We start from the raw sequence: 54,032 nt of genomic DNA on the forward strand, positions 1-54,032 counted from the left end.
AATTCCTTGTCGGGTAAGTTCCGACCTGCACGAATGGCGTAACGATGGCCACGCTGTCTCCACCAGAGACTCAGTGAAATTGAAATCGCTGTTAAGATGCAGTGTACCCGCGGCTAGACGGAAAGACCCCGTGAACCTTTACTACAGCTTTGCACTGAACTTTGAGCCTACTTGTGTAGGATAGGTGGGAGGCTTTGAAGCAGTAACGCTAGTTACTGTGGAGCCGTCCTTGAAATACCACCCTGGTATGTTTGAGGTTCTAACTCTGGTCCGTTATCCGGATCGAGGACAGTGTATGGTGGGTAGTTTGACTGGGGCGGTCTCCTCCCAAAGAGTAACGGAGGAGTACGAAGGTGCACTCAGCATGGTCGGAAATCATGCAATGAGCATAATGGTATAAGTGCGCTTGACTGCGAGTCAGACATGACGAGCAGGTACGAAAGTAGGTCATAGTGATCCGGTGGTTCTGTATGGAAGGGCCATCGCTCAACGGATAAAAGGTACTCCGGGGATAACAGGCTGATACCGCCCAAGAGTTCACATCGACGGCGGTGTTTGGCACCTCGATGTCGGCTCATCACATCCTGGGGCTGAAGCCGGTCCCAAGGGTATGGCTGTTCGCCATTTAAAGTGGTACGCGAGCTGGGTTTAGAACGTCGTGAGACAGTTCGGTCCCTATCTGCCGTGGGCGTTGGAAATTTGAGAAGAGTTGCTCCTAGTACGAGAGGACCGGAGTGAACGAACCTCTGGTGTTCGGGTTGTCACGCCAGTGGCATTGCCCGGTAGCTATGTTCGGACGGGATAACCGCTGAAAGCATCTAAGCGGGAAGCCTCCTTCAAGATTAGATTTCCCTGACTCCTTGAGAGTCCTAAAGGGCCGTGGAAGACTACCACGTTGATAGGCTGGGTGTGGAAGCGTTGTGAGGCGTTGAGCTAACCAGTACTAATTGCCCGTGCGGCTTGACCATACAACAGAGATGGTTACTAACGACTAGCTAAGCTAGCGGATTGTGGAATGAAAGACACACAATGATCGCTTGCGGTGTATTACTACAGATTGTTTTACCGACTTATTTGGGGTTATCGCCGGTCAACAGACCGAGGCAAACAGCGATAACACGGCAGGCCAAGTAAAATTGCTTATAAGACCAACGCCAACCCAAGCCAGTTTGCCTGACGACAATAGAGTTGTGGAACCACCTGATCCCTTGCCGAACTCAGAAGTGAAACGCAACATCGCCGATGGTAGTGTGGGGCTTCCCCATGTGAGAGTAGGTCATCGTCAGGCTTCTAATCCGAAAAGGGCCACCCAATAGGGTGGCCCTTTTTTTATGTGCAAAAAAAATTGAATGCGTAAAAAAATAAAAACAGAGAATAAAAAATAAAATTCAAAATACAGAAAAAATAAAAAGCTCAATCGAATTTTTACTCGCAACACTCCCGCCGAAAAATCCAACTCGGTAAAAGCCAATGAAAAAAGCGCAGGCTCTAAAAAGTTCTGAAGAGCCTTCCCTCCTATAAATAAAGCACTTTCTTAAATTTTTTCTGTAAGGAGAAAATGAAAATACAAAAAAATAACGCGCTTTATTTAATCTGCACCCCAAGCACCACCAAAAAAACACCTGAAATTAAAAAGTGCTCTTTAACCTAGAAAAATCATTGCGTTGAAAAAAACGGCGCAGAAATACCAATAAAAATGCCGGTGATTTTTTGCACGTTTTAATAAACCTGTGCAACCACGGGGCCTGGCGCGGATATACCGCAGTTATGCACAAGTCTATCCAGACTTTCTGTTAATAACGCCAAGCGGTGGAAAGTGGATAAATGGCTGGTGTTTTTTTACCCGTTGATAAGGCCCCCGCGGAAACAGGGGCCTGAGCGTGGATATCCCTGAGTTATACACAGCTCTATCCATGGATTCTGTTAGTAACAGCCTGTTAATGGAATGGCCATCAGCAGGAAACAGAAATATGCCTTGGTGCTGTGGGTAACTTGGAGAATAGCACGAATAGGGTAGTTGGCAGGTGAGGTATAAAGAGCCTCCACTGAGGAGACTCTTGTCGTGGTTGTGAGGTGCTTAGTTTACTCTTTTATTTTTGAGGGAATTCGGCCGAGGTCATCTTCCATCTCGGTGGCAAGGAAGGACATCACTACCCAGGCTGCGACGTTCTGGCGCAGGTTCTCTGGCTTCACCTTATCGAGGGTATCGTTAGGGGTATGGTGATAGTCGAAGTAGTCGGTACCATCCTGGTAGAGACCGAAGGCAGGGACTCCTTCGGCGACAAACACACTACTATCTGGTCCGCCATAGGATTTGTTATGTCCGCGCTCGATGCCGAGAGGTGCTAGTAGTTGCATCATTTGGTCGGCAATATCGAATTTACTCTCAGGCAAACGAGTATCAAATCTCCAGATCTTACCTGCGCCAAAGTCAGACTCAGAGATGGCAATAATATTATCCAGCTCGTGACGATGTGCATCTAAATACTGCTTGGCGCCGACCAGGCCAATTTCTTCAGCGCCAAAGAGAACTACGCGCAGGGTACGGCGAGGACGCTTGGGGAGCTCGGCAATCAGGCGAGCGGTCTCCATTACTATGGCGACTCCGGCGCCATCATCCAGCGCTCCGGTGCCTTCATCCCAAGAATCCAAATGGGCGCCAATAATCATGACTTCTTCGGGTTTCTCGCGGCCAGTAATTTCTCCAATAACGTTAAATGATGGGCCATCACTGTGACGCTGATTATCTATATCGAGCTTAACTTCTACCGGTTTGCCACGTTTCAACATGGCTTCTAAAAGGTTGGCATCCGGGGCTGACAGTGCCAGTGCGGGAACTGGGTTTTCGACATCATTAATAGACATCATGCCGGTATGGGCAAAGCGGTCAGAGTCTGTGCCCACGGACCTTAGGAGCAGTGCGGCAGCACCTTTCTCAGCGGCTGCACGCATACCTTTACTGCGCCCTTGCACTGCAGGGCCGTAGCCTTCACCCGTACGAGCCTTTTCCATACGCTTGTTGATGAAGGCTATTTTCCCTTTTACCTGTTTAGGGGAGGCTTGCAGTAGGGCTTCAACATCGGGAAACTCGACGATTTCCGCAGTAAGGCCACCTTTGGGGGTTGCTACGCTATAGCCCAGGGAAGACACCACCAGTGGTTGGGGGTAGGGCGAAACCACCTGGGCGTGGGCATGTCCACGTGTCCAGCGGGGTACTTCAATTTGCTCTGTATAAACCCGATCGAACCCCAGGGATTTCATTTTTTCCTGGGCCCAAGCCACTGCACGCCGATCACCTTCCGTACCTGCGCGACGGGGGCCCACTTCTACCGTCAAGGATTCAACGATGCTATAGGCATCGGAAGAAGCCAGGGCGCGATCACGCAATACTTCTGCCACGGACAGATCTTCCTGGGGTAGTGGCTTCGCCTGGGCGATGCTGATCGCTGTAGTTGCAATAAAGGCCCCAGTGAGGGTCAGTAGTGGTTTAAACATATGTTTATCCTTGATTAAAGCTCGTTGACTCAAGATCTAGGTTGTTTGTTAGGTGTGTTGATAAGTAGCCTACTGCGAATATGCCGCAGTTGTTCCAGCCCCTTCTCGGTAAATAAATAGGGCGAGTGATCACTGGACTCGTGCTCTTCTATTTCGAGACACTTGAGTCGCATTGCTTCCAACTCAGGATCATGGCGCATTGGTATCGCCACTAGGGCACGCCATTCACTCTCGCTAGCCTGGCCGGTGATGGCATCCTCCAGGCCTTTAATAAAGCTGGCTCTGTCCATACGAAATCGCGGAGTGCGCAGATGCATTAATGTCCAGATCACAATGACAAAAGCACAGAAGGACAGCAGCAGAGTGAGGAACAGGGTCACTTTCTAGGGCTCCAGCAGTAATTTTATCGCGATGGACATAGTAACGAGAATAACTACAGGCTTAATCAGTTTGGCTCCATGGGAAATAACCAGGTTAGATCCTAATCTTGCACCGATAATCTGGGTGCCCGCCATAGTGATACCGACTATCAGTGAAAAGTATCCGCCCAGTATAAATATAACCAGTGAGGTGATATTGGTGGCCAATACCAACGGTTTGCTTGATGCCGTGGCTTTACGCATGTTGTAACCCAGTAGAGCGGCGAATGCCAGGGCATAGAAGGCCCCTATTCCAGGACCAAAAAAACCTCCATAAAAACCAATCCCACCACCAATCAGAATGTTAAATAGCCCAGGACTTATTCTGGATTTAGAGTCAATATCAGAAATTCGCGGCGAAAATGCGAAGTAGAGGGCGATGCCGATAATTAATATCGGCAGTAGGGTATCGAGTATGTCTCCCCCGACTTTGGTGACTGCCCAGGTACCCAGAGCGGAGCCAAAAACGGCCGCTATCAAGCCCGGCCACTGGGGTTTCAGTTGTAAGTGCCCTTTTCGAAAATAGTTGAAGCTGGATGAGAGAGTACCGAAAACGGCCTGGAATTTATTAGTGCCGAGGGCATCTAGGGGGGGGAGGCCAGCCCATAAGAGTGCGGGCAGGGTTAGCAGGCCTCCGCCGCCGGAGATGGCGTTGATAAAGCCAGCGGTGAAAGCCACCGCGGCGAGTATCAAATATGTGCTAAGGGTTAAATCGCTACTGAATTCTATCACGGGAGGAATCACTGCCCTCCAAGAGATCGGTTTGCATATTGTGGTGGAACCCTTGGTATTTACTGAAGCGACGTTGGATTTCCGTCATATCCTCTTCCAGGTTTCCAGTGGGATGGTAGAGGGAGTCCAGGCAGAAACGCTTGCGAGAAAAGTCCCAGGCAACCAGTAAAATTGGTACCTCGGCAGCATAAGCAATTCGCAGGAAGCCACTTTTCCACTTAGTGACTTTCTTGCGAGTTCCCTCGGGAGTTATACCGACCCACATTTTTTCGTTATTGCGGTATTGCCTAGCTACCTGTTTGGCGATGCCCCCTGCAGAACCACGATTGGTGGGCACACCACCGAGCCACATAAAGAGATTTTTAAAGGGGAAGAAAAAAGCTTCCTTCTTCATGAGCCAGGAAATTTTCACCCTATAAGCCATGATAAAAGGCATGGCCACGACAAAGTCCCAGTTGGAGGTGTGCGGGGCCAGGGCCACCATCACTTTTTTTTCCGGAGGGAAGGTACCTTCCAGGCGCCATCCCATCAGCCGGATCAGCAGCCTACCAATAGCAGCGGTCAGGCCGTTGCCTAGGCGGGGCATTTCTTCCGGTAATTCTTTCTGCTGACTCATTATTGATCTCTCTGTCTACTGCTCAAACATCCTGGAACTGACAAGCGATTTCAGGAAACGTCCACCCAAGTTAATGCTCGCGGGTGGCGTAGAAGCGAATATCTGGATAACGCTCCTCCGCCAACTGCAAATTCACACGGGTAGGCGCTAGGTAGGTCAGGTGTCCACTGCCATCTATGGCAAGGTTGGTACTTGCTTTGCGTTTAAAGTTTTCCAACTCTTTCACGCTCTCGCTTTCCACCCAGCGAGCAGTATTTACATTTACATTTTCATAAATGGCTTCCACCTTATATTCGTCCTTGAGGCGATAGGCGACCACTTCAAACTGCAGGACACCGACGGCGCCGACAATAATGTCGTTGTTATCCAGTGGGAAAAATACCTGGGTAGAGCCCTCTTCGGAGAGCTGCTGCAAGCCCTTTTGCAGTTGCTTTAGTTTTAAAGGATCTTTCAGGCGAATACGACGGAATAACTCCGGGGCGAAATTGGGAATGCCGGTAAACTTTAGAGACTCACCTTCAGTAAAGGCATCTCCGATCTGGATAGTGCCATGGTTGTGCAGGCCGATAATATCGCCGGCAATAGCCTCTTCCACGTGGGTTCGGTCGCCAGCCATAAATGTTACGGCGTCGGCAATTTTTATATCTTTGCCGATGCGTACATGTTTCATTTTCATGCCACGGCTATAAGTACCGGAACAGACGCGCATAAAGGCAATACGGTCGCGGTGTTTGGGGTCCATATTGGCCTGAATCTTAAACACAAAACCGGAGAACTTTTCTTCGTTTGGCTCTACCTGGCGCTCCTGGGTGGCGCGAGGCTGAGGGCCCGGGGCCCACTCGACAAATCCATCGAGCATTTCACGTACGCCAAAATTACCAAGCGCTGTGCCGAAAAATACCGGAGTCAGTTCGCCAGCTAAATAAGCTTCCAGATTGAATTCGTGGGTAGCGCCGCGTACCAGTTCGATTTCCTCGCGGATGTCCTCGGCATATTCGCCGAGTAGCTCATCGGCCTCAGCGGAGTCGAGCCCTTTGATCTGGATATCGTCGGGAATTGTGTGACCCTGGCCTTGAGTAAATACGTGAATTGTATCGGTGTAGAGGTTGTATACCCCTTTAAAATTTTTACCGGAGCTCAGTGGCCAATTGATGGGGGCGGCTTGGATATTCAAGACTTCTTCAATTTCATCCATCACTTCGATGGGGTCGCGAATATCCCGATCCAGTTTGTTGATAAAGGAGAGAATCGGCGTAGTGCGCAGTCGGCACACATTCATCAATTTGATGGTGCGGTCTTCGACACCCTTGGCGCCGTCAATCACCATCAGCGCAGAGTCGACTGCAGTGAGTACCCGGTAGGTGTCTTCGGAGAAGTCTTCGTGCCCGGGGGTGTCCAGCAGGTTAACCGTGCGCTCCTTGTAGGGAAACTGCATCACCGAGGAGGTGACGGAGATACCCCTTTCTTGTTCCATGGTCATCCAGTCGGAGCGCGCGTGAGGACCTTTTTTCCCCTTAACCGAACCTGCCAGCTGAATGGCATTTCCGAATAAAAGTAGCTTTTCGGTCACGGTTGTTTTACCGGCGTCCGGGTGGGAAATGATAGCGAAAGTTCTACGTCTTTGAAATTGTTGAGAAAAATCTTGATTCACTTAGATTTAACCTTATCTGTGTACGCCCCTGTGTACACATATTGAAATATACCCCAAGGCCGAATCTGAAAGGCCGCATTATAACAAATTGGCCTTTGGTTTTGCTCTCGGGGGCTGACTAGTGGGCGCTACTTGGTCAGTTTGATTGATGCGAATAAGGTACAGGATAAGCTCTTGGCCGCGTACATATGTTGTTGCTGGAGTTGAGTCTGTTCAACAATCCAGGCTTTGCACCAATGGTTAGTTTGTGTACCCCATGTTTTGTACTCACATGACATTATTGACATTTGGCGTCAGCGTGAGTTGAAATGGCTGTGGACTTGCTGAAAGTCTTTACACGTCATTTTCAAGGAGCAATGAAATGGAAGTTAAACGAAAATTTATTCTTACAGCGGGATTACTTGCATCTGTAGCGTTCTCTGTACCAACACTGGCAGCTACATTATCAACAAGCATAGAACTAAAAAATAATACTTCTTCTGATAATGTGCTCATTAATGGAACAAATTCAACCGGTATTATTTCTCCACTATTTCCAAGCCCAGCGGCAGCAAACAGTTCGACTTTTCATACCTCAATAACTAATGGTGTGGCGGATGCTGGGGTATTAACCTATCAATCATGTAGGTTCAATTGGTCAGTAATCCAGATGAATGGCTATTATCAATTCTCAATAGGGGCAACCCCCTCATCTAAGTGCAGTTCAGATGTATTGGTCCAAAATGTATTCACTGGTGAATACAAAATAAGATTCAATATCGACGCTTAATCAAGGGGTCAATCCTTAGCGAGGGTGATGATGTGAATACCATCGCTAAGGATGAGGTGAGGAACATCTAGGCAGCTGCTTGATGTGAAACTTGATCCTCCCATTGCTCTACATCATCAATCGCCCAAAGGTTATGGCTGCCAGAGGCTTTGATGCGTGGTTTTGGGAATGGGTTGGTTTCACGCTCTACCCATCTAAAGATTGTGCGGCTTGAGCAGCGATAGCGTTCGCTTAAGTCTTTGGTTGACCAATATCCTTTAATCATAAGATTTTCCTTTTTCGTTGTTTCCAAATATCCGGGTACTTAGCGTTGCACCAGGGCAAACCCCTGGCCGTTGCGTGTGAGTGCGCCTGCCTGTTGCAGGGCGTCGAAAACGGGTTTAACGGTTCTGTATCCGCCGGTGATGCTGTTGCTGATGTTGCGCAACACTGGGCGGTTGCCGAATTCACCGGCGCAGATACGTTGGGCCAGTAGCTGTTGTTCTTTGCTCAGGTGGCTGGTGTGTTCTGGCTGTTGTTCAGCTGTTTCGGGCTGTTGAAACGGTTGTGAAACGCGTTTACCAACCGTTGCAGCGGCGTTAAACGCGAGTAACGCGACCAGTCCTACTATGTCGGTGATGATCGCCAGCGCGAGGAAGCCGATATGCTGAAGCCGCGCGGGGTCTGCGTTTAGGGTGTTGGCGAGGCTGTTGAAGGCGCTGTGTGTGTTGGCGGTTTGGCCGATGGTGGATAACTTCTCGATCAGCTGGGTGCGCTCAGTCTCTAATGTGGATAACTGCGCTGCGGTATTAAGGGCGCGCTGGCGGTAGCCGTTGTTGGCGTCGGTGTTGATCAGGCCGTTTAGGGTGTTTATCTGCTGTTGCAGGCTGTTGAGTTGCTGTTGCAACGCTCGGTATTCCTGGCTGTTGCGGGCGCTACGTTGTTGCTGTTCCTCGCTGTGGGTGGCGAGGAATCCAACGGTGGCGACAATGCTGATCACTACCAGCAGGGGCCAGAGGCAGAGCAGGGCATAGCCGCTCTTTTGCCCTTGGCTGCACAACCACAGGCCCAGCGGGGCGAAGCTGAATTTGCACAGTTCCAGGGCCACCGCTGTGGCACCGGCAACCAGCTGCCCGCCCAAACCTGCGGGCATGGATACCCATAGCTGCACGGTGAAGGCCAAGCTGGTGCCGCAGAAGATTAGGGCGGCGATACCGGTGAGGGATTGCCAGAGTTTCACGCAGCGGCCTCCGCCTGCTGTTCTACTCTGCGAAACTCAATAACCCATACCCATGGGTTTTGGTCCCAGCTGCCGGCGCCGTTGATGGATTCCCACAGGTATTTAAATGCTTCGACGGGGTTGTCATACCAGCGCCACTGCGGCAGGTCCGGCCGAGAGTCGGGGTGTAATTCGACACCGCCCCACTCCCGGTAGAGGCTATGCCAGCGCAAACCTTCGGATTTCGCATCCTCTTCGCTGATGTCCTGAATACGCTCAACACGAACGGTAGTTATTTCTAAGGTGATACGGCTGGCCCAGCGGGGCATGTGGATTGATGGGCGTTTTCTCCAAACTCTATAGGGATGTGCCGCAGCAAATGAGCCATTCTGGAGCCCATCTGGATGATCATAATTGGGTTCATTGGGTGGGTTACCATCAGCAGCAAAATGAATTCTTTTACTTCCGCCCCAGTGACCCTCATCATCTTCAGGGTATGAAGAAACCCAATCACCTGCCTGCCACCAAGTTTCACGAACCCATAGGCGGTCACAGGGTTTTCCAAGTGGGCAAGGGATATCCGCACACCCACTTCGCCAAGCTTGATTAATTACCTGATGCAAGGAGAGTCTAGGGGGCAAGCCGCCAATTTGTTTTATGGCCTCTTCATTGCTTACGCCATTAAATGGCTGCGGATTTATCAGCCTGCGCGTTTGGGTTTTACGTCCATCCAGAATTGCCCGCACCATATCCCCATTAAGTAAAATAGGTCTTTCCTTCATTATGCTGCTCTCCCTTTCTCCTGCTTACGATTCGGCAGAATCTCCGCCTGCCATCCGTGGTCTTTGTAGTGGTTGGGGTTGGCTTGGTTTTGGATGTTGTCCAGCTCTGGGCGCACCAGTTCCGCCAAATCGTTTAGGCGGACTCCGCGGGCTTCGAACTCGGTGGAGTCGGTATAGCGTTCGCCCTCTGGAGATTTGCACTCGACAAAAACCGTTACCAGCCAGTGGTGTTGCCAATTGAGTATTTCGTGTTGGAGCTTGGCGCGGGCTATGTCGCCAACGGCGCCGCCTTGGCGTCGATGGCTGATATCGAGAATGGGGTCTCCATCGGTATCCAGGCCGGTGCTGCTGCGGGCGGTGAGGACCAAGCCGGGCAGCCAGCGGTTTACCAGGCGGGCGTGTTGGGCCTGCTTGCTCATGGGTTTGCGGGGTTTACGCTTGGCCACTGGAGCTTTCCTCTGCTAATTGCCGCGCTTGGATTTTTATTCTTTCAAGCGCAACTCCACCAGCTTTGCCTTCAATTTTTACAACCGGGGTGCCACATACATCCCAAGCAATTGATCGAGTATGTGTACGTGTTTCTTTGCCAAAATCATCAACATAAATTACGGAGGTGTCAGGTGGGTATTGGCTGTTGAATTCAGTGGTGTTCATTGCTAGATACTCTCACTATGCTTTTCTACCCACTTAGCCCGCACTGGGCGGGCTTGGGTCGGTATTTAATTTTCGCAGGCCTGGGGCTGGGCGGTTTCGAATAACCCTGCTGGGCAAGTCTTTTCTTTCCGTTCCTTTAGCTTTCTATCCACTACGCTAAAAATCTTTACGGTGTCTGTTTTCTTGTCGAATATCTGTACCCATCTAGTGAAAATATCGTTTTTGGCAATTTGTGTTGCCTCTTCAAAGGCTTCTTTTTCTGTGTGGTATGACTGCTTAAAATCTATTACGCCACCCATCTCAAGGTTGTAGGTGCCGTAAAATAGGGCGTATGGTTTCATTGGATCTTGGTCCTGTATTAGGGCCCAGTACCTGCGGCCCGTTTGGCTATTGTGGGCAGCCCTAAACTACGCGGCGAAATCGCCGATATAAGTTTTCATTTGGGACTGAACCAGCACTGAGCTGAGGGATAGTTGTAGTTCTCGGCCCATGGCTTCTTGTATGGCCTCTAGGCGTTTGATGCGGGCGGTAAGGCGCGGAGCGTCGCCGCCGGTAAGGATGGATAGACGCAGGTCAAAGCTGCGGGATTCCAAACCGTTGTAGGGGATGCATTCAAATTTAAATCCGGCCGGGAGAACCTCTTCGCTGCGGGCTTCGATATTTTCCAAGGCACTGCGGCTAGATTTAAAGTCATCAACCGAGTGATCCTCTTTGCGTGAGGATTCGATAGTGAGGCGGCGCACGGCGGCAATGGCTTTGCTGGTGTTGATAGGCTCCCCATCGGCGGTATAACAAAGGATGTTTTCGGCGTAATCCTCCATAAATTCCGCCATGGCTTTTTGTGAACATCTATCACCATTAAGGTCTATTAGCGCTCTATATTCAGCGGTTCTAATCAGGCGCAATTTTGCAGAGAAGTCGGCGTGGCCGGGTTCTTGGGTGGTTCCCAAGTTGAAAATGGTTTGTGCGGTCATGCTTTCGGGGTCAACAAAACACTTGGCACTCTCATTACCGAAGTCCATGCAATATTGCTCGAAATCTTCTAGAGATGTAGTTTCCATTTTCCCGCGATAACGTGTGCGGCCCTGCTGATATTTTTCCAGATTTAGAATCTGGAAATCTTTTGGAGCTGCCATTGCTGGAGTGGAAAGCTTGGCCTGCTCAATTACTTTCGCCAATTCAGCGGTGGTCTGTGATTCCTTGATTTCCTTTACTGCGCTTTGATCCATGGTCATTGGTAAATCCTTGTTTCTTTTTTAGGTTTGACTTGGGTTTGAAAGAAATGTGTTTTAAGGCTTAGCCGTTGCTTTTAAGTTTGGCGACGTTGCCGTTGCTCTCTTGGTCAAACAGTGGTGGCTGCTTTTCAGGGTAGAAGCTGAGGGCGCCTTTTGTACCAACGTACATTGGTGTAGAGGTGGCGTCGTCTTGGATAATGGAGCCGCGCATGGTCGGCTTTTTGAATTTCAAGGTGTGTTCAACCTGAACCTGATCACTGTTTTGTATTTTGGATAATTTTAGATTGATACTTACCTCACCCTTCTTCTCGTGATCGGTTACGGCGCCGGCCACATCGCTGAGGATGTGGGCTAGTTTTTCTATAAATACTCCGCCGTCCAAATCGGCAAATACCTGGGTTACGTTTGTGCTCATGGGATGCTCCAAGTTTTTTTAAATTGGGCTCCGTACCGGCAGCCCTAAGAGTTACAGCTGACTGATGCGCCTGGGCGCGGTTAAATTTTTAGCTGGCTTTAGGTGCCGTATTTTGTTCAACGATGTCACGTATCCAGGCCATGCCTTTACTGGTAACAAGTGCGGTGATGTGCTGCACTTTTACTGGTCCTACGAGATATTCGCCTTCTTTTTGCTTTAAGAGTTTTTGCTCAAGGGCCCACTTTGTGGGTGAATTGCGCATGGGTTCACGGCTATACAAAAAGCCATTGTCACGCAGAAGTTTCAGCAGGTTATTCCTGCCCATTCCCAGCATTCGGGCGGCCTGGGTGACGGTATAGGGTTTTGTCTGGTTCACGCTGCCTCCTGTTTGTTTGGTTTTATTTGTGGGGTTTGAGCTTGTTGAGCTGCGAGTATGCGCAGTTGATTTATTTGGATTTGTTGTAGCTGTACTGTGCGTGCAAGCTCTTCGTACAGTTCTAAAATCCGGCTAAATTCACTCATGGCTAAACCCCGTTGTTTTTTTGAACTTCCTTTCTCTGCCGATGGCGGGCTCCCAGTATCGACAGGGTTGGCAGCTCCAGCCGCGTAATTGCAATTGCCCGTTAAATACTGGTTCTGTGGATTTTCCACAGTGGCGGCAAGGCATTTGCGGGAGCGGCTGGGTTTGGGTCACGCTGCTTCCTTCCTCTGTATTTCCAGGTGGTTCCATTCGCGGTAGAGGGCGTGGAATTTTTTCTCGCCGTCTGCAATTACGCTTTGCGGTGCTCTGCCGTGGTAGCGCAGATTCATCACGTTGAGGGCGTGTTGGTAGTTGTCGCCATCCAGCAGGGAGAGGCTGGCAACGGGAACTGCGAAATCACTGCTATTCCAGGCTGAAAGCAAAACCTGTGCGGCTATTTCACTCGCGCCGGAGTATCCGTTGGCAACGCGGAGCAAAGTTTCAACGCTCTGGGTTGGGCTGAAAGTATTCATGCCGCATCACCTCCAAATGGGGGCCAGTTATTGTTTTGTGTTGGCCGTGCAAAAGTGGGTTTTGGTTGCACTAAGCGAATGTGCGCTTTGTGGTCGGTGTTGGCGATATCGATGCGGTGCTTGAGGCGATCAACATCGTTTTTGCTCATAGCCGTTGGATGTACAAACACGGTGGCGGTCATGCGATTCCCTCCCGGTTGTTGCGGATACGAATGGTTCGAACTGTGGGGCGGCGCTGGAAGCGGGTGCGCAATTGGTCTTGTGCATCGGCACCAATGCCGCTGAGTACGCAGGTGAGCAGGGCGAATTGAATCAGTCCGTGCTTTACCGCTTTGGCCACTGCGTCTGTGCTGTTGCGGGCGTGGAGTTTGTAAAAGCACTCCGCTAGCAGGTTGGTGACGTTCGTTACTGAGCACTGCATGGCCTGGGCGGTTTCGCGATTGGAAAGACCTCGGGCGCGATGGGTCAGTGCTTCGGCCTGGCGAGGTGCCAGTGGTCTGAGGTGTTTGGCGGTTTCCATTTGAGTGCCCTGTCCTTGGTTAGCAATTAAAGTAGCCGAAAGTTAATATGCTGGTCAATAGCCATAAGTTAATTTTTCACAGTTAATACCCTTGGTATGCTCGAAGAGCACTTATCACGGAGGATAAGAATGAAAAAGCTAAGTTGTGTGGTGGTAGGAGTTCTGCTGGTATTTGGCCTTAAGGGTTGTGCTGTAAAGAATGATGCGCCAGTGATAATTAGCGAATATTTCGCTATAGAGCATTTCTCTAGCAAGCAGGAAGTATTGAGTAAGGCAAGGCAGGCCTTGTTGAGAGATGGATTTAAGATTTTATCTAGTGATTTAGAGGCGGGTTATATCTCGACCTCCCTTAAAGATTGGAGGCTTTCGCCGGAGGAGGCCCATTGTGGTACGGCTAAAGGCATGGATTACTTGAATGACAATCACACCAAGACGGAAGTGGCTTTTAATGTGGTCGTTGATGATAAAGCTGTGATTGTTCGTTCAAACATCCAGGGAGAGTATATACTGGGAGAATTGGCTCAAAATCTTACTTTGAACTGTGTATCTCGCGGTGTTATAGAAGTTGAGATGGCTAAAAAAATACTGTTGTGATTCTTAGTATTAAAAAGCCCGTATTTGCGGGCTTTTTTTTATTCCGGGGTGTAAGAGCCAATAATAACGCCGCAAAAGGTTATGTCTTTGCCGGTCACATCCATCGGTGAGTAAGTTGGGTTGATCGGACGCAAGTAAATGTGGCCCATGTCTTCAGCATAAGTTTTGAAAGTTGCCTCTCCATTTATCTTGGCTATAACCCGGCATCCATTAGTAAGAGGTTTGTCGGGATCGACAAAAATGATTGTTCCCTCAGGGTAAGAACGCTGGCCTGGGTAAGGGCTAGTCATACTGTCGCCATTCACACGTAGTGCGTAGGCGCGGTCTGAGTGTGCAGCGGGGCAGGGCAGCCATGCTTCGGCTTCGCCGGGTTCTAGCAGATCTACCGCTTCACAAAAAGCGCCTGCTTGTACCCAGCTGATCAGGGGGATTCTCCCTTGAATTCTTGGTCCTTGTGTAACATTGCTTCCCTCCGTGTTACCTAGCAGTCCTGGACCTTTACCGGCCCCAGTGAGCAACCAATCCACTGACACCCCGAGAGTTTCTGCAATCCTTGTGGCGGTACTCATGCGCGGTAATTTTTCACCGTTCCGGTAGCTCCAAATAGTCACGGTGCTGACATCAAACAGGCGAGCTAGGGCCTCCTGCGTGTCTTCTACGCCGGCATGTGTAACGGCTTGTTTAAACCGCTTTGCAAAGTCAGGATGTTTCATATCGACATGTTAGCTACAAGTTAATTAATTAGCGGCTATTGATTTCAAGTAGCCGAAAGTTAATACTTTGGCTACTGACAGTAGGGAGAAGCCTAGATGACCCAGGACGTGATCAATTCAGCAATCGATGATGCGGTGAGGGTGGTTGGCTCTCAGGCCAAGCTAGCGCGGGCAATTGGGGTTACGCCGGTCTTTGTGTCTCAGATGCGTCGAGGGCTGAGAGCAGTGCCTCCAAAGTTATGCACAAAAATTGAGTTGGCTACTCAGCGGAAGGTATCTCGCGCCTGTTTGCGCCCTGATGTGTTTGGTTCGTTGGAGGGGCAAATAGATCAGCAAAGCATTCCAGAGGTTCGGGAGGCAAGTTAAGCCCGTGAGGGTTTGTCGGTGAAGCCAGAATAACGATCATTTTCAAATCCCCCATTTTATTGTCCTGCCATTCTGCGGTGAATGAAGGTTGGGATTAATTCATTGCGGTATATGGGGATTTGTACAGGGTTATCTCAAATAACCACAGAAAGGGCCGGTGAGGGACGCCAACCCGGCCCGCTTTGATGACGGCGGGAAAGACCGCTGACAGCCGGGAAAGACCGGCATTCAATATCTAATCATTGATTTTTGCCAATTCAGGTGGATTTGCTGGAGGGTTAGTTGTGTCTGAAGAAAGGGCTTTTGAGGGGGTTTGGATTTCGGCCAGTTTATGGCTGGATAAATCCTTAACGATGCAAGAAAAGGTGATGTTGGTAGAGATCAAGAGTTTATCCGCTGACCGGGCGAGGGGCTGTTACAAATCTAACAAGGCTTTTGCTGAATTCTTTGGGGTTTCTACATCGAGAGTTTCGCAAATTCTCACCTCGCTAGAGGAGAAGGGGTATATCTATCTTCGCCATAAGCGGGAGGGAAAACGGGTTGTTGAGCGCAACATTTTCCTGTCTGAAGCTTACTCTAAAAACCAGCCTGACCTATTTAGAAAACCTAAAGGGGGGTATTTAGAAAACCTAAACGACCCCTTTAGGAATCCTAAAGAGGGGTATTTAGGTTTCCTAAAAGAGAGGAATACATTACTGAGTAATACAGTAGAGAATAATACTATTGGAACAAATCCGGATTTTTCGGAAGTTGATCCGATTGAATCTGAATTTGACCAGCTGTGGAAATCCTACCCAAAACGTGCTGGCGGTAATCCAAGGGGTGAGGCCCTGAAGGCGTATCGCAAGCAACGCAAACAGCACCAGCCTGAAGAATTTCAATCAGGGCTGGATCGCTATCGCTCCTTCTGCGAGCAAACAGGAAAGATCGGAACTGAATACGTTATGCAGGCCAAGCGGTTCTTTGGCCGTGGAAAACACTGGCAGGAGGAATTCAGGCCTCCAGTGAGTCACCAACAGGGAGTGGGCAATGAAAACCGTAACTCAGGCGCTGGCAACCGGCTCCAGCAGCAACAGCAGCAGATCAACACGGCCTTCGCTAGAGCCTCGGCACGAGAGGCTGCTGTTGGCGCTGTGGAAACGCATGGCGCAGCTGTATGGCCACAAGTGGACTTCCCAGCGCGCGTTGTATGACTCGGACCAGGGTGAGCGCAATGGGGTTTACGGTGAGGATTTTATGTTGTGGGCGCGAAAGACACGTGGCTTGTCTGACAAGGATTGGGCGAGAGGGATGGAAAACATTGAGCACCGCAATATCGAAGCTGCGCGGCGTGGGGAGTCTAGCTGGCCGCCGAACTATGCGGAGTTTCTGGGGCTTTGTCAGCCGTCCCCAGGCAGTGCGGCGCACAACAGGTTTAAACCTCTGGCGCTGCCTGACGATGGCGCTCAGGAGCGGGCCCGACGCTGTGGGGAGAGCGAGCTGGCAAAAATGCGGGGGTTATTCCAGTGAGTTCAGAGGGCGGAGAGGAGGAGGTTTTGGAGGGGGAATATATCCCTTGCGAGGAGTCCACCAGCGGGCCAACTACCTGGGCCGAGATGCTGGAAGATTTTAACTGGTAATTACAAATCATCATGGAGCGTGAAGTATGACCGTTGTAACTCTGACAGAAGCCCAAGAGCGAATTATGACTACCGTTGCGAGTAGACCCTTAGCGGTATTTCGTACGGATAACCCGCGCCAAGTGGATCTGGTGTTTGCCCATACGGTGGTGACTCAAAATAAAATCCAAGAGGTGCATGAGGATTATCTGGGGACTTTTCACCGCGACAACCTGCATGTTGCGAGAAAGGTTTTTCAGGAGCACTTCGATAGTTTTCAGGTGGCTGCGTGATAGGGATTGGTTGGTGAGTTAGTTGGTCGAGAAGAGGGTATTCGTAATGTCAGAATTAGGTATTCGTGAACTGCTGTGGGAATGGGCTAGGGCATACCCTGAGAGGGCGGGGGATTCTGTGTCTTGGCCTCGTATGGCGGCATTTCACAAGGGAATGGTTTGTGAGGGGCAAGGGATATCCGCATTAATTGATTGGAATAGAGCGGACAGAATGGATGCGGTGGTACTGGCCTATTTGAATACAATTACTCGGCGCCGGGACAAGGAGAAGGCGGAATTGGAGGGGCTGGTTTTTTGGTTGAGATATTATTATCGATGGGAGATGCCTGATGTGTGTAAAAAGCTCGGTCAAAGCAAAAGCTGGGTAATAAACATGTGTCGAGTTATTGAAGGGACCGTTGAGGCGTTTTATTTGGCGCGTGATGCTGCATAACTGGTTTTTAATTCAGTAGGTAGCTGTTGACAGTGTACACGTGTACACCCTAATATCTGCAACGCTGCCGAGTTTTGTGATTCGGCGAACAGAATACCTTCCTAAACCGGCCCCTTGAGCCGGTTTTTTTGTGCCCGAAATCCGGGAGCTAATACCTCATGTTTGAATTAACGCGATTCGCCTATGGGCCTGATGCCACATTGGGGCGGCTGCGAGTGCGCGACTGTGTGTTTTATACGGTAGAGCGCCCGTGGTTGGGGAATCGTCCGTTCGAGAGCTGTATTCCTGAAGGGGTTTATTCCTGTAATCCCTATAACTCACTTAGGTTCCCCAATGTGTGGGAGCTGCAGGAAGTCCCTGGCCGAACAAAAATATTGATCCACACCGCTAATTATTCGGCGGATGTGCAGGGCTGTATTGGTATTGGTTATGGCCTGGCTCCCGGTGGCTGGTGGGTGATGCAATCCCGCAAGGCAATGCAGCAGTTGCGAGAGCTGTTGCCGCCTGAGTTTGATCTGACAATTACGCACTATGTGCCGGAGTATCCGTGATGGGTATTTGGTCTGGAGTTAAGGGTTTATTTGCCGGCCCAGAGTCTGCGGGCAAAGTGCTGGATGCCACTGTAAATACCGTGGATGCGGTGTGGTTTACCAATGAGGAAAAATCCCGTTGGTATCTCAAATACCTGGAGGCAACGCAGCCTCAGAACCGGGCACGACGATTAATTGCCTTTCTGGTGACATTGGTTTGGGCGCTGCTGGTTTTATTTATTGCGGCGGCCATGGCTTTGAAGGCGCCTTTTGTAGCAGACCTGAAGGGCCTGCTGGTGGATGTGGTTGTGCAGCCTTACAGCATCATCATCGGTTTCTATTTCGTGAAGTCGTGGGTGAGTGAGGTTAAGCGGTGAACACTGTAGCTCAAGAGGCAGCGAGGGAAGCCATGGTTCAGAAGATCGCCAGTGCAACCACTACGGTTGCTGCGGGTACAGCGGTAGTCGGTGGATATGCAGCGCAAGAGCTGTTGGCGGTGGGTGGTTTCTTGATTGCTTTGAGTGGGTTCATTGTGAATTGGTATTACAACCACAAACGCTTGAAGCTGCAGGAGCAGCAGGGCGGGGACGATGGACGTTAGTGTAAAGCTGGATACCTCAAAGTTTGATCGGGCATCTGCTGAATTAATAAAGCAGTTACCTTATGCCAGCTCGGTTGCCCTAAATAACGTGGCCTTTCGAATCCGGGGAGAAGAGCGCTCAGCTATGGGGCGTGTATTTACAAACCCGGCAAAGTTAACGCTGAACTCTGTACTGGTGAAGAAAGCCACAAAGCGTTCTGGCATTGCCAAAGTGTTTATCCGTGATGAGGTTTCCAACGGTACTGCACCGAGTAAATATCTGGCCCCGTCGGTCATGGATGTGAACCGAAACGACAAGCGCTTTGAGCGTGCCTTACGGTACATGGGTGTCCTGCCTGCTGGTATGTATGTGGTGCATGGCGAGGCGGCGAGATTAAACAAGCATGGGAATATCTCAGTCGGAACCTATAAAAAAATCCTGGCTGAATTACGGGGCAACTCTGGCACTGCTGGTGGTGCAGGTAGTACGCAGGGTAAGAAGGGCAAATATTTCGTTGGCAAAGTTAATGGTGTCTTAGGCGTTTGGAAGAGGGCAGGCGGCAAACGCCGGCCAACGGTTAAGCCCATCCTGATATTCCTCAAGGGGAAGCCAGACTACCGCAAGCGATTCCCTTTTATTCGAATAGCTGAAGGCATAGCCCGTAGGCATTTGCCATTAGAGCTGGATAAGGCCATGGACCATGCGATTGCGACCGCAAAAAGACGTTGAACGGGTCCTCCTGAGGGGGCCAACACACGGGTGATTCGGACCCCGCTTTTTTAACAGCTATCTGAAATTTCCTAGGGGGTTATACCTTGGCTGGTGATATCTCTCTTGATGATCAGGCCACTCAATTGGGCTTTGCTCGCTTGGTTGGCGCTACTCAACCGGCTATTGCCAAACACTACAAGGCAGAGGTTTTTACTGTAGGTGCCAGTTTCAGAGTTTGGCTTCATGAATATTGCGAGCGACTGCGAACTGAGGCCGCTGGCCGCCAGGCGAATGAAGCTCGAAATCGTCGTGATATGGCTCAGGCAGTTGAGTCAGAGGCAAATGCCCAATTAAAAATGCGTGAGCTTTACCGGCAAGACCAATTAATTCTGGATATTGAGTCCGTACGCAAGGCGATGGTGGAGTGGTCCACCATTGGCAAGAATGAATTTTTAGGAGCGGTGGAAAGCATCGTTATTGCTATCGAGAGCCAGCATGCCATTACCATCGATCGCGAACCCCTACAGCCAAACATTGACGCTGCCCTCAAAGCTATTGGCAGTTACGAAATTGAATCTGAAGAGGCTGGTGGAGGAGGTGCGCCAGGCCTGGATACCGCAGCCTAAAATCCCGCTGATTGAGTGGTTGCCAGACAATATCAAACTGCCGTCGGAGGATAGCGATAACGCCGGCTATTACCGCAACGATTATGTGCCCTATTTCTGGGGCGTAATGCACGCACTGGATAATCCAGTGTCGTGGATGGTGGTAATGCAGAAGGCCGCGCAGATCGGCTGGACGGTTCTGCTGGCCACCGATATCTGTAAGGTCGCCGTCACCGAACCGGCCCGCATCCTGATGCTGTTTCCCAAGGATGAAAAAGGTCGGCTGTTTATGGATGAAAAGCTGGTGCCGATTATCGAAGGCTCGCCAGCAGTGAATCGGGTGATCGATGTCACCACCAGCCGTAAAGGTGGCAGCCGCTCAACGCGCAAGAAATTCCCCGGCGGTGAGGTGCGCACCATTGGCTCCAACTCTATCTCCAATGTGAAATCCACCACAGCCCGCCGGGGCTATGTGGAGGAGCCAGACGATACCAACAAAGACGTTGGCGATCAGGGCGATTCCATTCGCCACCTGCGCGAACGCCTCAAGCGCATGCGCAATAAGAAATTAATTATTGGTGGCACGCCGGCGGTAGCGGATCTCTCCCAGGTGGAGCACTACACCAAGCTCGGTACCATGCGCGTGCTGCCGGTGACCTGCCACGACTGTGGCGACTCCCATGTATTGGATTGGGAAAACGTTCGCTGGCTGAAGAAAGAAGAGGGTATACCGCATCCGGTATTCGGTTTACATCAGCCTGATACGGCCATCTATGGCTGCCCGGAATGTGGCAGCGAATGGGATGACTACCGCCGCCAGGCCAATATTCTGCAGACCTGTAAAACGGCGCGAGAAAATGGAGATGACTTTGCCGGCTGGGTTAAAACCCAATGCGGTGAAGATTTTGGGCCCGATGAAATCGAACCGATAGAAACCTTTATGGAGCTTTCTGAGCTCTATGTGTGCATACCTGGCACAGGCCTTGCCGATGTGGTGCGGGATTTTCTCGAAGCGGAGCATGAAGCCAAAAGCGGCGATGAATCCGCGCGCATCGTATTCCAGAACAACAAACTGGGCAGGCCCTACCAGTATGCCGCCAGTCGCTTGTTGGACCACGAAAAACTACAAGAGGCCGCTGAGGATTACCCGGAATTATCCTGCCCCGCCGGTGGCCTGCTGGTAACCATCGGCATCGATGTACAGCACGACCGACTCGCAATCAGCATCCGCGCTTTCGGGCGCAATGAAGAAAGCTGGCAGATGTTCTGGGGCGAGATCGATGGCGATACCGCGGACAAGCGTGATAGCTGCTGGGACGCCCTGGACAAGTTGGTATTCCAGCCTTTTAAGCACGAACGCTTTGGTGAGATCCGCGCAGCCGCGGTAAGCATCGATTCCTCCGATGGGGGCACCAGCAACGCGGTCTATCACTGGGTGAGAACCCGCGATAAGAAACACCGCGGTATCTTGGTGATGGCCATTAAGGGTGACAGTAACGACTTCGGCACCAAGGAAATCTTTTCCCAACCCAGACAGGTGGATTACAACAATCCCAAGCGTCGTACCAAGGCCGACCGCTACGGAGTGCGGGTGTATATCGTGGGTACTCACAAGGCGAAAGACCTGATCGCCAAGCGCTTGCTTGGCACCAGTGCCTATATGCACAGCTGCAAACATGTGCGGCAGGACTACTGGGAACAGGTGACTGCCGAAGTGAAAGCCCCCAGTAAAAAAAATAAAGGTCGGGAAACCTGGCAGCAGCGCCCCGGCAGACCCAACGAGGGCACCGATACCGAGGTCTACGCCCTTCACGCAGCCCACGCCAAGGGTATGCATAAATACAACGAGAAAAAATGGTCCAGCATTGAATCACAGTTGGGCCAGCGCACCCTGTTTAGCGAACCGGAAACATCACCGGATCAACCTCAGCCAGCCCCGAAAAAACCACACCGGCCAGCACGGCCGGTGGGCTCCCTACTGGATAGTTAAATGTCGAAAACCGCACAAGCCATGGTCGACCTCTATATCGAGGCCGAGCTAGATGTGCTCGCCGGTAAAACCACGGTGATTAACGGCCGCCAATTTACTGCAGAGAACCTGCAGGAAATCCGCGCTGGTCGTCAGGAGTGGGAGCGCCGCGCACAGCAAGAAAAACTCCAGGCTGCCGGCAAACGCCGCGGACCCGCCTACGCGAACTTTTACTAATGAACAAACTGGATTCTGTTATCGGGTTCTTTGCGCCCGAGGCCGCCCTGCGCCGTGTGCAAGCCCGCCGCGCCCTGGAGATCGCCGCCGCCTATGAAGCTGCACGGCCAAGCCGGCTGAGGAAAAACCCCGGTGATAACCGCAGTGGGGATTTAGTCATTGAAGGCAGTGTGGAAACCCTGCGCGGCCAGGCCCGGCACCTAGAGCAAAACCACGATTTTGCCTTTGGCATTCTCACTACCCTGACCAACAACATCGTCGGCCCGCGCGGCATTGATGTGGAATTCCAACCCAAGACCTGGGATGGCGATATCCATGAAGGCCTCGCCAGCCAAATGAATGACGCCCACAGGGAATGGGCGCGGCGTCCGGAATGCACCCGGCAGTTCAGCTGGGGCAAATCCCAGCGGCTGTTGTGCAATACCTGGCTGCGCGACGGGGAAACCCTGCTTCGGCACCTGCAGGGCACGGTGCCCGGTTTAAAGCATCGCACCCCGGTGCCTTACAGCATCGAATGCCTGGAACCGGATTTTCTGCCGGTGGATTACAACGATCCCAGCAAACGCATAGTGCAGGGCATTGAGAAATCCGCCTGGGGCGAAGCCAAGGCATTTTGGCTCTACGACGAGCACCCCGGTGCCTCACTGAACTGGCGGATGAAGCGCAGACGTCACAGTGCTGAAAATATTGAACACCTTAAGTTTGTTCGTAGGCTGCACCAGTCTCGTGGGGTTTCCATCTTTGCAGCGGTAATGAATCGCCTAAATGACATTAAAGACTATGAAGAAAACGAGCGCGTTGCCGCCAAGATTGCCTCGGCCATGGTTGGCTTTATTCAGAAGGGTAGCCCTACTGAGTATGAGCATGATGATGCTTGGGATAGTGAAGGAAAGCGCATTCTCGATATCCGTGCCGGTGCCATCTACGACGATCTCCGCCCTGGGGAATCTGTCGGCACCATTCAAAGTAATCGCCCCAGTGGTCTGCTAACCCCATTTTTAGAAACCATGCACCGCATGGCGGCCGCCGGCACCATGGCCAGCTTTAGCAGTATCAGCAAAAACTACAACGGTACTTATAGTGCGCAGCGCCAGGAATTGGTAGAGCAATGGACAAACTACGAAACCCTCAGCCTGGAATTTTGCGAGGAGATTGTAGAGCCGGTCACCCGACGCTGGGTGCAAATGGGGTTACTGGCCGATGCCTTTAAAGTACCGGCTGAAGTCGACCCGGCCACCCTGATGCACGTCGATTTTATTACCCCGGTGATGCCCTGGATTAATCCAGCCCACGAAGCCAGCGCCGATGAAACCCTGCTGGAAAATGTTCTGGTTAGCCCGCAGCAGACCATCCGCCGCCGTGGCAAAAAGCCAGACGATGTGATCAAGCAAACTGCCGCCTGGCAGAGAAAGCTGGAAGAGAACGGTATTACCACCCCAAGTAAACGCGCTGCGGTCCCCGCAGAAAATACTGAGTCCGACTCAAAATAGGAGACCGCAATGCCTAAAAAATCTTGGTACAGCATCACTTCCGCCGCAAGCAAAGGTGAAGCCGATATTTTTCTGTACGACACCATCGGTTATTGGGGGGTAACGGCAAAAGACTTTGCCCGCGATCTCAAAGTGCTTGGGAATATCAGCAAGATCAACCTGCATATCAACTGCCCCGGTGGGGATGTGTTCGATGGCACTGCCATTTACAACCTGCTCAAAGATCACAAAGCCGAGGTGGAAACCTGGATTGAAGGCATCGCAGCCAGTATGGGCAGTGTGATCGCCTTAGCCGGGGACACGGTTCATATCGCTGAAAATGCCTTTTACATGGTGCACAACCCCAGCGCCGGTGTGCGAGGCGATGAGCGCGCCCTGGAAAAAACCAAAAGCCTGCTGGCAAAAGTCAAAACCACCATGATTGGTTTGTATGCCTCGCGCACCGGCATGTCGGATGAGGAAGTCAGCCAGGTGATGGATGACGAGACTTGGTATACCGGCGCCGAAGCCGTGGAAGCGGGTTTTGCCACTGACACGACAGCAGCAATGGAAATGGCCGCAAGCTTCTGTGCTGATCACTTAAACCAATTCAAAAATACCCCGCAAGCCATTAGTGCATTGGTTATGCAGGGGCCCGTTGAATTTAGATTCCCGTCTGCGGTTGCAGGCAATCCAAACCAAACCCATAGCCAGGAGGCGCAAGCCATGACTACAACCACCTCCACCACGCCAGCCGCAACCGCTGCGACCGAGGTTACCCCAGAAATGAAAGCGCAGATTGCCGCCGATGCCAGAGCGCAATTTGCAGCAGATGAGCAAAAGCGCAAAGACGATATCAAGGCCGTATTTAAAGGCTTCGAAGCGCACAGTGTTGTGATGCAGGAATGTCTCAATGATATGGACTGCACCGCTGAAAAGGCCAAAGACCAGCTGCTCACAGCGCTCGGCAGTCAAACCTCAACCCCAGTGCAAAGCTACAGCGTAGTGGTGCAGGAAGGTGAGGGTATCAAGCGCATTAAGGCGGATGCTGAGAATGCCATTGCCATGCGTGCCTTTGGCGAGAAGCGCACAGAGGGCAACAGTCTGGCCGGCTATACCATGCTGGAAATTGCCCGTATGTTCATGCACGCCCACGGACAGAATTTATCGGGCCTGGATAAAATGGGCGTAGTGGCTGCAGCCTTTACCCATAGCTCTGGTGACTTCGCAACTGTCCTCGGCAATATTGCTAATAAATCGATGCTGAAGGGTTACACTGAAGCTGCAGAGGTTTTTCCGCAGTTTACCGCCACCGGCAATCTGAGCGATTTTAAAATAGCTACCCGTACAGACCTCGGCACATTCCCCTCACTGCGCCAAGTGGCACCCGGGGCAGAATTTAAATACGTGAGTATTGGAGAGCGAGCCGAAACTGCCGCGTTGGCTACTTACGGGGAACTCTTCTCCATTACTCGCCAGGCGATTATCAATGACGACCTGGGGGCCTTCACCCGTATCCCGCAAAAGATGGGTCTTGCTGCTATTCGCACCGTGGGGGATCTGGTGTTCAGTATCCTGATCAACAATCCCAAAATGGCCGATGGCAAGGCCTTATTCCATACCGACCATGGCAATCTAGCTACTAAGGCAGGTATCAATACAGCCAGTATCGATGCCGCGCGGGTACTGATGGGTAAACAGAAGGACGGTACCGCTTTCCTAAATATCCGCCCCAAATTCCTGCTGTGTGATATTGCCGACGAGGGTGCCGCAAAGGTTGCGTTGGAGTCAGAGTTTGAAGTGGGTGCTGCTGAGAAATCCAACACTGTACCCAATAGTGTGCGCAATATTGCCAGCGTGATCTCCGATGGTCGCCTCAGCGGGCACAATGGTTGGTACCTCAATGCCGACCCGGTAGTGCACGACACCATCGAAGTGCTTTACCTGGATGGCCAGCAAGCCCCAGTACTGGAGCAGCAAAACGGCTGGAATATCGATGGGGTGGAATTCAAAGTCCGCCTGGATGCAGCTGCGAAAGCCTGGGATGCAAAAGGCATGGTGAAAACGCCCAAGACCTAATACCCAGCTCAAACCGAACCAAACCTTAAAGAATCCGAAAAGGGCCGCACATCGCGGCCTTTTTTATTGAAACAGTTTTAACCCAATCGAGAGAAAGACAATGGCTACTAATTTTGTGCAAGACGGCCGCATGCTGGATTACACCAATAGCACCAGTGCGGTAATCATCTCTGGCCAAGTGATAGCAGTAGGTGCAGTACTGGGTGTGGCGATGGATGATATCGCCATGGGCGAGTCCGGCGTAATTGCTATTGATGGTGTGTTTAGTGTGCCCAAGGTATCCGATGCCGTGATTGCCCAGGGCGAGTCGCTCACCTGGGATGTATCCGCAGCAGCCTTTGACGATAGCGCCGCAACAGCCGCAACCGGCGATATCACTGGCCCCACCGCCTTTGCCGCAGAAGCTGCCGGCGATGGTGTTACCAGCCTAGCGGTCAAGTTTACCGGCGTACCGGGCACAGTGAAGGCTTAGGTGATCCATGGATCTGGACCAAAGAGCTGCGGAGCGCGCGTTTCGTAAATGGGGCAAGCCCGCTACCTATACAGACGGTAGCGGTGCTGAACCTATTGATTGCCGGGTGATTAAAGATCAAGAGATCGACGAGTTCGAAGATGATGAGCGAGTGCGGGTACCGCGTATCGAGTTGAGTCTGTTGGTGAGCGAAGTAGGGGCTTACAACTCAGCAGCGGTGATTACCCTTAGTGGCGTGGAATATAGGGTGCGCAAGCGACTGTCGGATGATGGGGTTGTTTTACGTGTGCTGGTTGATGAGTAATTCATTACGGTGAATTGCTGGCTTGAGATGTTCGAGGATGCTTCAGTTGGGAGAAAATGTACAAAGATTTTTTCAGCAGTGATCAGAAGCAGCTATTCCTATTTTTAGTGAGTGTTAGTAACTCATTGATATTTAAGGGTTTCCAAAATGATATAAATCAACGACAATGCTAGGATATAAAAAGGTTATTTAAACTAATCATTATTTTTTGAAGTTCCAAGAAGGAGAATAAAAATGAAAAAGGTATTAAGTACAGTATTAGCCGCAGTGCTTCCTGTATCTGCTGCAATGGCAACTACTTATCAGCAAGTAGAAATTGAGAAGATTCAAGGGGAGGGGATTGATGACGTATACAACAGCGTACATATAAAAACAGATGTCAACAACTCTCCATGTCAAAGTACAAATTCGACTGACAGGTTTGCCATCGTGAATAATGTCCAACAAAGTATAGTAATTGCTGCTCTAATGGCGGGTAAAAAAATTACAATTGATACAACTGGAGTTTGCAATGATGCAAATATTGAGATAGTTAACTACATCATGTTATATGCTGATTCTTAATGCGCTAAAAATAAATATAATCAGGTACGAGTAAAGCATAATTTTTTTTACAAAAAGAAGCCTCTTCTCTCATGCTGTTTATTATGCTATCAGTTATTGATAATTAAGCTTACGATTGAGGGAACCATTATCTCCATGCTGTCCGTTTCCCTATTGTAGTTCTGAACCCAACTTAGATAAAAAAACCCGCACTAGCGGGTTTTTTTATGTCCAAAATTCCTGGAGCACTACCCCAATGACCCAGCGCATCACCATCCGCGATGCCGCACTAAACAATCTAAAAACCCTATCCGACTACAACTTTCCCTCAGCGGGAACCACTGAAGGCATTGAACGGGAAAAGCTGCCGGCCATCCTTGTCGGCTTTGCTACGGAACAAACAGAACAGGAACTCTCGGGCACTACCCGCCGGCTGGATCTTGTTGTGGCGGTGGTGGTGCATAGCCGGGGGGATATCTATGAACTGCTGGATCAAGCTACCGAGGATGTTGAGAGTGTCCTGCAGGATCGAACTTTGGGCGGTGCCTGTGAGATTTTCGCGCTATCACAAACTGATTTCGCCCTGGATCAGGATCACCCCTTGGGCGAAGTACGCCTGACTTACAGCGCCCAATATTCCACTGAATGACGCACCCCTGCGTCGGACTTTCATTTCCATTAAAGCAACGGGAGAACCCCTATGTCTCAATTGGCTCAGGGCACCAATATCTATTTTATCGACCCGGCAGATGACTCTGTGAAGAAAGTGACCGGGCTGAATTCTTTTAACCCCGGTGGCAACCCGGCGGATCAGATCGATGATACCTCCCTAGAGGACTTGGATAAAAAGTTCAAACGCGGCCTGCGTACACCGGGGCAGGCATCGGTGAGTCTCAAAATTGATCCGAGAAATGCAGTCCATAAACGCCTGCATCAGCTGTCCCAGGATGACACGGTGGACAATATGAAATGGGCGGTGGGCTGGAGTGATGGCACCGAGGAACCCACCGTTTCTGCAACTAAAGAGTTTGATTTACCGACCACCCGCACTTGGTTCACCTTTGAGGGCTATGTGGCCGACTTCCCCTTTGATTTCCAGCAGAACAGTTTGGTCACCGGTGAAATGTCGATCCAGCGCAGCGGCGGTTCCGCCTGGACCGTTAAGTCTTCAACCTAAGAGCGTAATCATGGAATTATCAATCGAGTCCCTGCAGCAGCAGGGGGCTTTTTCCGGGGCGCCTGTGAAGCGTTCCATTACCTGGAAGCAGGGCGAACAGGAGTTATCGGCAACCGTTTATGTGCGCCGCCTCTCTTATCACAGCGCCGTCAGTGATGTGGCGGCGATGCGTGGTGAGGGGGATATGATCGCCGGGCGGATCGCTGCCTGTATTGTCGATGCCGAGGGCAAGCCGGTATTTACCGCCCAGGATATTACCGGTGAGGCAGACCCGGAGCGCGGTCCGCTCAATGCAAACCTCACCCAAGCATTACTGCTGGAAATCGGAGCGGTCAATAACCTGGGAAAGACACCCAGCTCAGTGAACTAGACGAACTCTGGCATGAGCTGGTACTGAATGGCATCGGCGGCTGCACCATCGCCGAGGCTCAGCAGCGGCTCAGCTATGAAGAGGTCCAGCGCTGGGCGCTCTACCGTAAAAAACGCGGTTCCCTACATCCGGGCATGCGTACCGAAAGATCGTCGGCATTACTCGCCACCCTCTACGCCAATACCCATCGCGGTAAAGGCAGTCCCGTAAAAATCACCGACTTTATGCCCCACGAGGAAGAGCCAGAGCTGTCGCTGCAAGAGGCGATGAAGAGCTGGCACTAGGGGCCAGTGGATAGCTATGTCTAAAAAAAACCTGGGTACATTGAGCGTTGATCTGGTTGCTAAAACTGGTGGCTTTGAAAAGGGCTTGGGAAAAGCTGAGAAGAATACAGAGAAGTGGGAGCGCACCGTAAGGCGCAGCGTCTCTGCCGTAAGCAAGGCATTCGCTGCGGGTACGGTTGCCGCCGCCGGCGCCCTAGCAGTAATGACCGCGCGCGTGGTGGAGCAATCCGGCGAGATTGAAAACCTCTCTGCAGTGGCCAATACCAGCACCGAGGAATTCCAGCGTATGACCTACGCCGCGCAGCGCTACGGCGTTGAGCAGGACAAGGTCGCGGATATTCTCAAGGATACCTCAGATAAGGTCGGGGACTTCCTGCAAAACGGCGGCGGTCCGCTCAAAGATTTTTTCGACAATATTGCCCCACAGGTAGGAATAACGGCCGAGGAGTTTCGTCACCTCTCTGGCCGCGATGCGCTGGGACTCTATGTAAAGAGTCTGGAAAAGGCCAATCTCAGTCAGAATGAGATGACCTTCTATATGGAGGCCATCGCCAGTGATGCCACCTTGCTGCTGCCGCTGCTGCGCAACAATGCCAGCGAATTAAACCGGCTCGGCGATGAGGCCCAGGATGTGGGCGCGGTGCTGTCGGATCTGGATCTGCAGCAGCTCGGGGAAGTGCGGGAAAATCTGGATCAATTAAAAGGTGCGCTCGACGGCTTTGAAAAAGAGGTGGTCACCGGCGCACTGCCAGCCATCAAAGACTTGACCGAACTGATTCAGGATGAAAAGACGCAAGCCGCTTTTTCAGCGCTCACCACGGCACTGATTAATGTCGGCTCGGCTGCGGCATCCGCCGTGGTTGAACTGGTGGAGTTTACTCAAGAGGTAGGTAAATCCGTCGCTCGCATGGTCCATGGCGAGCCGGAAATCTTAAAGCTGGACCGTTCGCTGGAGCAGTTGAGCACTACCATCAATAGCGGCGTGATCGGTGATGGCAAGCTGCTCACTGGTATTCGGCTGGCCAGCGGGGAATATATTCATCAGGGCACTTCAGTCGATGACCTGCGCGAAAAGCTGGCAGCGTTGCAGAAGCAGCGGGATGCATTCTTTGGTACATCGACAAAGACCGATTTTGGCGATCTGCTCGGTGATGATTTCAGGGCAGTGATTGCCGACCTGGAAAAAGAATTCACAGCAGCGGCCAAGGTCATAGACGGTGAACTGTTACCGCCCGTAGACCACTGGCTGATTTTTAACGAGGTCATCGAAGAACTCGGTACCGAATTTAAAGCCGCTAAGGAAGAAGCCGAGGTCCTGCAGCGCAATCAGGAAGCCTATGCGGGTTTACTGCGGGATTTGCGCACCGATGAAGAAGTGCTCACCGATCAGATGCGCGAGCGCCTGGCCATCGTCGATGCCATGGCTGGCCTGACCGAAGAGCAGCGGGCCAGCACCCTCGGCCGTATCGCCGACGCCGCCACCGAAGACGGCCCAACCCTGGGCGGCCTCGGCAGTGGCGAGGATATCGAAACAGCGCGCACCGAACTGGAAGACTGGTATTCCACCCAGCTGCAAATGCTGGAGCAATTCCGCAGCGAGCGCGCCGACCTCAATGCCGCCTGGGATGAAGAGGAATTATCCCTGCGCCAGCAGTACGAAGAGCGCCTGACCGAAATCACCCAGGCCAATGAAGACCTGCGCCGTCAGCGGCAGATGGATGGCTACAGCTTATTGATGCAAGTGGCATCGGATTATTACTCGGGGATGGAAGGCGAAGAGGCAGCCTATATGCGTGCGGCTCTTTCTATCGGCGGGGCCCTGCTGGATGAGAAAAAACGCAATGCCCTGCAGAGCGTAATTGCTAATACCCAGGATGCCGCCATGGGGGCTTATAACGCGATGGCCTCTATTCCCTATGTGGGCCCGGTGCTGGGCGCCGCTGCAGCGGGTGCGGTCTATGTCACCGGCGGCCTGGCCGCGGCAAAGATTACTGGTATGGCCCACGACGGCATCGATGCTGTGCCGGAAGACGGCACCTGGCTGCTGCAAAAAGGCGAGCGGGTGACCACCTCGGAAACCAGCGCAAAACTGGACCGCACCCTGGCCATGATTCAGGCGGATATGCACAGCGGTGGTGGTGCAGGGGATTACAGCCGCCCGGTTTCCATGACACAGAATATTCGCGTCGATGGCACGGTGAAAAATTGCACTGCCACACAGCTCGCTCGCGAGAGTGAACGCAAACAACGGATTAACCGCAGGAGGCTTGGCTCTTAATGTTTAATGAAAGTCGCCTGCTGGAAAAAGTGGCCTACGGCTCCGAATACGGCCACCGCTACAAAACCGATATTAAAGCATTGCGCAGCGGGGTAGAGCGCCGCAATGCGGAGTGGGAGCGCCCGCTGGGCCGTTATTCGGTACTGTTTAAAAACCTGGATTATGCCGATCATCAAATCGTGGTCGCTGCCCATCATGCCTGTATGGGTGCCCTGATTGGTTTTCGTTTTAAAGACGCCAGCGATTTTGAAGCGGAACAAGAGGTGATTGGTTTTGGCTCTGATAATAGCGAGAGCTACCAGCTGCAAAAAAAATATGTGTTCGGGGCCTTTTCCTATCAGCGCAAAATTGTAAAACCGGTGATTGGACGAGTAATGATTTTTGTTGATGGCAACCCGGTGGCCGCCAGTATCGACTACACCACGGGCCAAGTGCAGCTCAGCGCCGATAACGGTGCGGAAATTACTTGGAGCGGCGAATTCGATGTACCGGTCCGCTTTGAGGACGATGAGATCGGTTTCAGTATCGACAATCGCCACCAGCGAATGCCTGTACTGAATGGCAATGTGGAGCTGCTGGAGATTCGTCTGTGAGAAATATTCCCCCAGCACTGCAGGCCCATCTGAATAGTGGCGTCACCACGTTGTGCCGCTTATTAAAAATCACCCTCACCGATGGCCGCCAGTTTGGTGCCACTACTCTGGACCGCGATATCGAGTTTGAAGGGCTCACCTATTACGCGCAGAACGGTTTTGATTCCAGCATTATTGCCAGTGATACCTCGTTCGATGTAGACAACGCCGAGGGCTATTCGCTGTATAGCACCGATGTGCCCAGCATTACCGTCGAGATGGCGGAACGCGGCGAACTGGACGGGGCGGAGTGGGCCATGATTCTGGTGAATTACCGCGATCTGTCTATGGGTGCGCTGTTATTGGATGGCGGTGATGTGGGCGAGGTGCGCTCCGCGCGCAATACGGTATTTATGCCGGAATTACTGAGCTACGCCATGCGCCTGCGTCAGTCTATCGGCCATGTGGATTCCATCACCTGCAGGGCGATTTTCGGCACCGATGCCAATTCGCAAACCGGCTGCGGCGTCAATGCGGAGCCCCTGTGGCAGTCGGCCACGGTTACCGCTGTTAATACGGATGAGCCCAAGGTCACCTATGTGGTGGACAATATTGCCAGCCTGTCCACCGCCGCCAAGCGCTGGCGGGTGAGATGGGTTAGTGGCAATAACGTCTCCTCGCGCCTGTATCAGGTGGAGGCGGTGGATACCGCTACCGGGCAAATCACCCAAATCGAACCTCTGCCGTTTGCGGTAGCCGTGGGGGATCAACTGGAGATCCGCCCGGACTGCGATAAGACCTTTTCTGTCTGCCGCGATGTGTACGGCAATCACCTGGATTTTAAAGGCGAAAATTTAATTCCCATCGGCCAGGCCAGCGATACCCCGGGTGCCGGTGTGCCCGGCAGTACTGGCGGTGGCTCTTCGTTTAATTCCAGCCAGCAGCAACACTAATGCAACAACAACGAATCGACACACTGGCCTTTGCGCGGGGTCTGGTGGCTAAGCGCGTGCGCTGGCGGCACCGGGGCCGTACCGCCTGGGCGGTGGATTGTGTGGGCATGATCGTACTCAGCCTGCGCGCCGCCGGCCTGGAAATCGAAGATGAAAAACACTACGGCCGCGAACCCTGGAAAGACGGCGTGCGCCGCAAAATGCGTGCGCGTTTTGGCGAGCCGGTTAACGAGGATTTATGGCAGCCCGGTGATATTGCCGTTTTTAAAAGTCCGCAACGCAGCGACCCCAGCCATGTGGGTTTTCTTGGCGATTATCCGCTTGGAAGCTCCGCTGATTTTTCCTTGATTCATGCCCACGCCGATCAGGACTGCAGAGAGCATGTATTGGATGCGCGCTGGCGCCGGCTACTGGTGGAGGTGTACTCGCCATGGGCGCTTTAATATTTGGCACCACTACGATTCAGGGCCGTAAGTTCGACAAGATCAAACTGCAGACCAGTAAAGCGGGGGTGCCGCGCCAGATTATTTTTGGCCGGGTGAAGCCGGTGATCGGCAATATTATCGCCACCACGCCGCCAAAAATTGTTAAGAAAAAACAAAAGCAAAAAAGCGGTAAAGGCGGCGGAAAGACCGAAGTCGTTAATGAAGAGGTTTATAGAACCTACGCCATTCGCATTTGCGAAGGCCCTATTACCGGTATCTGCAAAGTCTGGCGCAACAACGAATTAGTTTATGACCGCGACAGCGCTGACCCCACGCAGATCGATAATAACCAGGCGTTTTTACAGCTAGCCGAGTTTTTCCTCGGTGGCTTTAAACAGATGCCCTCGGCAGTACTGCAGGCCGCCTTTGGTATCAATAACGTACCCGCGCATCGCGGCACCTGTTACCTGGTGATCGATAACGAAAACCTCACCAGCACCGGCGGCGCCATTCCGCAGTATGCGTTTGAAGTGGAGCGGGCCGAGGGTTTTGTCCTCACCAGTAAACCCTATGCCATTGAGGCCACCGATGGCGTGACCACCAGCCCCAGCGTGCAGGGTGGACGCACTAAGCCCGATTACACCCGTGAACTCACCGAGGCCACCCAGGCCGGCTTTACCGGTATTAGCGGCAGTCTTCGCGAGGTGTATCAATCCCACGCCTACAGCGAAGCCACCGCCGCCGGTTTTGCCGGCCTCAGCGGCTACATACGGGAAAAGCACAACACTGAAATCCCCACTGAAAGAGTTAACGCCGCCCTGGCATCGGTCAGCGGCCGTATGCCGGACTGTATTAAACACACGGTCGAGACCGAGGCCGTCAACGCCCTGTTTGTCAAAATCGAAGGATCACTGGAATGAAATTAAAAAGCGGCCTAGCCGGAAGATTCAAAATCGAAGCCTATAAACGCGATGCCAGCGGTGCGGAGATTCCCGGTAGCCGCCGTGTGGCTGCGCCCTGGTTTAGCAACCTGATTCTGAATCAGGGCTTGGATAAATGGGCGGGAGGTCAGGATATAAAACGGGTCTGTCATGTGGGCGCCGGTTCCAGCACGCCGGCGGTCACCGATACCGGCCTAAACAGCCCGCTGGCCTACACCGAGGACCGCTCCTCGCTCACCAACGGCCTGGATAATAGTGGTGCACCCTTTGTCTGGGGGCGCTCAGTATTTGCCTTCGGGGAAGGCGAGGCTGCCGGCAACCTCGCCGAGATCGGTGTGGGCTGGGGCACGAATCACACCGATTTATTTTCCCGTACCCTGATTACCGATGCGCAGGGCAACCCCACCTCGCTAACTGTGTTGCCGGATGAATACTTAGACGTTACCTATGAGTTGCGCATTTATATTCCCACCGAGGATGCGGTGGGCACTGTGGCATTAGGAGGGATTGTCTACGATTGGCGCGCTCGGCCCAGTAATGCCGACTTCAATTCTACTAGCCATCCCACAGCCCCGGGTTGGGGGTTGGCCTCACCGCGTTATCTGTCATCAGCGAGCCCCCTGGCTTATGACGGTAATATTGGTGATATGTATAGCCGCCCCAGCGGTAATAGCGATTCAACCTCGAGCAACAATGTTGAGGTTGCGCCCTATGTGGACGGCAGTTTTGAAGCAGTTTGGACGGTGACCTACACCCCAGACAAAGCCAATTTTGCCACCGGCATTCGCTCGGTAGAGCCGCGTTTGGGTTTTGCTGGCTGGCAGATTGAGTTTTCCGCCCAGGGCAGCGGCGATGCTATCCCCAAAACTTCAGATAAAGCCCTGGTGCTGACCCTCACCCAAAGTTTCCACCGGGTGGCCGTCTGATGGCTCTGCCCGATAACGCGCTCAGCGCTCAGCCGATCTTTGCCCCGTTTCTTGGTGGCCGCGCGTTACCGGTGCGCGCCATTACCGACTATGAAACCGGCGGCGTCGCCATTCAGGACACCAGCCGCGGCCTGGACTACCAGCACTGGCGCGCACGGGTGTTGGAGGATGGCAGCGAGATAGTGTTGGATGCCGAACAGGTGGCCCCGTTTACGGTGATTACCGGAGCTAATATCACCGAGGTTTCCTTGGCCTTCGACCAGAATATGCGCCCGGTGATTGCCTATGTAGAGGGCGGCACCGCCAAGCTGTACTGGTACGACAGCAGCCAGGGAGCCCAGATAACTACCGACTGGCCCGGCCTGATCACGCCCCGCGTGACTCTGGATGATAAGCGGCCCACGCAGCTGCACATCAGTGATGTGATTTTTGCCTATTTAAAAAACGGCGATCTTTGCTACCGCCAGCAGCGCGACCGCTACCAGAGCGAATATGTATTACAGCAAAACGTACCCAGTCCCGGCCTGGTAAAAATAGGACTACACCGGCAATTTCGTCTGCAGTTTCTTCTCAAAAATCCCGACTAGAAAACCTTCGAATAAAACCCTATGCCTTATCCCCTCTATGCCGTGGTTGCGGAGATCTGCGAGCGCGCCGGCCTGCCGTTTGGCAAATTCGATACCACCCTGCTGGAGGGGTATGTCTCGGGTATGCAGATTAGCAACGAAGCCCCCGCGTTCGAGCATATTCAGGAGCTGGCCAAGGCGTTTTTCTTTGATCCGGTCAATCGCGGCGATTCCCTGGTATTTACCCCACGCGGCGCAGAGCCGGTGATGACCATCGACGAAAACGATTTGATCGGCGATAGCGACGACGAGAAAACCCGCCGCTCCCCCGAGGAGATTGTGCGGGTTTTAAACCTGAACTATTACGATGCTGAAGGCGGTATCGATACCTGCAAGCAGACCAGTGACCGCAGTATCGACACCCGGGGCGAGGGGGAAAAAAATATCGAAACCCCATTAGTTTTAGAAAGCGACCAAGCCGCACAGGCTGCCGTCATCATGCACAAGGTGATGATCGAAGAGCAGCGCGGCGATTTTGAAATCACCCTGCCGGATAGTTATCTAAAACTCACCCCTGGCGATGTGGTGCTGTTCCGTGGGGACCGCTGCCGTATCGACGAAGTCTCCCTGGATAACGGCGAGCAGAAGTACAAACTGATCCACGACCGCAAAAGCGCCTATCAGTCCCAGGCCTTCGGTGTAGCTCCTATGGCCCCACCGGCCCCGGTGCCCCTGGTGCCGGGCTCTACCTATATTCAATTTATCGACGCGCCTATTCTGGCCAGCGGTGATGATAGCCAGCTGGGCTACTACGTCGCCATTGCCGGCAGCAACAGCGCCTGGGGTGGTGCTACAGTGGCGTTGTCCCTCGATGGGGGGCAGAACTATATCGAATCGGACAACACCGATATCGAGGCAGTGATGGGCGAGCTAACCACCAGCCTCGCCAGCCACAAACCGGAAATTCCCGATACCCACAACCGCGTGCAGCTGCGCCTGTACGATAGCGGCGACGCGCTGGAAAACCGCACTCTTTCAGATCTGTTAAATCGCCTGAATAGGGCGCTGATCGGCAACGAAATTGTCAGCTTTGGCGAGGCCGAAGAAATCAGCCCCGGCTTGTGGGAGTTGGCTTATTTCCTGCGCGGGCGCCTCGGCACCACGCCGACTAATCACCCGGCGGGCACGCGCTTTGTATTACTCGAGCGCAACACGATCAACTTTATTGCCACCGAGCGCTACAACCTCGGCCAGACACTCACCTTCCGCGCCACCAGTATCGGCAGCGGCAAAGAGACCACCACCAGCGGTACTTTTAACGGCGAGAGCCATACCGAGCCCGCCCCGGCCAATCTTAGCGCGCACCGCGCAAATGGCCAGCTGGTAATCCAATGGCTCGGAGTAGGGCGCCTCGGTGGCCGCGCCGCCTACGATCAAAGCCAGTTTTTTACGGGCTACCGGGTAACGGTCAACGGCCAGAGCACAGACACCATAGCAACCACACTCACTATCGCAGACCCAGGCACCGCCACCATTAAAGTCAGCCAGCTAAACAGCATCACCGGCCCAGGCCCGACCGCACAAATCAGCGTATAAGCAGGAAGCAAACTCGATGAGCAACACACCGAACAACGGTATCCCCTACGCACAAGAGGGCACCCTAGACCCCGTCGTCAGCCTCAATCAGGCCCTAGATAAAGTGGACGCACTACTGCAGCTGGAAGTACAGGCCATACAGAATGACCCACCAGCAAGAGCCAGCGACCGCTACCTGGTTGCCACAGGCATCGGCGCCTGGGCCAGCAAAGAACGCTATGTGGAACGCCAGGCTACTGGTAATCCTCCCGCAAAAGTAGCCCTGAATAAAGCGGATGGTTTGCTGTATGTAAATGGCAGCAACGGCTGGCAGATTGCCAGCCGCCCCTAGACTTTGCTGCAGATTACTGGCGACACAAACAGCGATCTGGTTGGGGTTGTCATGCGGGTCTTGGGGGCAATGGATGGGGTGTTTTGGGAAAGTCAATTATTGTAAACATAGTTAATAGATGGCAATACTACCACGAAAGTGATTTGGAATTACTCATTGGTTTTTGGGATTGATGAGAATTATTTTTTGCTTAATATATCGGATTTCAATACACCGAGCGGTTTTAGATTTGTAGAAATTTGAATCTGCCAAGACTGGTTGCTTGAGGGTTGTTCTATTGCAAGCCAAGGTGGGTACGGCTAGGTGGTGAGTATTTCCTTACTTTATATCTCTTATGGAAAGCTGAGAACCCATCCAGAAAAATGACTGAAGTAGTAGCAATTCGAGAGAGCATTTATTTAGCTCAATCTAAAAATAAATTTTTTTTACCATTAGGGGGTTCCCAAACTCTTTCTTAGCATAGAGAATACAATACGAGGAGTATTCAGTTTTTTGGGAATGAAAAGAATAATATTTGTCGCATTGAATTTAGTGACCATAAGTATCGCTTTTGCACAAGAGTGGGTTATTAAATATGATGTTATGAAGCTATTTATGTCTGGACTTCCGGCAATTGACAAGAGTGGCCTTAGGATTCGGATGCAGTTTAATTCTTAGGCGTTTCCGAATTGTAGCGCTGGCTTCCCTCTACATTATGATCCTAAACATAAGCAATTTGCTTGTAGCTTTTTATAGCTGGAAAAGATGTGCGGTCTAATTTAAAGCAAGTATGTGCGATTTAAAAGGTTATAGAAGGTGATTTATAGTTCCCCAAATTAATTCAATATAGTAACTAGAAAAAGGTTTATTTATCATAAAAGGTTGTAATATGTTTTCCCGTTTTTTTAATGCGGTAATAGCCGTACTCTTATGCTTTAGTGCTCAAGTTTCAGCAAATACTGGAGATATCATACTGATTTCTAATGGTGATATTGATATCCCAATACAAATAGCCATTTCGAATGGTGATGGTGATGGTGATGGTGATGGTGATGGTGATGGTGATGGTGATGGTGAAGAGCTGTTGGAAATAGAGTGTAGTAGAGATGGAACAGTCGTTGTGCCAGAGGCTACAAGTTGTAATTACTATAGAAAGCTAAGTAATGAAAATGATTATAGTTATACAACTCATTATCTTGGGTATGTGAGTTGCCCTGATCTTTCAGGAGAGGTTTATGCGTTTTATTCATATTTTAATACATCCACATGGCTATGGGAGACCAAAATAGTTAAAGTCCTCGACTTGCCGCTTAAAAGTCAGTCGCACATTCAGAGTTGTTTGATTAAGGAATAAGAATAGCTTGCCTATTTTTATTGTTAGTGTGTGTTTTTTTATATCGGGGTGGTTTAGCAAGGCCAAATTTTTAAAAGTTTGGCCTGATTAATTTTTGGTTGGTGGCTATAAGGTTTAAATTTTTATTTTGGAGGGTGTTTATTTAAAAAACAGATACTTCCATTTTCGGTTGGTCTTTCCTGGAGTGCTTACGCAGGTAATGATCAAGTACCGACAGATAGAGAGATTTATGAAGTTAAGATCTATGAAAATTTTGCTGTAATATACTTCAGCTAAACTTCCCTAATATGCAGGATTGTTTAAACCCTGCTCAGAATAGAGTTATATTAGATTTCAAAGATGGAAAAGCGAAGGAGTTTTTTCAACGATACTTTCAGCAGCCACTGCAAAGAAGAAGGTGGAATTTGGTATAGGTGGTTGTACGTCTGAATCGTTGGGTCATCCAACAGTCTACCGAGTGGATGTTGGATACTAAAAGAGTTGCTAGAATATCTTTGGCTAGAGTAATCTCCTGATGCTCAAACTTAATACCCACTCTTCTATAGCTGGTCACTACTCTCGATAACCCAGTGGATATGGCGAACTCTAGTAGCCGCTTATAGCGTCGTGAGGTTAACAAAGAAAAGGGCATCTGTGCAGAGAGGCCTTGATTCTCCACCCCGGATACCTCAGCCAAAATTCTCTACTGCCTCACACTGCGGACAGCAGCTCCGCCGGCACTTCTGAGGGAGCGAAACCCTGAATTTGGCTAGTTGCCAATTAAGAATGAAGACTAATTCTAGTTTTCTGGCTAGGTTTGCAGTTGAGGGTATGGATTGCCCAAAAGTTCACTGTCTAAGTGAAAGAGCCAAAGGAGGTGAAGTGTGGAGTACCAACCGTACATTGAAGTTGATCCTTAAATAAGGGGAGGGAAAGTCTGCGTGAAAGTGACAAGGACAGCCGTAGCGGATATTTTGCAGATGCTCAGCGCTAGCATGACTGCTAGCGAAATCATTGAAGATTTCCCCAGCCTGGGCGAAACCAAAATACGCGCAGTAATCGGATATGCTGCCGATCAACTTCCGAAGGGTGATGGGGGCTAGACTAGCGTCGATTCCTCCAAAGCTGGTAACTGCACCGAGCCGGCACCGGCCAATTTCAGCGCGAACCGCATCGGTGGTCAGCTGGTAATTAACTGGCTCGGTGGCCGCGCCGCCTACGATCAAAGCCAGTTTTTTGCCGGCTACCGGGTAACGGTCAACGGCCAAAGCACAGACACCACAGCAACCACTTTCACCATCCCAGACCCAGGCACCGCCACGATTAAAGTCAGCCAGCTAAACAGTATCACCGGCCCAGGCCTGATGACACAAATCAGCATATAAGCAGGAACCAAACCCCATGAGCAACACACCCAATAACGGTATTCCCTACGCCCAGGAAGGCACCCTAGACCCCGCCGCCAGCCTGAATCAGGCCCTGGACACAACAGACGCACTGCTACAGCTGGAAGTGCAGGCCATACAGAACGATCCTCCAGCGAGCGCCAGCGATGGCGACCGCTACTTAGTGGCTACAGGCACCGATGCCTGGTCCGGCAAAGACGACCAGCTTGCCCGCTATGTGGCAACGCCAGGCTACTGGCAATTTTTCCCGGCAAAAGTCGCCCTAAATAAAGCGGATGGGCTGTTGTATGTAAATGGCAGCAGCGGCTGGCAGATCGCCAACCGCCCGGCGGCACTGCCGCAGATTACAGGTGACACAAGCAGTGATTTGGCCGGGGTGGTGGGGCAGATGTTAGGGGCTTTGGATGGAGTTTATTGGGATAATCAGGTGAGTTAGTGCCATGTCAGTTATCAGGGGGAAAAGCAGAAGAAAATAGAATTTGTTTTGTAAACTGTTGCTGGTGATGCTGGCTTGTAGAACAATATAGCAAACTTGATGCTGTAAAGAAGCCTCTATCTTATTTGTGTGTCAAGTCTTATTTGGAATGCCTGTAATGAGGATTATTTATTCGCAAGCCTCATCATAAGTTAAGGAAGAATGAATGTCAGATGTAAAAGAGGATACTGAAAAGACGAAGACACTTAATGGGGCTCCCGCCCGTGATAGGCCATTTTATGTTGAGGGTACTGTTGAACAGGAGCCTCAAAAATATCTAGGTACCAGGCCTTACGAGCTAGATAAATATGAATTTAGTGTCTTGAAAAAGAAATTTTTTGGGAAAGACGCTTTGCTATCTGGCGTAATTGGGGCAACTGCAGCTTCATTTCTTTTAGTCTTGTCGAAAACTGTTATATCACTCTCTAGAAAGAAAACACCAGAAGTAGAGAGCTATGAGCTGGTCTCTATTTTAATCGGACTGATCATTATCTACATATTGTATAAAAAGTGTTCTCCTGGTAAGGCAGAGGCTGAAAAAATTAATTTGGAGAGGCAAATTGATGAGTGGTTCGTTAAAAATCCTAAACGTGATATTCATGTCACAGTCCCAAAAGGTTGATCTTAATGAAGCCTGATTCACTCCCGACAAATTTTTCACCTTATAGCGAAATTGAAATTGCTCAAAATAGGTTGCTCGGCGGCAAGGCTCTATTTTCATTTAATGAATTCATGCCGCTATTAGTTGGTAAAGGAGCAACGCCAAAAGTTTGGATTTATATCCCAGAAGACAGTACGGGTATGCGCTGGCAGCCCTTAGTTAGAAGTAATCGCTCTCTCCATGAGCTGGTAGAAGTAACCGTTAAAGACAGATCTGTAACCGTAGTTACTCCAGATGGAGTCGTTCTGGAAGTCCAAGAGTCTAACGATTCAAAAGTGGACATTATTCAGCTGAATTTATCGCCTTTTGGGATCAATGTTAAGTTAGAGGGTGATGTCCTAAATGTAATGGGTAGTAGCTTGTCGGGCAATTTGGTTATCGGCTCGGATGTCCTCATCGGTATTGGCAATCGACCTTCTGAAAAATCGCAAAAAGATTAGGATCGCCTATGAGGCTTTTGGCTTATATGCGTTTACTTTCCTTGCTTGCTCTAATGGTCGCACTAAGCGCTTGCTACGAAGTCGAGCCCGAGGCCTACGACCGCCAGCAATGGCTTCCTCGCTGGTCTGATGCCGACGGCGACTGCCAGAACACTCGCCAGGAATTACTGATTCGCCTCTCTCTGGCTCCGGTGATCTTCAGCAATGAAAAAGCTTGCACTGTCGTTTCGGGCTTATGGATGGACCCCTATACCGGTCAGTTTTTCCAGCAGGCCTCGGATTTGGATGTTGAGCATATAGTCCCGCTTTCATGGGCCCACAAGCACGGCGGTGCCAATTGGACCCGTGAACAGCGCCGCGCCTTCGCCGAAGATCCGGCCAACCTGTGGCTAGTGGATGATGGCCACAACCAGAGCAAGGGAGATAAGGGCCCCGATGAGTGGCTGCCTCCTTACCAGCCCGCCCGCGTCATCTATAAGCGACAGTTTGAGATTGTAGCTATCAAGTATGGGCTGATGTGAACTGTTGAGGTTATTTGTCTGTTAGTTCGCAAAAAAAGTAACATTGCATATCTGCGCTGTTTTCCTGGCAGTCACATAGTGGGTTAATGATATTCAGGTAACTGATAAAGCCTGAATAGAGTAGTTCTAGTATCAATACGGAGTTTATTGAACAGTGACAATCTTCATAAGCTATTCTCACGCTGATAAAGATAAAGTTGATTCTTTGGCCACAGCCATGGTCAATAGAAATGCCCAGGTCTGGTTGGACAGGTGGGAACTAAATGTAGGGGACTCATTGATCGAGCGTATCCAGGATGCCCTTACTGAAGCCGATGCCTTGCTTGTAGTTCTATCGAAAGCCTCTGTGCAATCACAGTGGTGTAAAAAAGAGCTTAACTCTGGCCTATTTAGAGAGTTAGAAGAAAAAAGAGTAGTGGTGCTTCCCGTGCTTCTGGAAGATTGTGAAATACCTTTATTTCTACGTGAGAAAATGTATGCAGATTTGAGAAATGATTTTAACTCAGGGATACATGAAATCATGAATGCTGTGGGCAAAGTATCCAACCCTAATCAAAGTCGATTTGATGACGGGGATAATTACATTGATTGGGGTATTGATTGGGGGGAAACCAAGGGCTTATACAACATCAGATTTACAATGCTAGAGTCTTATCTAAGCCAGAGAATGACAGTACTTACTGAAATAGTTGTCATTTGTAATGAGGTGATGTCGGCAAGGCAAAAGCAATTCGAAAACGCTGGGTTGGATTGGGTAGGGAGGATGATGATAGCCGAGCAGCTCTTTAATTATGCCTCAAGAAAAGAGCTTAAAGTCATACTGGATAGTACACTTCCCAAAACAGTCAACGCCACAGACATAGATCCCAAGACCGGTGTTGAATACTCTGTTTTTACTACATGTCGAAAACTTGGCGAAGATAATGGTAAAGATCAATTGGTCAATATCAGTGATAGGCTCAAAGCTATTCGTAAATACCTCCGTGAAACTTCGAGGCCTCCAACATCTGAAGAAAAGGGGCGGATTTTGGAATTTTTGGGGTCTCCTATCTCTAGTGACTAGATACGGTTGTAGTGAGGTGAAACTTTTTTGTTTTGTTTAATTTACTTTTGTATTCTCACACACACTCGATAGATACTCTCAATAGTCCTCTACACATGCAGTTGCCAGTCTTTAGGCAGCTGCGAATAGAGTTTCGCTATTAGCGGGGGAAAGGGAATCTGCGCAAAGTGGTGCAGGTTCTCTGCTCCATATGCCTCTGCTAGGGTTATCCCCACCGCTTCACACCAAGCCGGCAGCAGCTCCGCCGCTATCTTCTGCTTGCCTGTTTCCATTTTCGAAACTTGAGATGGCGCCAGCCCCAGCTGCTTGGCCAACTGTGCGATCGTCATCCCCTTCAATTTCCGTGCGTTGCGCAGGCGTTTGCCCAGTGTCCCGGCCTCCAACATCTAGCCGTATTAGGTACTCCCGTAATAACAAGTTTTCGATTATCGAAAATTCACCGCACTTTGCATTGCTAAATTGGAAATAATCCAGAATATCCGTTTATAAACTGAGAAATAGTTAGTAGTGTCCCGGTGTTTGTCGCCAAAAGCCCGGATAATTCACTAGCGGGCCTTGGCGGAGGTAAGCCACCGGGGCCAGTGCCTGTGGTGGTTAGGATTTGTCGTTCCTACAAGGAGGTAGACCATGCCTTTGACCGCTCATGTTCAACAACTTCACCACGTCAATAACCTATGTGCCGGCCTGGAATGGGTGGCGAGCTGTCCCAATCAGAGCGCGCGCACTGCCTTGCTGCAGCTGATTGGTGAGGAGGTGGAGGAAACCCTGTAGGGCGTTATTTTCGCTGTTGAGGCAAAGGCCGCAGGCACAAGCCTACCGATAGAAGAGGCGGCCTAGCCTGATGTTGGGGCCGCTGCTGAGGGTAGTACCGGCCTCATAGTCATCCATTGCCCTTGCCGGTTGCTACCCTCTAGCAATAAACTGTATGTATATACAGTGTTTAGGGTTTCCAGAATGAAGCTTTCCCCACTCTACGGCCACGGCATTGCCTGTGGCTTTCCCTCTCCCGCCGATGACCACAAGGAGGCGGCTCTCAGCCTGGATGAGCATCTGATCAGCAAGCCGGCGGCGACCTTTATGGCGCGGGCGAATGGGGATTCCATGATGGGGCTTGGCATCTTTGACAAGGATCTATTGATTGTTGATCGCTCGTTAAAGCCTACCCATGGCGATGTGGTGGTGGCCCTGGATGGCCAGCTCACCTGCAAGGTGCTGGACCAGCAGCAGGGGCGGCTGCTCTCTGCCAATGATGACTACGCCCCGATCCCCATTTGGGAAGGGCAGGAATTGATTGTGGAGGGGGTGGTAAAGGCTTCGGTGCGTTACCATCGGCCGCGCTAAATGCTGGTATTGGTGGACTGCAATAGCTGCTACGCCAGCTGCGAGCAGATATTCCGACCGGACCTGCGCGGGCGCCCGGTGGTGGTGCTCTCCAATAACGACGGCTTTGTGGTGGCGCGCTCCAAGGAGGCAAAGCTATTGGGCATTGGCGACCTGGAGCCCTTCTTTAAGGTTCAGCACCTGCTGCGCGCGCATCGGGTGGCCATCTTCTCCAGCAACTACCCCCTTTATGGCGATATCTCCCACCGGGTAATGACCACCCTGCGCGAGTTCAGCCCCAATGTGGAGGTCTACAGCATCGATGAGATGTTTTTGGACCTGCATGGGCTGCAGGAGGATTGGCAGGGCTACGGCCGCAAAATTCGTAACACCCTCTGGCGCAATATCCGAATGCCTGTAGGAGTGGGCATTGCCCCCAGTAAAACCCTGGCCAAGCTCGCCAACCGCGCGGCCAAGAAAATCCCCAAGTGCGATGGCGTCTGTGCATTGGATACGCCAGAGAAATGGCAATGGATGCAGCGCCGCACCGCCGTCAATGATGTGTGGGGTATAGGTCGTCGCCTTACTAAGCGCCTGGCGGATTTCGGCATAGAAACTGCCTACGACCTGGCACAGGCCAACCCGAAAATCCTGCGCCGCCGTATCAATGTGAATATTGAGCGCACTATCGAGGAGCTAAACGGGATTCCCTGTCTGGGCCTGGAGGAAGAGCCCCCAGCGAAGAAACAGATCTATTGCACCCGCTCTTTTGGTGAAAAGCTCACCGAGCTAGCCCCCATACTGCAGGCCGTCACCCTCTACGCTAGCAGGGCCGCAGAGAAACTGCGCGCACAGAAATCGCTGGTAAAGTCGATTCACCTATTCCTGCACACCTCACCCCATGAGCCCAACTATTACAGCCGCAGCGCCGTAGTGCAGACTCCATACCCCACCGATGACACGCGGGTAATCGTGCGGCTGGTGAGAGAAGCCATTGCGGACTTGTACCGCCCCGGCTGCCGCTTTATGAAAGCAGGCGTCGGGCTCATCGAAATTATCCCCCGCGCGCTGGGGCAGGGTGATTTGTTCACCCCAGGGCAGTCGCTCAGGGCAGGGCAGACCATGCAGGCGATGGACAGGGTCAATAAAAAGTTCGGTCGCGGGACTTTGTTTCTTGGGGCAGAAGGTATCCAGAAAAAGTGGAAGATGCGGCAGGCTTTTACTTCGCCTGCCTATACTACCCGGTGGGGGGATTTGCCGAGGGTGGTGACTTGAGTCACTAGCTATTTTATGAAAGTAGGACAAAAGTAGGCCGGTATACTCAACTAGTTTCTTTGGGGGTATCTCGTCTTTCTATAGCCTTCAGGGCTGCTTCTGGGAGGGCTTTATAAAGTTCTGCTATTTTCTTAGGCTGAGATATTTGATTTTCAACAATGAAATTGATCATTTCAAATAGGCTGTGAGCAATATCAGGATTGTCATCAATTAAAATTTCCCCAGGGTGGACTGAATTGTTTCCTACCACACGGCAGTAATCTAGGGCTTGTTGGACCTCAATAGGGAGCCCTTTGTTTACCAGTGAGGCAATATCATTATTGATGTTGTGCCCTTTTTCTCCAAGCTCAACCATCAACTTTTGAACGGCCAACCTTAAAAGAGCCGCAGCAGCCTTTGGTGAGCGAGAAACTATATCTCTAGCTTCTTGGTAGTCTGATATGCATGATTCTGGTAAATCACTATGGTGCGGTGGAACTGGCGCTGCTGAAGGAATGATCATGCTCCCTTTATACCAATAACATGATTTATGGCAATGATTGCAGGATGAGTAGTCAAATCCTATGTTGTGATTGCGGGTCGCTCCATGCTTTATCAAAAATCCCCAGCTTTGACGTGCGTAAACTCCACAGAGAATACAGTGGAATTTTTCTTCTTTATACTCGGGTGGGTAGTATTTGCTCATTTACATTCCGGTGTAATTTTTTTTAAACGGAGAACTTTAATTTACTCTGATCAACGATCCCTGTTACTTGATTATAGTACCTGCTACATACTTTTAGGATATCCTGTCCTTCGAATTCAGGAACTTGACGGTATGCATTTGTGGATAAAAATGGAATGAAATGACGATTACTACTTTCCTTAGGTATATCACTCTTTGTATGGATTTTTATATCCAAATTCTCCCATTTTCCTGACAAGAATGCCTCTTTTAATGCCTCTTTTAATGGCTCAGGTAAGATGCTAATAGCATCAGGTGGAATTACAGCCAAGCCAAGTAAATCTGTTACCAGTGGGGAGTGTTTTTCAGATCTAACCCTAAGCTCATTAGTCGCCTTTAAAAACTCTTTTTCTTTTTCGTCTGGCTTTAAGGATTTGTACCAATCTTCCCAGCCGTTAATTTTCTTGCACTCAGCAGCAAGTACCCAAAGTACACTTCTGCAGGCTGAAATGAAGGCGCTAAGATAAAAATCGAATTCCGATGATGTGTAATTTTCTTCCATTTTTTTTAAGAAAAATTTCGCTTCATCAAGCTTGTGATTAGTTCTTTGCATTTACGCTCCTTGTTGCTTTTCAATTACCATAAATTGGGCATTACGACGACTGGCCACGATTCTCAGCGTGTAAAATTTGTTAGCTCGGTGAGCTTTACCCACCATTTTGTATAGGCTTCGGTTTGCTCTTTCAGATAGTCATAGTGGTCATAGACTTGCCACTGACCTGGCAACTTATGCCCCAACATAATTTCAGCAATATGCGGCTCTGTCAGTTCGGAAAAGTTTGTCCTTGCCGTCTTACGCAAGTCGTGCACCGACCAGTGTTTCATCTCGTAGTCTCTGTGCCGGCGTAGCCACTGCATCAGGTTGTAAGGCAGTGCCAGCGGTGCGCCCTGGCCCATAGGCTTATCGCTGCCGCTATTGTTGAACAGGTGTTTGCTTTCGCCACTCAGCAGAAAAGCCTCTTTCAGCAGGGGCTCAATCTCGGGGGTGATGGGGCGCAGCAGGGGCTTCTTGGTTGACTTGCCCATCTTGTGGTTGGCGGGTGGCACTGTCCAAATGCGCTTTTCAAAATCGAAGTGCTCTTTCTCACTTACACGCAGCTCGCCATTGCGGCAGCCATAGAACAGACACAGCTTGAGGAAAATCTTATTCTTTGGCGCCATGCGCGAGTGCTCCAGGGCCTGCCATATCATGCTGATTTCATCCTGGCTTAGAGAGCGGGTGCCGATGCCTTTCTTGATGCGCAGATCTTCCGTTGCGTTGATATTGGCAATTGGGTTGCTGGTGATCAGTCTGCGCCGTACGCCCCACTTCAGCATTTGCTTGGCATTGGTCAGGATGCGGTCGGCAATGCCGGGGGTGGCCTGTGCCCGTTTCTCTAGAAGGGCCAGCCACTCGTGCAAAGTGACCTCTTCGGCAGGTAGGTGGCCAACGGCTGGGAATACATACAACTGAAAAGAGCGCAGGATTTCATGGTGGCCCTTTTTGTTTTCCTTGCAGTAGGAGTGATACCACTGTAGGAAAAGCTCCTCTAAAGAATCCGCGTTAAGGATCGCCTGCTTTTCTAGCTGCTTAACCACCCTGGGGTCATAGCCCTGTTCCAGCTTGCCTTTCAGGCGCTGGCCTTCGCTTCGGGCGTTCTTCAGGGTCATTAAAGGGTAGGAGCCGAGATCCACACGGGCCGCCTTGCCGTCGTAGCGATAGCGGAGCTGAAAAGTGATTTTCCCCTGCGGCGTAACGCGCACACTGAGACCATCCCGGTCGGCCTTTTCAAAACGCTTCTCTATCTTCTTTCCTGAATTAGCCTTCAGCCAGGCATCCGACAACGCCATAACAACCTCCGTGTGTACATATTTTTTAAGGCTAACAAAAAGGCGATTTGTGTACACGCCTATGTACACATTTTTTGCGGCTGGGGTTGGTTTTGAGTGACTTAGGCTGTCGCGAGTCTAATGCTTGAAAAGTAGTGTTTTGTACGGGTTTTACTGGTTTTTTGTCGTAGGTTGTCAGGCTGTGACGGCGGGGGATTTATAGGGGTGGGAAATAATAGCGAAGGTGCGGCGGCCGGCGTAGCCCGCCAGGGAAGAACTCTGGCCCATATTTTAAGATTCGATCACTCGATATTCGGAATAAAAACAGGTCTGCATTATACACGCCGGCGCTGATACAAGGGTGGGGTATACTGCGAAATTGGCCTCTGAAATTGGGGCATAAAAACCATTTCGGCAGTGTCAATAGGCGGAGCTGCCAGCACTGCTGGCACTCCAGAACATCTTTTTGAATAAATTCGACTTTTCAGTCGAGTCAAGGTCATCACAAAGAACAGTGACTAAGCATGGGGCTGCAGAAGTGGCTCGGGTGCTGGAAAACCATGGGGGAAGTATGAGTCAGGAACGATTACAGCGAGTGCGGGAGGAGTTGCGGCGACAGGGCGTGGAGGCTTTCCTGGTTCCCCGCGCCGATGAGTATCAGAATGAATATGTGCCCGCAGCAGATGAGCGTTTGGCCTGGATTACTGGCTTTACAGGATCTGCGGGCATGGCGGTGATTGGCCTGGATAAAGCTGCTCTTTTTGTTGATGGTCGCTATACCCTGCAAGGCCAGCAGCAATTGGGAGACCTGCCCATAGCCCTGGAGGATCTAAATAGCCGGGTTATTGCCCGTTGGGTGGGTGATCAGCTGCGCTCGGGTCAGTCTCTGGGCTTTGATCCTCGCCTGCATACGGAGCCGGGGTTGGCGCTGTTGAAAGAGTATTTGGCTGAACGAGATATTGCCTTAAAGCCCTTGGAACAGAATCCCATTGATACGATTTGGCTCGACCGGCCAGCATCTCCCTGTGGCCAAGCCTGCCCCCACCCCTATGTGTTTACTGGTGAGCACTCCAGTGAAAAGCGCCAGCGCATCGCCACTCTTCTCGCCGAAAAGCGTGTAGATGCTCTGTGGCTGGCAAATCCCGAGAGCTGTGCCTGGCTGTTCAATATTCGTGGAGACGACATTCCCCATTTACCTGTAGCACTATCCAGTGGAGTGCTCTTCAGAGACGGCAGCGCAATTTTGTATCTGGCCGAACCGGCAGTTGGTGAGGGGCTTTTGGAGCACCTTAATCGGGAAGTGATGGTGGTGACCGAGAAGGGCCAGTTGTTTGAAGGTCTGCGCCGCCGCCACGTGAACAGGATTTGGGTAGACCCCACAATTAGTAACTGTTGGACTCTGCAGCAGCTACGCGCTCTGGATTTGCAATTGCTATTGGAGCGTGACCCTGTGACCCAGGCCAAGGCGTGTAAAAATTCCGTAGAGCTGGCGGGCTCCAGGGCAGCGCATGAGCGCGATGGTGCAGCGCTGTGTGAATTCCTAGCCGAACTGCCCACTGCAGTGGCAGAAGGTTTGGATGAACTGGCTGCGGTGAAGCTGCTTTACAGCAAGCGCCAGCAGCGCGAAGGCTTTCGGGGTAATAGCTTTGAAACTATTTCGGGCTATGGCCCCAATGGTGCCATAGTGCACTACCGGGTGAGCGAGGAGTCGAGCTTGCCGATGGCCCCTGAGGGCATTTTCCTGTGCGACTCGGGCGCTCAATATCCCGATGGCACTACGGATGTAACTCGTACAGTGGCCCTGGGAGAAATTCCTGCACTTGCACGAGAGCACTTTACCCGTGTGCTCAAAGGACATATTGCCATCGCTACCCTACGCTTTCCGCAGGGCACCTGTGGAGAGCAGATCGATGCGATTGCACGTAGATCTCTATGGGATGCCGGCTTGGATTACGCCCACGGAACAGGTCATGGTGTTGGTAGTTTTCTAAGTGTGCACGAAGGGCCACAGCGTATCGGCAAAGCGGTTACCAATACCCCGTTACAGCCCGGTATGATTCTCTCCAATGAACCGGGTTTTTATCTCACCGGTCAATACGGTATTCGTATTGAAAATCTGGTGTTTGTAAAAGAGAGTGTGGATTACCAAGGTTTTTTGCAGTTTGAGGAATTAACGCTGGCGCCGATCGATCGGAGTCTGATTGATACTACACTTCTCACCGCGCAAGAGCTGCAATGGTTGAACTGTTACCACCAGCGTGTGCGGAAGATCATTACGCCTCTGGTGAATGAAAAAACGGCTTCCTGGTTACAGAAAGCCACCGAGGCTTTGTAATTTGATCGCTGGGAGCTCAGCTCCCAGCATCTCTTCTGCGGCTCTATCAAAATACAGAGTACTATGCGTTTACACCGTAATAATTACTGCACCTCAAATTTGTATCCCGCACCGTAAACTGAATGGATTAATTCTTTATCCGGTAGCAAGGCCGCAATTTTCTTGCGCAATTTTTTTATGTGGCTATCGATAGTTCGATCGCTGATTACCCGGTAGTCGGAATAAATACGATCCATGATTTGTTCTCGGGAAAAAATACGGCCCGGCTCACTGTAGAGAAGCTCGAAGAGATGGAACTCCAGGGCCGTTAAGCCCACGTCTTGGCCCCCGATCAACAGTTGACCGGTGTTGCGCTGCAGCTGGATCTCCCCGAGTTTTTGTTGCTCGGAGCTGTGCGTACGACGCAGAACGGCTTTGGCCCGCGCCACGATTTCCCTGGGGCTATAGGGTTTACACACATAGTCGTCCGCTCCAATTTCCAAGCCGCGCAAGCGGTCAGCTTCTTCAATTCTGGCGGTCAGCATAATAATCGGTACGCTGCTGTAGCGGCGGATTGCCGTGCAGATCTCCAATCCGCCTTTCCCCGGTAACATCAGATCGAGCAAAATCAGGTCTGGGGGTTGGGCCTCGACATGGGGGATGACCTCATTGCCATTGGTGAGTATATCGGCCTGATAGCCAGCTGCTTCAAGGTAATCCAGCAGCAAGTTGGCCAGTTCTATTTCATCTTCGACAATTAAAATCCTTGCGCCCATTATTCCTACCATTTGATCCTCTCGCTGAGAGGGAGATAAATACTAATTTCCAGGCCGCCCAGGCGAGACGGGCCAGCGGAAATACTGCCCTCGTGGGCCTGGACAATATTCTGGCAAATCGACAGCCCCAGGCCCGCCCCCCCGGTTTCTCGGCTGCGCGAGACTTCGGTGCGATAGAGACGATCGAAAAGATGAGGCATATCTGCACTGGTGACTCCCGGAGAGGAATCAGCAAAGGTGATAATAGCCGTTTGCGCTTCCGCGCGGGCATGTATTTTAAGTTGGCCACCGCTATCGGTATAACGCAAGCTATTGGTGAGGAGGTTGCCAAACAATTGTTGTAGACGTGCCTCATCAGCGTAAATTAGTTTGTTTTCGGCCAACTCACACTGCAATTGCAAATCGATATTTTTCTCGGCAAAGGCACTGTGAAAATCCTCAACTACCTTGATCAGCAATGGGCCCAATGAGAGGTCGGATTTGCAATAGTTCAAGGCCCCGGCATCGGATAGCGAGAGCTCATAGAGGTCGTTTATCAAGCGGCTGAGCTGGCGAATTTTATCGTGCAAAATATTGAGATTTTCCGGTGTGGCGGTGCGTACACCATCCTGCAGGGCTTCAATTTGCCCTTTGAGTACTGCCAGTGGAGTGCGCAGCTCATGGGAGATATCGGCCATCCAGCGATTGCGTGCGTGCTCGTTGGCCTCTAGGGTTGCCGCCAAGCGGTTGAAGTCTGCACTCAGCTGGCCAAGTTCGTCGCGCCGCTCGATATCAATTCGGGTTTTATAATCTCCCGAAGTGAGGCGGTGGGTGGCTTCGGCCAGGCGTTGGATAGGGCGTACCAGCTGCCAGGCCAGGGGTAGGGCAATGGCTAGGGCAACGAGAAAAGTGGCGATGGAGATCAGCGCAAAAGTGCGGGATAACTCCTGGATAAAACCCTGTTCATAATTATTGGAGAGCTCGGGCGGTGGATTGATAGTGAGGTAGCCAACAGTTTTATCTGCTACTTTAATTGGCTGATAGAGCAATTCTTTTTCCGGTGCTGGTCGACCAATTACGAGTCGCTTTTCACTGTCAAAAAGGCTTAGGCGTGGCCCCAAGCGGTTACCCATAGGCGGGCGATGGCCTGGCCCGAACATGCCTCGCGGTGGCCTGCCATCAGGTGGTGGGGGTGGCGGTAAGCGGTCGAAGCGACGAAAGATTGTTTGTCTGTGCAGGTCAATCCACTCGGAGCCATTCGCTTCTAGAGATTTCCAGCTGCCCTTACGACGGTAAAAGCGTTCCAGTGCCTGGACCAGTCCTTCCACATCGCGCAACTCTTGTGCACGCATATAAGCCTGAAAACCGTGGCTGAAACTCCACTGGAAAAAAATAAACATACCACCGACAGTAATCGCCGTGGTGAGTAAAAAAGCCAGGCTGAGTTTGTTGCGAATATTTAACGACATCTTTCTAGCAGTCCTTCCTACGGACAGTGGGTATGCGGACTCTCCCGTTCCACCATTTTGGGCTTTGCCCGTTCGGATGATTCTCCAAGCGTACACTTACAGCAAAAGGGGAGGCAATCTCAGTGGCCAATTACTTACTGTTTATGACCAAGAATACAAAGCAGTTCAGGTACTTTGCGAAAAATTGCGCTGAATAAATACAGCGGGAAAACCTCCAGCGGCTTACTGGCTAATGTGCGCTAAATCTCGTGGCCTCTTACTTTCTTCTCTCCTTTCACCCTGAGATAAAGGCGATGTGGAAAAATGGTGCAGGACAAAGTTATCTCTGTCGCGCTGAATAAATAGAGTTGCCAAAACCCGCTTGCCCCCGCGACTCCAGGTACTGTGGTCGTGCGCATTGAGAGTCACTGTGATTTGGTTGAAGCCAGGCTTCAGCAGTTTTTTTGGCAGATGCACGTCGGCGGCGTAGAGGCGCTGTATTTTTTCCCCATTGATGTAGAGGTGTGCGTGCCCTTCGAGGAAACGCTGTGGCTTATTGCTGGCGTAGCGGGGGGATTCCAGTTCGAAGCGGTCGTAGCCGATATGTAAATTGAAACCGGACAGGCTATCTCTGCTGATGTCCAGTTCAATTCTCGGTACGGCTATATGCACGGGTATCTCTATGACCGGATGTTGATCGCCGTTGTGGCCGGCGTGGGGGTTGGCTTGGGCGGTCAGTGCGGGGCTGCCCGATACCATCAGACCGAAGAGGGAGCCAATAAGAAAATACCCGATTATTTTCATAGAAAGTTCGCCTTTAATGATGCTCGATATCAGCGCCCAATGGTTGAAGAACACCGGTTTACAATGGTTTGCTCATCCAGTTTTCCGTAAAAGCGTGGTCCAAAAGTGAAGGGGAATGCGGGCACCAATTGGGCGTCATCGCTAAGTGTGACAGTCAAGTGATAATGGTAGCCGCGTTCTTCATCTGTATGGCCGTTGTACTGGTCCAGGTATGCACCACCCTGGGCTAACAGTTCAGGATCCCAGTAATAGTCCTCGTAAAAAAAGCCGGCCGTAGTATCGAATTCGTTACCGGATAGGGAGGTATAAC

Annotated in this window: 70 protein-coding genes and 2 rRNA genes (2 of these 72 only partly in view); 44 read left to right on the forward strand and 28 right to left on the reverse strand. The window is 51.2% G+C overall.

Features of this window, described 5'->3' with window-relative positions; genetic code table 11:
• Both ACJJJA_RS04075 and rrf read left to right on the forward strand, forming a co-directional pair.
• A 23S ribosomal RNA gene (locus ACJJJA_RS04075) occupies positions 1-968 on the forward strand (it extends 1,913 nt beyond the left edge of the window).
• Between the two features lie 204 nt (positions 969-1,172).
• Positions 1,173-1,288, forward strand: a 5S ribosomal RNA gene (gene rrf, locus ACJJJA_RS04080).
• Positions 1,289-2,082: 794 nt separating this feature from the next.
• Here rrf and ACJJJA_RS04085 read toward each other — a convergent pair.
• The 5 genes from ACJJJA_RS04085 to ACJJJA_RS04105 form a co-directional block, all read right to left on the reverse strand.
• Positions 2,083-3,495 (reverse strand): M20/M25/M40 family metallo-hydrolase, encoded by a 1,413-nt coding sequence (locus tag ACJJJA_RS04085; RefSeq protein WP_444903790.1) that lies wholly within the window; start codon positions 3,493-3,495, stop codon positions 2,083-2,085.
• 29 nt (positions 3,496-3,524) lie between these two features.
• A complete protein-coding gene (locus ACJJJA_RS04090) occupies positions 3,525-3,875 on the reverse strand; it encodes a hypothetical protein (protein ID WP_444887994.1) in 351 nt (116 codons plus the stop codon).
• A gap of 3 nt (positions 3,876-3,878) precedes the next feature.
• Positions 3,879-4,658, reverse strand: a complete 780-nt coding sequence (locus tag ACJJJA_RS04095) for a TSUP family transporter (RefSeq protein WP_444887995.1) — start codon at positions 4,656-4,658, stop codon at positions 3,879-3,881.
• The gene (locus ACJJJA_RS04100; protein ID WP_252084477.1) at positions 4,630-5,262 is read right to left on the reverse strand and encodes a lysophospholipid acyltransferase family protein; all 633 of its coding nucleotides are present in this window, start codon (positions 5,260-5,262) and stop codon (positions 4,630-4,632) included. Before ACJJJA_RS04100 ends, ACJJJA_RS04095 begins: the two co-directional genes overlap by 29 nt.
• Before the next feature lie 70 nt (positions 5,263-5,332).
• Positions 5,333-6,913 carry a peptide chain release factor 3 gene (locus tag ACJJJA_RS04105; RefSeq protein ID WP_252084478.1) on the reverse strand — a complete coding sequence of 527 codons (1,581 nt, stop codon included), beginning with the start codon at positions 6,911-6,913 and terminating at the stop codon, positions 5,333-5,335.
• A gap of 361 nt (positions 6,914-7,274) precedes the next feature.
• Here ACJJJA_RS04105 and ACJJJA_RS04110 point away from each other — a divergent pair, with 361 nt between their 5' ends.
• Complete coding sequence (locus ACJJJA_RS04110; RefSeq protein ID WP_444903791.1) at positions 7,275-7,682, forward strand: hypothetical protein; 408 nt, start codon at positions 7,275-7,277, stop codon at positions 7,680-7,682.
• 67 nt (positions 7,683-7,749) lie between these two features.
• Here ACJJJA_RS04110 and ACJJJA_RS04115 read toward each other — a convergent pair whose 3' ends face one another.
• From ACJJJA_RS04115 to ACJJJA_RS04175, 13 genes are all read right to left on the reverse strand, one after another.
• A complete protein-coding gene (locus tag ACJJJA_RS04115) occupies positions 7,750-7,947 on the reverse strand; it encodes a helix-turn-helix transcriptional regulator (RefSeq protein ID WP_444903792.1) in 198 nt (65 codons plus the stop codon).
• Positions 7,948-7,986: 39 nt separating this feature from the next.
• Entirely contained in the window at positions 7,987-8,901 is a 915-nt protein-coding gene (locus ACJJJA_RS04120; RefSeq protein WP_444903793.1) for a hypothetical protein, read from the reverse strand.
• Positions 8,898-9,662 carry a hypothetical protein gene (locus ACJJJA_RS04125; protein ID WP_444903794.1) on the reverse strand — a complete coding sequence of 255 codons (765 nt, stop codon included), beginning with the start codon at positions 9,660-9,662 and terminating at the stop codon, positions 8,898-8,900. The genes ACJJJA_RS04120 and ACJJJA_RS04125 overlap by 4 nt, the downstream gene beginning before the upstream one ends.
• The gene (locus tag ACJJJA_RS04130) at positions 9,662-10,108 is read right to left on the reverse strand and encodes a hypothetical protein (protein ID WP_444903795.1); all 447 of its coding nucleotides are present in this window, start codon (positions 10,106-10,108) and stop codon (positions 9,662-9,664) included. Before ACJJJA_RS04130 ends, ACJJJA_RS04125 begins: the two co-directional genes overlap by 1 nt.
• Complete coding sequence (locus ACJJJA_RS04135; protein WP_444903796.1) at positions 10,095-10,316, reverse strand: hypothetical protein; 222 nt, start codon at positions 10,314-10,316, stop codon at positions 10,095-10,097. Before ACJJJA_RS04135 ends, ACJJJA_RS04130 begins: the two co-directional genes overlap by 14 nt.
• Before the next feature lie 65 nt (positions 10,317-10,381).
• Positions 10,382-10,657 (reverse strand): hypothetical protein, encoded by a 276-nt coding sequence (locus ACJJJA_RS04140; RefSeq protein WP_444903797.1) that lies wholly within the window; start codon positions 10,655-10,657, stop codon positions 10,382-10,384.
• A 66-nt stretch (positions 10,658-10,723) separates the two neighbouring features.
• Complete coding sequence (locus tag ACJJJA_RS04145; RefSeq protein ID WP_444903798.1) at positions 10,724-11,551, reverse strand: DUF2303 family protein; 828 nt, start codon at positions 11,549-11,551, stop codon at positions 10,724-10,726.
• Between the two features lie 61 nt (positions 11,552-11,612).
• Entirely contained in the window at positions 11,613-11,966 is a 354-nt protein-coding gene (locus tag ACJJJA_RS04150) for a YfdP family phage-associated protein (protein WP_444903799.1), read from the reverse strand.
• An 88-nt stretch (positions 11,967-12,054) separates the two neighbouring features.
• Positions 12,055-12,342, reverse strand: a complete 288-nt coding sequence (locus ACJJJA_RS04155) for a phage antirepressor KilAC domain-containing protein (protein ID WP_444903800.1) — start codon at positions 12,340-12,342, stop codon at positions 12,055-12,057.
• On the reverse strand, positions 12,339-12,488 hold the full coding sequence (locus ACJJJA_RS04160) for a hypothetical protein (protein WP_444890019.1): 150 nt from the start codon (positions 12,486-12,488) through the stop codon (positions 12,339-12,341). The genes ACJJJA_RS04155 and ACJJJA_RS04160 overlap by 4 nt, the downstream gene beginning before the upstream one ends.
• Positions 12,489-12,656: 168 nt before the next feature.
• On the reverse strand, positions 12,657-12,959 hold the full coding sequence (locus tag ACJJJA_RS04165) for a DUF7673 family protein (RefSeq protein WP_444903801.1): 303 nt from the start codon (positions 12,957-12,959) through the stop codon (positions 12,657-12,659).
• Positions 12,956-13,141, reverse strand: coding sequence for a hypothetical protein (locus ACJJJA_RS04170; RefSeq protein WP_444903802.1), 186 nt, complete (start codon positions 13,139-13,141; stop codon positions 12,956-12,958). Before ACJJJA_RS04170 ends, ACJJJA_RS04165 begins: the two co-directional genes overlap by 4 nt.
• A complete protein-coding gene (locus ACJJJA_RS04175) occupies positions 13,138-13,479 on the reverse strand; it encodes a response regulator transcription factor (protein ID WP_444891228.1) in 342 nt (113 codons plus the stop codon). Before ACJJJA_RS04175 ends, ACJJJA_RS04170 begins: the two co-directional genes overlap by 4 nt.
• A 129-nt stretch (positions 13,480-13,608) precedes the next feature.
• Between ACJJJA_RS04175 and ACJJJA_RS04180 the strand changes: the two genes are divergently transcribed.
• Positions 13,609-14,073, forward strand: a complete 465-nt coding sequence (locus ACJJJA_RS04180; RefSeq protein ID WP_444903803.1) for a hypothetical protein — start codon at positions 13,609-13,611, stop codon at positions 14,071-14,073.
• Positions 14,074-14,111: 38 nt separating this feature from the next.
• On the opposite strand, the gene ACJJJA_RS04185 is transcribed toward ACJJJA_RS04180, so the two are convergent.
• Entirely contained in the window at positions 14,112-14,786 is a 675-nt protein-coding gene (locus ACJJJA_RS04185; RefSeq protein WP_444891226.1) for a LexA family protein, read from the reverse strand.
• 96 nt (positions 14,787-14,882) lie between these two features.
• On the opposite strand from ACJJJA_RS04185, the gene ACJJJA_RS04190 reads away from it, so the two are divergent.
• From ACJJJA_RS04190 to ACJJJA_RS04340, 31 genes are all read left to right on the forward strand, one after another.
• Entirely contained in the window at positions 14,883-15,152 is a 270-nt protein-coding gene (locus ACJJJA_RS04190) for a transcriptional regulator (protein ID WP_444890024.1), read from the forward strand.
• A gap of 284 nt (positions 15,153-15,436) precedes the next feature.
• Positions 15,437-16,345, forward strand: coding sequence for a helix-turn-helix domain-containing protein (locus tag ACJJJA_RS04195; RefSeq protein WP_444903804.1), 909 nt, complete (start codon positions 15,437-15,439; stop codon positions 16,343-16,345).
• Positions 16,296-16,661 (forward strand): hypothetical protein, encoded by a 366-nt coding sequence (locus ACJJJA_RS04200; protein WP_444903805.1) that lies wholly within the window; start codon positions 16,296-16,298, stop codon positions 16,659-16,661. Before ACJJJA_RS04195 ends, ACJJJA_RS04200 begins: the two co-directional genes overlap by 50 nt.
• Before the next feature lie 136 nt (positions 16,662-16,797).
• Positions 16,798-17,043, forward strand: coding sequence for a hypothetical protein (locus tag ACJJJA_RS04205; RefSeq protein ID WP_444903806.1), 246 nt, complete (start codon positions 16,798-16,800; stop codon positions 17,041-17,043).
• Between the two features lie 46 nt (positions 17,044-17,089).
• Positions 17,090-17,476 carry a hypothetical protein gene (locus tag ACJJJA_RS04210; RefSeq protein WP_252084498.1) on the forward strand — a complete coding sequence of 129 codons (387 nt, stop codon included), beginning with the start codon at positions 17,090-17,092 and terminating at the stop codon, positions 17,474-17,476.
• Positions 17,477-17,634: 158 nt separating this feature from the next.
• On the forward strand, positions 17,635-18,027 hold the full coding sequence (locus ACJJJA_RS04215) for a DUF5675 family protein (protein WP_444903807.1): 393 nt from the start codon (positions 17,635-17,637) through the stop codon (positions 18,025-18,027).
• Complete coding sequence (locus ACJJJA_RS04220) at positions 18,027-18,383, forward strand: hypothetical protein (protein WP_444891222.1); 357 nt, start codon at positions 18,027-18,029, stop codon at positions 18,381-18,383. Before ACJJJA_RS04215 ends, ACJJJA_RS04220 begins: the two co-directional genes overlap by 1 nt.
• Positions 18,380-18,607: a holin gene (locus ACJJJA_RS04225; RefSeq protein ID WP_444903808.1), complete on the forward strand. Its 228-nt coding sequence runs from the start codon at positions 18,380-18,382 to the stop codon at positions 18,605-18,607. The genes ACJJJA_RS04220 and ACJJJA_RS04225 overlap by 4 nt, the downstream gene beginning before the upstream one ends.
• Positions 18,597-19,316, forward strand: coding sequence for a hypothetical protein (locus ACJJJA_RS04230; RefSeq protein WP_444903809.1), 720 nt, complete (start codon positions 18,597-18,599; stop codon positions 19,314-19,316). Before ACJJJA_RS04225 ends, ACJJJA_RS04230 begins: the two co-directional genes overlap by 11 nt.
• 86 nt (positions 19,317-19,402) lie before the next feature.
• A complete protein-coding gene (locus ACJJJA_RS04235; RefSeq protein ID WP_444903810.1) occupies positions 19,403-19,924 on the forward strand; it encodes a hypothetical protein in 522 nt (173 codons plus the stop codon).
• Positions 19,869-21,893 (forward strand): terminase gpA endonuclease subunit, encoded by a 2,025-nt coding sequence (locus tag ACJJJA_RS04240; RefSeq protein ID WP_444903811.1) that lies wholly within the window; start codon positions 19,869-19,871, stop codon positions 21,891-21,893. Before ACJJJA_RS04235 ends, ACJJJA_RS04240 begins: the two co-directional genes overlap by 56 nt.
• Positions 21,894-22,109 (forward strand): DUF6148 family protein, encoded by a 216-nt coding sequence (locus ACJJJA_RS04245; protein WP_444903812.1) that lies wholly within the window; start codon positions 21,894-21,896, stop codon positions 22,107-22,109.
• The gene (locus ACJJJA_RS04250) at positions 22,109-23,599 is read left to right on the forward strand and encodes a phage portal protein (protein WP_444903813.1); all 1,491 of its coding nucleotides are present in this window, start codon (positions 22,109-22,111) and stop codon (positions 23,597-23,599) included. Before ACJJJA_RS04245 ends, ACJJJA_RS04250 begins: the two co-directional genes overlap by 1 nt.
• A 9-nt stretch (positions 23,600-23,608) precedes the next feature.
• Positions 23,609-25,657, forward strand: coding sequence for a ClpP-like prohead protease/major capsid protein fusion protein (locus tag ACJJJA_RS04255; RefSeq protein WP_444903814.1), 2,049 nt, complete (start codon positions 23,609-23,611; stop codon positions 25,655-25,657).
• Between the two features lie 100 nt (positions 25,658-25,757).
• On the forward strand, positions 25,758-26,129 hold the full coding sequence (locus ACJJJA_RS04260; RefSeq protein ID WP_444903815.1) for a capsid cement protein: 372 nt from the start codon (positions 25,758-25,760) through the stop codon (positions 26,127-26,129).
• Positions 26,130-26,136: 7 nt separating this feature from the next.
• The gene (locus ACJJJA_RS04265) at positions 26,137-26,433 is read left to right on the forward strand and encodes a head-tail joining protein (protein WP_444903816.1); all 297 of its coding nucleotides are present in this window, start codon (positions 26,137-26,139) and stop codon (positions 26,431-26,433) included.
• 234 nt (positions 26,434-26,667) lie between these two features.
• A complete protein-coding gene (locus ACJJJA_RS04270; protein ID WP_444903817.1) occupies positions 26,668-26,997 on the forward strand; it encodes a hypothetical protein in 330 nt (109 codons plus the stop codon).
• A 235-nt stretch (positions 26,998-27,232) separates the two neighbouring features.
• Complete coding sequence (locus ACJJJA_RS04275; protein WP_444903818.1) at positions 27,233-27,625, forward strand: hypothetical protein; 393 nt, start codon at positions 27,233-27,235, stop codon at positions 27,623-27,625.
• A gap of 51 nt (positions 27,626-27,676) precedes the next feature.
• Entirely contained in the window at positions 27,677-28,153 is a 477-nt protein-coding gene (locus ACJJJA_RS04280) for a phage tail tube protein (protein ID WP_444903819.1), read from the forward strand.
• 10 nt (positions 28,154-28,163) lie between these two features.
• A complete protein-coding gene (locus ACJJJA_RS04285) occupies positions 28,164-28,523 on the forward strand; it encodes a phage tail assembly chaperone family protein, TAC (protein WP_444903820.1) in 360 nt (119 codons plus the stop codon).
• A 47-nt stretch (positions 28,524-28,570) separates the two neighbouring features.
• Positions 28,571-28,807, forward strand: coding sequence for a phage tail assembly protein T (locus tag ACJJJA_RS04290; RefSeq protein WP_444905224.1), 237 nt, complete (start codon positions 28,571-28,573; stop codon positions 28,805-28,807).
• A 16-nt stretch (positions 28,808-28,823) separates the two neighbouring features.
• Positions 28,824-31,085: a coiled-coil domain-containing protein gene (locus ACJJJA_RS04295; protein ID WP_444903821.1), complete on the forward strand. Its 2,262-nt coding sequence runs from the start codon at positions 28,824-28,826 to the stop codon at positions 31,083-31,085.
• Positions 31,085-31,678 carry a DUF2460 domain-containing protein gene (locus tag ACJJJA_RS04300; protein ID WP_444903822.1) on the forward strand — a complete coding sequence of 198 codons (594 nt, stop codon included), beginning with the start codon at positions 31,085-31,087 and terminating at the stop codon, positions 31,676-31,678. The genes ACJJJA_RS04295 and ACJJJA_RS04300 overlap by 1 nt, the downstream gene beginning before the upstream one ends.
• Positions 31,675-32,610, forward strand: coding sequence for a phage/gene transfer agent baseplate hub protein (locus tag ACJJJA_RS04305; RefSeq protein WP_444903823.1), 936 nt, complete (start codon positions 31,675-31,677; stop codon positions 32,608-32,610). Before ACJJJA_RS04300 ends, ACJJJA_RS04305 begins: the two co-directional genes overlap by 4 nt.
• On the forward strand, positions 32,610-33,053 hold the full coding sequence (locus ACJJJA_RS04310) for an NlpC/P60 family protein (RefSeq protein WP_444903824.1): 444 nt from the start codon (positions 32,610-32,612) through the stop codon (positions 33,051-33,053). Before ACJJJA_RS04305 ends, ACJJJA_RS04310 begins: the two co-directional genes overlap by 1 nt.
• Entirely contained in the window at positions 33,041-33,955 is a 915-nt protein-coding gene (locus tag ACJJJA_RS04315; protein ID WP_444903825.1) for a hypothetical protein, read from the forward strand. The genes ACJJJA_RS04310 and ACJJJA_RS04315 overlap by 13 nt, the downstream gene beginning before the upstream one ends.
• Positions 33,952-34,902, forward strand: coding sequence for a hypothetical protein (locus ACJJJA_RS04320; RefSeq protein WP_444903826.1), 951 nt, complete (start codon positions 33,952-33,954; stop codon positions 34,900-34,902). Before ACJJJA_RS04315 ends, ACJJJA_RS04320 begins: the two co-directional genes overlap by 4 nt.
• Positions 34,902-35,489, forward strand: a complete 588-nt coding sequence (locus ACJJJA_RS04325) for a hypothetical protein (RefSeq protein ID WP_444903827.1) — start codon at positions 34,902-34,904, stop codon at positions 35,487-35,489. Before ACJJJA_RS04320 ends, ACJJJA_RS04325 begins: the two co-directional genes overlap by 1 nt.
• Before the next feature lie 21 nt (positions 35,490-35,510).
• Complete coding sequence (locus tag ACJJJA_RS04330; protein WP_444903828.1) at positions 35,511-37,064, forward strand: phage tail protein; 1,554 nt, start codon at positions 35,511-35,513, stop codon at positions 37,062-37,064.
• Between the two features lie 16 nt (positions 37,065-37,080).
• Positions 37,081-37,395, forward strand: a complete 315-nt coding sequence (locus tag ACJJJA_RS04335; protein WP_444903829.1) for a hypothetical protein — start codon at positions 37,081-37,083, stop codon at positions 37,393-37,395.
• 868 nt (positions 37,396-38,263) lie between these two features.
• The gene (locus ACJJJA_RS04340) at positions 38,264-38,728 is read left to right on the forward strand and encodes a hypothetical protein (protein ID WP_444903830.1); all 465 of its coding nucleotides are present in this window, start codon (positions 38,264-38,266) and stop codon (positions 38,726-38,728) included.
• 827 nt (positions 38,729-39,555) lie between these two features.
• Here the strand turns inward: ACJJJA_RS04340 and ACJJJA_RS04345 are convergent.
• Positions 39,556-39,975 (reverse strand): hypothetical protein, encoded by a 420-nt coding sequence (locus ACJJJA_RS04345; protein WP_444903831.1) that lies wholly within the window; start codon positions 39,973-39,975, stop codon positions 39,556-39,558.
• A gap of 133 nt (positions 39,976-40,108) precedes the next feature.
• On the opposite strand from ACJJJA_RS04345, the gene ACJJJA_RS04350 reads away from it, so the two are divergent.
• The 5 genes from ACJJJA_RS04350 to ACJJJA_RS04370 all read left to right on the forward strand — a co-directional run bounded on the left by ACJJJA_RS04350 (position 40,109) and on the right by ACJJJA_RS04370 (position 43,273).
• Positions 40,109-40,549 (forward strand): DUF2793 domain-containing protein, encoded by a 441-nt coding sequence (locus ACJJJA_RS04350; RefSeq protein WP_444903832.1) that lies wholly within the window; start codon positions 40,109-40,111, stop codon positions 40,547-40,549.
• Positions 40,550-40,754: 205 nt separating this feature from the next.
• Positions 40,755-41,210, forward strand: coding sequence for a hypothetical protein (locus tag ACJJJA_RS04355; protein ID WP_444903833.1), 456 nt, complete (start codon positions 40,755-40,757; stop codon positions 41,208-41,210).
• Between the two features lie 5 nt (positions 41,211-41,215).
• Positions 41,216-41,689 carry a hypothetical protein gene (locus ACJJJA_RS04360; protein ID WP_444903834.1) on the forward strand — a complete coding sequence of 158 codons (474 nt, stop codon included), beginning with the start codon at positions 41,216-41,218 and terminating at the stop codon, positions 41,687-41,689.
• A gap of 8 nt (positions 41,690-41,697) precedes the next feature.
• Positions 41,698-42,210, forward strand: a complete 513-nt coding sequence (locus ACJJJA_RS04365; protein ID WP_444903835.1) for a GmrSD restriction endonuclease domain-containing protein — start codon at positions 41,698-41,700, stop codon at positions 42,208-42,210.
• 154 nt (positions 42,211-42,364) lie between these two features.
• Entirely contained in the window at positions 42,365-43,273 is a 909-nt protein-coding gene (locus ACJJJA_RS04370; protein ID WP_444903836.1) for a toll/interleukin-1 receptor domain-containing protein, read from the forward strand.
• A gap of 89 nt (positions 43,274-43,362) precedes the next feature.
• On the opposite strand, the gene ACJJJA_RS04375 is transcribed toward ACJJJA_RS04370, so the two are convergent.
• Entirely contained in the window at positions 43,363-43,659 is a 297-nt protein-coding gene (locus ACJJJA_RS04375) for a helix-turn-helix domain-containing protein (RefSeq protein WP_444903837.1), read from the reverse strand.
• A 241-nt stretch (positions 43,660-43,900) separates the two neighbouring features.
• Between ACJJJA_RS04375 and ACJJJA_RS04380 the strand changes: the two genes are divergently transcribed.
• The 3 genes from ACJJJA_RS04380 (at position 43,901) to ACJJJA_RS04390 (ending at position 45,868) form a co-directional block, all read left to right on the forward strand.
• On the forward strand, positions 43,901-44,044 hold the full coding sequence (locus tag ACJJJA_RS04380) for a hypothetical protein (RefSeq protein ID WP_444903838.1): 144 nt from the start codon (positions 43,901-43,903) through the stop codon (positions 44,042-44,044).
• 183 nt (positions 44,045-44,227) lie between these two features.
• Complete coding sequence (locus ACJJJA_RS04385; protein WP_444903839.1) at positions 44,228-44,614, forward strand: LexA family protein; 387 nt, start codon at positions 44,228-44,230, stop codon at positions 44,612-44,614.
• A complete protein-coding gene (locus ACJJJA_RS04390; protein ID WP_444903840.1) occupies positions 44,615-45,868 on the forward strand; it encodes a Y-family DNA polymerase in 1,254 nt (417 codons plus the stop codon).
• Between the two features lie 46 nt (positions 45,869-45,914).
• Here the strand turns inward: ACJJJA_RS04390 and ACJJJA_RS04395 are convergent, their stop codons facing one another.
• The 3 genes from ACJJJA_RS04395 to ACJJJA_RS04405 form a co-directional block, all read right to left on the reverse strand.
• Entirely contained in the window at positions 45,915-46,553 is a 639-nt protein-coding gene (locus ACJJJA_RS04395; protein WP_444903841.1) for a DUF4145 domain-containing protein, read from the reverse strand.
• 22 nt (positions 46,554-46,575) lie between these two features.
• On the reverse strand, positions 46,576-47,145 hold the full coding sequence (locus ACJJJA_RS04400) for a hypothetical protein (RefSeq protein ID WP_444903842.1): 570 nt from the start codon (positions 47,143-47,145) through the stop codon (positions 46,576-46,578).
• A gap of 62 nt (positions 47,146-47,207) precedes the next feature.
• Positions 47,208-48,422, reverse strand: a complete 1,215-nt coding sequence (locus ACJJJA_RS04405; RefSeq protein WP_444903843.1) for a tyrosine-type recombinase/integrase — start codon at positions 48,420-48,422, stop codon at positions 47,208-47,210.
• Between the two features lie 550 nt (positions 48,423-48,972).
• On the opposite strand from ACJJJA_RS04405, the gene ACJJJA_RS04410 reads away from it, so the two are divergent.
• Complete coding sequence (locus tag ACJJJA_RS04410; RefSeq protein ID WP_444903844.1) at positions 48,973-50,736, forward strand: aminopeptidase P family protein; 1,764 nt, start codon at positions 48,973-48,975, stop codon at positions 50,734-50,736.
• Between the two features lie 83 nt (positions 50,737-50,819).
• On the opposite strand, the gene ACJJJA_RS04415 is transcribed toward ACJJJA_RS04410, so the two are convergent.
• From ACJJJA_RS04415 to ACJJJA_RS04430, 4 genes are all read right to left on the reverse strand, one after another.
• Positions 50,820-51,491 carry a response regulator gene (locus ACJJJA_RS04415; RefSeq protein ID WP_444905225.1) on the reverse strand — a complete coding sequence of 224 codons (672 nt, stop codon included), beginning with the start codon at positions 51,489-51,491 and terminating at the stop codon, positions 50,820-50,822.
• Positions 51,492-51,496: 5 nt separating this feature from the next.
• On the reverse strand, positions 51,497-52,939 hold the full coding sequence (locus tag ACJJJA_RS04420; RefSeq protein ID WP_444903845.1) for an ATP-binding protein: 1,443 nt from the start codon (positions 52,937-52,939) through the stop codon (positions 51,497-51,499).
• A gap of 222 nt (positions 52,940-53,161) precedes the next feature.
• Positions 53,162-53,722 (reverse strand): hypothetical protein, encoded by a 561-nt coding sequence (locus ACJJJA_RS04425; protein ID WP_444903846.1) that lies wholly within the window; start codon positions 53,720-53,722, stop codon positions 53,162-53,164.
• A gap of 29 nt (positions 53,723-53,751) precedes the next feature.
• Positions 53,752-54,032: the 3' portion of a YHYH protein gene (locus tag ACJJJA_RS04430; RefSeq protein ID WP_444903847.1), read on the reverse strand. It continues 1,081 nt past the right edge of the window; only the last 281 of its 1,362 coding nucleotides appear in the window; its start codon lies off the right edge, out of view; it ends in the stop codon at positions 53,752-53,754.

The sequence above is a fragment of the Microbulbifer mixtoriginis (SeqCode) genome, assembly GCF_052466865.1.

Excerpts from the sequence above, each read along its gene's own strand:
- ACJJJA_RS04415 (WP_444905225.1), bottom strand. The coding sequence starts at position 51,491 with ATGGGCGCAAGGATTTTAATTGTCGAAGATGAAATAGAACTGGCCAAC.
- ACJJJA_RS04390 (WP_444903840.1), top strand. The coding sequence starts at position 44,615 with ATGCTGGTATTGGTGGACTGCAATAGCTGCTACGCCAGCTGCGAGCAG.
- ACJJJA_RS04300 (WP_444903822.1), top strand. The coding sequence starts at position 31,085 with ATGTTTAATGAAAGTCGCCTGCTGGAAAAAGTGGCCTACGGCTCCGAA.
- ACJJJA_RS04375 (WP_444903837.1), bottom strand. The coding sequence starts at position 43,659 with ATGTTGGAGGCCGGGACACTGGGCAAACGCCTGCGCAACGCACGGAAA.
- ACJJJA_RS04180 (WP_444903803.1), top strand. The coding sequence starts at position 13,609 with ATGAAAAAGCTAAGTTGTGTGGTGGTAGGAGTTCTGCTGGTATTTGGC.
- ACJJJA_RS04355 (WP_444903833.1), top strand. The coding sequence starts at position 40,755 with ATGTCAGATGTAAAAGAGGATACTGAAAAGACGAAGACACTTAATGGG.
- ACJJJA_RS04425 (WP_444903846.1), bottom strand. The coding sequence starts at position 53,722 with ATGAAAATAATCGGGTATTTTCTTATTGGCTCCCTCTTCGGTCTGATG.
- ACJJJA_RS04410 (WP_444903844.1), top strand. The coding sequence starts at position 48,973 with ATGAGTCAGGAACGATTACAGCGAGTGCGGGAGGAGTTGCGGCGACAG.
- ACJJJA_RS04145 (WP_444903798.1), bottom strand. The coding sequence starts at position 11,551 with ATGACCATGGATCAAAGCGCAGTAAAGGAAATCAAGGAATCACAGACC.
- ACJJJA_RS04250 (WP_444903813.1), top strand. The coding sequence starts at position 22,109 with ATGAACAAACTGGATTCTGTTATCGGGTTCTTTGCGCCCGAGGCCGCC.
- ACJJJA_RS04320 (WP_444903826.1), top strand. The coding sequence starts at position 33,952 with ATGAAATTAAAAAGCGGCCTAGCCGGAAGATTCAAAATCGAAGCCTAT.
- ACJJJA_RS04350 (WP_444903832.1), top strand. The coding sequence starts at position 40,109 with ATGAGCAACACACCCAATAACGGTATTCCCTACGCCCAGGAAGGCACC.
- ACJJJA_RS04295 (WP_444903821.1), top strand. The coding sequence starts at position 28,824 with ATGTCTAAAAAAAACCTGGGTACATTGAGCGTTGATCTGGTTGCTAAA.
- ACJJJA_RS04270 (WP_444903817.1), top strand. The coding sequence starts at position 26,668 with ATGAAAAAGGTATTAAGTACAGTATTAGCCGCAGTGCTTCCTGTATCT.
- ACJJJA_RS04400 (WP_444903842.1), bottom strand. The coding sequence starts at position 47,145 with ATGCAAAGAACTAATCACAAGCTTGATGAAGCGAAATTTTTCTTAAAA.
- ACJJJA_RS04255 (WP_444903814.1), top strand. The coding sequence starts at position 23,609 with ATGCCTAAAAAATCTTGGTACAGCATCACTTCCGCCGCAAGCAAAGGT.
- ACJJJA_RS04380 (WP_444903838.1), top strand. The coding sequence starts at position 43,901 with ATGCCTTTGACCGCTCATGTTCAACAACTTCACCACGTCAATAACCTA.
- ACJJJA_RS04165 (WP_444903801.1), bottom strand. The coding sequence starts at position 12,959 with ATGAATACTTTCAGCCCAACCCAGAGCGTTGAAACTTTGCTCCGCGTT.
- ACJJJA_RS04335 (WP_444903829.1), top strand. The coding sequence starts at position 37,081 with ATGAGCAACACACCGAACAACGGTATCCCCTACGCACAAGAGGGCACC.
- ACJJJA_RS04190 (WP_444890024.1), top strand. The coding sequence starts at position 14,883 with ATGACCCAGGACGTGATCAATTCAGCAATCGATGATGCGGTGAGGGTG.
- ACJJJA_RS04275 (WP_444903818.1), top strand. The coding sequence starts at position 27,233 with ATGACCCAGCGCATCACCATCCGCGATGCCGCACTAAACAATCTAAAA.
- ACJJJA_RS04110 (WP_444903791.1), top strand. The coding sequence starts at position 7,275 with ATGGAAGTTAAACGAAAATTTATTCTTACAGCGGGATTACTTGCATCT.
- ACJJJA_RS04170 (WP_444903802.1), bottom strand. The coding sequence starts at position 13,141 with ATGACCGCCACCGTGTTTGTACATCCAACGGCTATGAGCAAAAACGAT.
- ACJJJA_RS04185 (WP_444891226.1), bottom strand. The coding sequence starts at position 14,786 with ATGAAACATCCTGACTTTGCAAAGCGGTTTAAACAAGCCGTTACACAT.
- ACJJJA_RS04395 (WP_444903841.1), bottom strand. The coding sequence starts at position 46,553 with ATGAGCAAATACTACCCACCCGAGTATAAAGAAGAAAAATTCCACTGT.
- ACJJJA_RS04285 (WP_444903820.1), top strand. The coding sequence starts at position 28,164 with ATGGAATTATCAATCGAGTCCCTGCAGCAGCAGGGGGCTTTTTCCGGG.
- ACJJJA_RS04315 (WP_444903825.1), top strand. The coding sequence starts at position 33,041 with ATGGGCGCTTTAATATTTGGCACCACTACGATTCAGGGCCGTAAGTTC.
- ACJJJA_RS04125 (WP_444903794.1), bottom strand. The coding sequence starts at position 9,662 with ATGAAGGAAAGACCTATTTTACTTAATGGGGATATGGTGCGGGCAATT.
- ACJJJA_RS04135 (WP_444903796.1), bottom strand. The coding sequence starts at position 10,316 with ATGAACACCACTGAATTCAACAGCCAATACCCACCTGACACCTCCGTA.
- ACJJJA_RS04220 (WP_444891222.1), top strand. The coding sequence starts at position 18,027 with ATGGGTATTTGGTCTGGAGTTAAGGGTTTATTTGCCGGCCCAGAGTCT.
- ACJJJA_RS04280 (WP_444903819.1), top strand. The coding sequence starts at position 27,677 with ATGTCTCAATTGGCTCAGGGCACCAATATCTATTTTATCGACCCGGCA.
- ACJJJA_RS04245 (WP_444903812.1), top strand. The coding sequence starts at position 21,894 with ATGTCGAAAACCGCACAAGCCATGGTCGACCTCTATATCGAGGCCGAG.
- ACJJJA_RS04420 (WP_444903845.1), bottom strand. The coding sequence starts at position 52,939 with ATGTCGTTAAATATTCGCAACAAACTCAGCCTGGCTTTTTTACTCACC.
- ACJJJA_RS04405 (WP_444903843.1), bottom strand. The coding sequence starts at position 48,422 with ATGGCGTTGTCGGATGCCTGGCTGAAGGCTAATTCAGGAAAGAAGATA.
- ACJJJA_RS04200 (WP_444903805.1), top strand. The coding sequence starts at position 16,296 with ATGGCGCAGCTGTATGGCCACAAGTGGACTTCCCAGCGCGCGTTGTAT.
- ACJJJA_RS04140 (WP_444903797.1), bottom strand. The coding sequence starts at position 10,657 with ATGAAACCATACGCCCTATTTTACGGCACCTACAACCTTGAGATGGGT.
- ACJJJA_RS04365 (WP_444903835.1), top strand. The coding sequence starts at position 41,698 with ATGAGGCTTTTGGCTTATATGCGTTTACTTTCCTTGCTTGCTCTAATG.
- ACJJJA_RS04340 (WP_444903830.1), top strand. The coding sequence starts at position 38,264 with ATGTTTTCCCGTTTTTTTAATGCGGTAATAGCCGTACTCTTATGCTTT.
- ACJJJA_RS04100 (WP_252084477.1), bottom strand. The coding sequence starts at position 5,262 with ATGAGTCAGCAGAAAGAATTACCGGAAGAAATGCCCCGCCTAGGCAAC.
- ACJJJA_RS04150 (WP_444903799.1), bottom strand. The coding sequence starts at position 11,966 with ATGAGCACAAACGTAACCCAGGTATTTGCCGATTTGGACGGCGGAGTA.
- ACJJJA_RS04310 (WP_444903824.1), top strand. The coding sequence starts at position 32,610 with ATGCAACAACAACGAATCGACACACTGGCCTTTGCGCGGGGTCTGGTG.
- ACJJJA_RS04260 (WP_444903815.1), top strand. The coding sequence starts at position 25,758 with ATGGCTACTAATTTTGTGCAAGACGGCCGCATGCTGGATTACACCAAT.
- ACJJJA_RS04205 (WP_444903806.1), top strand. The coding sequence starts at position 16,798 with ATGACCGTTGTAACTCTGACAGAAGCCCAAGAGCGAATTATGACTACC.
- ACJJJA_RS04265 (WP_444903816.1), top strand. The coding sequence starts at position 26,137 with ATGGATCTGGACCAAAGAGCTGCGGAGCGCGCGTTTCGTAAATGGGGC.
- ACJJJA_RS04085 (WP_444903790.1), bottom strand. The coding sequence starts at position 3,495 with ATGTTTAAACCACTACTGACCCTCACTGGGGCCTTTATTGCAACTACA.
- ACJJJA_RS04330 (WP_444903828.1), top strand. The coding sequence starts at position 35,511 with ATGCCTTATCCCCTCTATGCCGTGGTTGCGGAGATCTGCGAGCGCGCC.
- ACJJJA_RS04325 (WP_444903827.1), top strand. The coding sequence starts at position 34,902 with ATGGCTCTGCCCGATAACGCGCTCAGCGCTCAGCCGATCTTTGCCCCG.
- ACJJJA_RS04215 (WP_444903807.1), top strand. The coding sequence starts at position 17,635 with ATGTTTGAATTAACGCGATTCGCCTATGGGCCTGATGCCACATTGGGG.
- ACJJJA_RS04210 (WP_252084498.1), top strand. The coding sequence starts at position 17,090 with ATGTCAGAATTAGGTATTCGTGAACTGCTGTGGGAATGGGCTAGGGCA.
- ACJJJA_RS04360 (WP_444903834.1), top strand. The coding sequence starts at position 41,216 with ATGAAGCCTGATTCACTCCCGACAAATTTTTCACCTTATAGCGAAATT.
- ACJJJA_RS04115 (WP_444903792.1), bottom strand. The coding sequence starts at position 7,947 with ATGATTAAAGGATATTGGTCAACCAAAGACTTAAGCGAACGCTATCGC.
- ACJJJA_RS04160 (WP_444890019.1), bottom strand. The coding sequence starts at position 12,488 with ATGAGTGAATTTAGCCGGATTTTAGAACTGTACGAAGAGCTTGCACGC.
- ACJJJA_RS04385 (WP_444903839.1), top strand. The coding sequence starts at position 44,228 with ATGAAGCTTTCCCCACTCTACGGCCACGGCATTGCCTGTGGCTTTCCC.
- ACJJJA_RS04230 (WP_444903809.1), top strand. The coding sequence starts at position 18,597 with ATGGACGTTAGTGTAAAGCTGGATACCTCAAAGTTTGATCGGGCATCT.
- ACJJJA_RS04175 (WP_444891228.1), bottom strand. The coding sequence starts at position 13,479 with ATGGAAACCGCCAAACACCTCAGACCACTGGCACCTCGCCAGGCCGAA.